Raw genomic sequence first — 56,573 nt, 5'->3', positions numbered from 1 at the left:
AATGGCCGCCTGGCTTTTTTGTTTATATCCGATGACGCCATCGATGGGAAACAGAAACAGCCAGCGCGGATATAGACGCTGTTTTAAAAAAATAGATTCGTTACGGCGGAAGGCACGGATTTGATTCGTGCCTTTTTTCATGACGAAGTTGCAAATGATTTGACAAATGAATGCATGTATAATATCCATCTTGGAATGCGGCTTTGAAAACGAACCGGACCAAACGGTATAAAGGTTAACTTTAGTGGGCTACACCATTAAAGACATCGCGTTGAGGGCTGGTGTTTCGAAGTCGACGGTTTCGCGCGTCATTTCGGGAAAAGGGGTTGCAAGTCCAGAGAAGCGTGAAAAAGTATTAAAAGTGATGAAGGAGCTGCAGTATAAACCAAATGCCTTGGCAAGGGCGATGGTTTCGCAGCGGACGAACAATAATAGGCGTAGTGATTTATCATTCACGTTCTCCAATGGCTTCGCATCCTATAATTTTTCTTGAAACATGCTCATTCTCCTGCTTTTCCAAAAGTTTGTTATTCTACAGTAACAGATAGTTAAAGATGGAAACTTCTTGTATACTAAATACGTATAACCATTACGTCGATGGATTGTTTTTGTTTAAGGGGGATAGAGAAATCATGAATGGAGAACCTAGAAAAAGAATCTCCGAACGAGCATTATCGGTATGGCGGATATACGGCATGATTGGATTGGCTGTTTCTTTTGCCGCTTTTGCCGCTGTCATTGTCCTGATTATCATTTTTGACGGGCCGAAATGGATTATTCCTATCTTGATTCTTTTGTTTATAGGAGAAGGTTATTTGTTCCTCTTTTTTATCCCAAGATTACGCTGGCGGCGCTGGCGCTATGAAGTGCGTGAGCAGGAAATCGAGATTCAACAAGGTTTGTTTACGGTAAAGCGAACGTTGATTCCAATGATTCGCGTGCAGCACGTCGATTCTAAGCAAGGGCCATTGTTCAAAAAATATAAACTGGCCTCCGTAACGATTTCGACAGCCGCAACGGTGCATGAAATTCCGGCACTCGATGAAGAGGAAGCAGAGGAGCTGCGCTATTCTATTTCCAGGTTGGCAAGGGTGGCGGATGACGATGTCTGAGAAAAAACGGCTTCATCCCATTTCTGTTATCGTCAATATTGTTAAGCAATTGAAAGACGCGTTTTTTCCGCTCCTCCTTCTCGTCATAGTCGGGAATAGAACCATTTCCATGATGTGGGATATCGCCGTGCCATCGGCAATTGGATGGCGTTGGGCACCCGCTTTTTCAGCCATTTTTCAACGACGCTCAGGACGTAGGCCGCCACAAACACGGGCAGAATCTGGCCCTGGTAACCCACTTTTTCGATCTGGAAAAGGCCGAGAATGTCGAAATAGGGAATCTCCCCTTCGATTCCCGCCGCCGCCTTTCCGTAATTCCAGGCGTTCAAGAGGTCGGGATGAACCAGAAGCAGTCCCAACACGATTCCCAGGATTTCCGAGCCTCCGAACCGTTTTGCGGCGGACCAACCGACGATGGCGGGGAGGAAGACGAAGGCGGTGTTGGCCATCGTGTTGATGAGATCCCACAGGCCCTGGAGATCGGGGTAGGCTTCCAGCAGACTTTTGTCCTCGATAAACAGCCCTTCCGCCCCGATCAGGTTGTTGATTCCCATCAGCAGACCGGCGGTGATGATGGCCGGCAAAATGGGCATGAACACATCGGAAAAGGTTTTGATCAATCGCTGGAATGGATTCAGTTTTTTGGCCCCCACCTCTTTCACGTCCGAGACGGTGGCGGTTTCAACGCCGGCCAGTTCCACAAATTCCTTATATACTTTTTCCACCTCGTTGGGTCCGATGACGATTTGAAAAACGCCCGCATTGGTGAAATGTCCCTTTACCAATTCCACCTTTTGCAGCTTGTCCGCATCGACTTTTCCCTCATCCTTCAGCACGAGCCGAAGCCTCGTCACGCAATGGGCCGCTTGGACGAGATTCTCTTTTCCCCCGATGCCTTGCAGGATTCCTTCGGCGATTCGACGGTAATCCTTGGACATATCCATCCTCCTTTTCTGTGACTTCAGAAAGCCCGGCGACAGGATGTTTTTTGGTGCGGAAAAACAAAGGCATTATGCCCTAAAAAACGCCCAGGGTCAACCGGGGGGAGAAATTGCCGCGCCCCCCGTCTTATCCAGTGTAGGGAACACCGGGGGAAATTATGTGATTATATTCACAATAATAGCTGTTTGGTGTAACCGTTTTTTTACATTTCGCGAAGGAGAATAATTCGATATTTACTAGGTTATTGACAATAAGAAAATCGGAGGGATTTTCGGAGGGAGAGGATGCAACGTCAATTTATTGTGAAATAGTTCACGATTTGTTCAACCCTTTCGGCCCTTGCGCGACTTATAATGAAAGTGCGGAAGGGACTAACTTTTAGCTGTCATGGTTAGACTCGGAAAAAGGGGGGGTGAACATGAATCGGCGTTATTGGGTGGGTTATGCCGCTGTGTTTTCGATGATCTGGATCGCAACGGGATTGTTTTCCGTCATCGAGGGAGGGCCGCAGTCGCAGGCGGTGCTGGTTTTCAGCTTCGCCTTTGCGCTGGTTCTCATTGCGGCGACCTGGCTGAGCAGCCGGCTGCTCGCCCATATTCGTCGATTCGAAGCCAAGCGGGATGCCCTCTATCGACGCGGGAAGTGATTTCGGTATCGAATGCTGTGAATGAAGGAGGAGTTTGCCATGTCCGAGCCGATCCGACTGATCATCTTGTGCAGCTGGGGAGCGACCTCCAGTCAGCTGGCCAAAAAAGTGAAGGAGGCGGCGGACAAGCGGGGAATCGAATTGACGGCCGATGCGGGCGGAACGGGCGAATTCAAAAAGAAAGCCGACCAGTATAATGTCGCCCTGCTGGAGCCCCAGGTACGCCATCTGAAGAAGGAAATGGAGAAAATCGCTGAAGAACACGGCATTCCCCTGGAAATCGTCGATCAAAGGGCCTTTGCCCTGATGGACGGAGACAAGGTGTTGGATCAAGTCCTGACGATGATGAAAGGGAGACGGGAACCATGAACATCATGAATTGGCTGGAAAACCGGCTCATGGAACCCCTTGGGCGATTGGCCCAAAACACCTATCTCCAAGCAATCCGGGACGCCTTCGTCATTTTTGCGCTGCCGGTCATCCTGACGGGTGCGATTTTTCTCATCATCGCCAACCCGCCCACCTCGATTGAATGGGCGCCGATCCAGGCCTGGGCGAACGCGGTCGAGCCGATTCAGGCGCAGATCCTGTTCCCGTTCCAGCTCACGTTTGGCATCATGGCCGTCACGGTCGCCTTCGGCATCGGGTACAGCCTCGGCGAACGCAGGGATGTGGATTCGGTCATGGCGGGAATCCTTTCCATGCTCGCCTTTTTGATGACCGCCTTCCCGGTGGAGGACATCACCAAGATCCCCTTCGGAAAGATCTTGGATTATCTCGGCGGCCAAGGATTGTTCGTCGCCATCCTTTTGGGGATCCTGACGACCGAGGCGATGCGCTTTCTCATCAAACGGGGATTCGCCTTTGAATTGCCGGCGGGAGTCCCTCCCTATGTCATGCGGACCTTCCGCGTTCTGGTTCCCTTCATGGTGATTTTGCCCGCCGTCTGGATCCTGGAATGGATCGTCTGGGCCAATTTCGGCATCACGATCCCGCAGGCCGTGCTGGAGTTGTTCAGCCCCCTCGTCGCGGCATCCAACTCCTATCCCGCCGCCCTCGGCATGATCCTGTTGATGATGGTCCTTTGGGGGATGGGAATTCACGGAATGAACGTGGTTTCTTCCGTGGCGTATCCCTTCTGGATGACTCAGTTGGCGGAAAACGCCGATGCCGTCAGCGCCGGAGCGACCGCCCAGGGAATCGTGACGGAGCCCTTCTTCCACATGTTCGCCCATATCGGCGGGTCCGGGGCAACCTGGGGACTGGTGATCTTCATGCTGCTCTCGCGTTCCCGCCAATTGAAGGAAGTGGGAAAAACCGCCTTGATACCGGCGGTCTTCAACATCAACGAACCGGTCATCTTCGGACTGCCGATCGTGTTGAACCCGATCATGTTCATTCCCTTTGTTCTCGGGCCGGCGGTCATTGTGACGATCAACTACATCCTGTTCGCCACCGGAATCCTGCCGCCGGTGATCATTCAACCACCGTTCACCGTCCCGATTTTCCTCGGCGGATTCATCGCCACCGGCGGGTCCGTCCTCGCGGGGCTGGTCCAGGTGATCGACGCCGTGATCGCCGCCCTGATTTACTGGCCGTTCTTTAAGCGGTACGAAAAATCGCTGATTGAGCAGGAACAATCCGCCCAAACGGGCTGAGCAGACAAGGAGTGACCCCATTGGATCTGGAACAAGCCATTTTCCATCTGGTGCTTTATGGAGGAAACGCCCGCGGGAAAGCGTATGAAGCGCTGGACGCGGCGGAGGAGTTCCGGTTTGAAGATGCGGAGAAGCTTCTTCAGGAAGCGGAAGAGGAATTGATGAAAGGGCACAAGTGGCAGACGGATTTGGTGCAGTCGACGGGGGATAATCCGCCGAGTTTTCTCGCCATCCACGCCCAGGATCACCTCATGACGGCGCTGGCGGAATTGAACCTGGTCAAGCGGTTCGTGGAAAACTACCGGGTGATCGACGATCTGAAGAAACGGGTGGAAAAATTGGAGAATCGGTGACGCGAAAAGGGCGGGTATTCCGTCATCGGCTTCGGCGGCGGTGGCGGGGACCTGCCTTTTCAAGAAGTAGAGGCGGCCATCGGCCCGCCCGCACCCGTTGAGGGAAGCGATCAAAGAATCAAAGAGAAGGGGAGGAGAAAATGGAATCGGGCAAAGTGACTCGCATCGTTGTGATCGGAACCGGATTTGTGGGCTCCAGCTATGCTTACGCCCTGGTGAATCAAGGGCTGGGCAATGAGTTGATCCTGGTCGACATCAATCAAAAAAAGGCGGAAGGGGACGCGATGGACCTGAACCATGCGGTTCCCTTCGGCGCGCCGATGCGCATCTGGGCGGGGGATTACGCCGACTGCAAGGATGCGGACCTGGTGGTAATCACCGCCGGGGCCAATCAACGCCCGGGAGAGACCCGTCTGGATCTTGCGGGTCGGAACGCTCAAATTTTTCGTTCCATCGTCGATCAGGTGATGGAGAGCGGCTTTAACGGACTGTTCCTGGTCGCAACCAATCCGGTGGATGTCCTGTCCTATGCCACCTGGAAGTTTTCCGGGTTGCCCGCCCGTCGCGTGATCGGATCCGGAACGATCCTGGATACCGCCCGCCTGCGCCATTTGCTGAGCGGGGCGTACCGTGTGAATCCGCAAAATGTGCACGCCTACATCATCGGGGAGCATGGGGATACGGAGTTGCCCGTCTGGAGCCATGCCAGCATCGGTGTGCGCCCCATCTCGGAATATTTGAAACAGGGGATCGGCCCCAGCCGGGAAGAGTTGGATCAAATTTTTGTCAAGGTGAGGGATGCGGCCTATCATATCATTGAACGAAAGGGAGCAACCTATTACGCCATTGCGATGGGACTGGCCCGTTTGACCCGCGCCATTCTGAACGATGAGAATTCGGTGCTCACCGTGTCCACCCTGCTCAGCGGGGAATACGGGCTCGAGGATATTTACATCGGCGTTCCGGCGGTGGTGAATCGCTCCGGCGTGAGGGAAGTGGTTGATTTGAATTTGACGGAGGAGGAACGGAAAAAATTGCATCACTCGGCGGAAGTCCTGACCCGGGTGTTGAAAAATATCCTTTAATCCACGATACTAGTTTTGTATTCGAAATCGTGATCAAGGAAATGGAAGGGTCAGATGATGTTCAAACAGGCGATTGGAAAACTGCAGCGTCTCATCGGAAAAGGATCCCCCGAAAAGGAAGCGGAACGCGCCGGCGTAACACCTTCACCCGGTGAGGAGGAAACCTTCGTTTCTCCGATGACCGGCAGGCTGCTTCCGATCACCGAGGTGCCGGACCAGGTGTTTTCCCAAAAAATGATGGGGGACGGCTTTGCGATCGATCCGGCGGAGGGGGTCGTCGTCTCTCCCGTGGAAGGGGAGATCGTCAATCTCTTTCCCACCAAGCACGCCATCGGCATCCGTTCCAAGGGGGGCCGGGAGATCCTGATTCACATCGGGATCGACACCGTCAACCTCCAGGGAGAAGGTTTCAAGCCTTTCATCTCGGAAGGGGATGCGGTCAAGCCGGGTCAAAAGCTGATGGAAGTGGATCTGGAACTCCTCCGGAACAAGGCGACGTCCGTCATCACCCCGATCCTTTTCACCAACCTGCAGGAAGGCGAAAAGGTTGAGCTGAAGAAGGCGGAGGCCAGGCAGGGGGAAGAGGGAATCGTGGCGGTGACGAGTTGAATTTCGAAAAAAACGGGGCGGCCCTTCATCCGCCCCGTGATGGCTCCGATTCCGAGGAGGACGGAAGTCCGCCTCGGAATCGGATTTCCGGAATCTCAAGTGGACGGGATATTGGGCCCGTCCAATTTTTTGTTTCCGTACCCGGGTCTCGGATCCCGGGCGGCCTCCGGCTGCCGACCGGTGCGGCGATTGTCATTGCCCGAGAGACGGGCTTCCTTGTCCCTTTGCTTCTTCATGGCGAAGTCTCCTTTGAATGCGCTTTTTTGCAGTTTTCCCCGGAACCGGCGGACTATGCCGAACTGCGGTTTCAAAGGGTCATTTCCCCGGTTCCTCCGAAACGTATTCGGGAAACTCCTTCGCAAAGGTTTGCGCGACCGCCTGGTATTCCTCGTCGGGAATTTCCGAAGGGGACCCGTCTTCGATTTCGAAGAAGTAGGGGGGCCCCGTAGGATGTTTTTTGTCGTAATACATGCCGATCAGCCTGTTCTGGTGGTAGAAGGTGGCGCCCAGGATCGCTTCCACCCCGCCCTCCAGGTCCAGAAAGAAGACGGGCTCGACCTGCTCCAGGACGGTTTCGGTGTAGGTTTCTCCCGGATAGCGGAGCACCAGGGCGTCTTCCTCTTCTTCCGCAATGAAGAGCTGCTTTTTGGATTCCTTGGACCAGATCAGCAGCAAGTGCTTCACGTTTTCGTGGATGAAGACGTATTGGTGGGGGGTTTCGAAACGGACGTGCACGGTTTGATCCCTCCCGCGAATGGGTGATTAATGGGGGTGCGATCCAACTATAACACCAAACCCCGGCCGGCTCCACCCGGGCGGAAAGGGGAGGAATCATTCCGGGAGATGTCGAATAGATAAACGAACACATGTTCCGAGTCCGAAAGGAGGGAAGGTGCTTCCTGCGGGAAGCGCCGCGGAAATGACCGGGAAGGGAACAGAGGCATTGCGAGAACTTTTGCTCGAGGAATTGGGAGCCGGCGTAAGGACGACCAAGAAACTGCTGGCTCGGGTCAGGCCCGGGGAGTGGGATTTCCGACCGGCGGACAACATGCGTTCGCTGGGAGAGCTGGCGAATCATCTGGCGCAGATTCCGCTCGTCGATCTGGCCATTCTTCAGGAAAAGAGCGAGGAGGAAGTGCGCAGGCTGGAGTCGGAATACGCCTCTTCCGATCCGGAGAAGCTGTGTGAATGGATGGAAGAGGGCTTTCAGTCGTTGTGCGATTACATGCGCGGTTTGGACAAAGAGACGTTCCTGACCCGAACGACGAAGCCCTTCTATGCCGATCACGGCTCCACCCAGGCCAAATGGCTCGTTGAGATCGTCACCCACGTTTATCACCACCGGTCCCAGCTGTTTCAGTACCTGAAACAACTGGGCCATCCGGTCAACATGTTCGATTTGTACGGGTGAAGGGGATTTGTGGCGGATGCCCGCAGGAGGGCATCCGTTTTTTCGCGATCCCGATTTCCCTCTACAGCTCGGCGATGCGAAAGCGGAATCGCGCTCCCCCCTCGGGTGCGTTGCCCGCGGTGATCCATCCGCCGTGTTTCTCCGCAAGGGTCTTGGCGATGTACATTCCCAGCCCGGCATGTCCCGAGCCCGATTTACGCGCCGGGTCTCCCCGGTAGAAGGGCTGGAAGAGGTGGCGCAGGTCCTTTTCGGAAAGGCCGGGACCCGTGTCGGTGATCTCCATTTCCACCCCCTCCTCATCCAGGAGAACGCGCCAGCGTATCTCTCCCCGGGCGGGGGTGTACCGAAGGGCATTGGTAATCACGTTGTCCAGGATCTGCGACAGGCGATGTCCGTCCACCCGCATCGGGCGGGGATGGCGGCGAAAATCCTCCAGGCTGAAATGCAAACGGATCCCCATTTGCGAGCAGAGGGAGAGGTACTCTTCCTTTTTCTCCGTCAGGTAGGCGCCGAGGTCCAGAGGGGAGGGGGAAAGGGAGAAATCGGGTCGTTCCAATCGGTTGGCTTCCTGCATTTCCTCCAGCATCCGGATCGCTCGCCGGGCATTGGTTTGAATGGCCCGGAGGGAACGATGACGGCGCTCGTCTTCCTGCGAAGTCCGATTCAGGAGGTTCTCGGCATGTCCGAGAATGATCGTGAGCGGGGTGAACAGATCGTGGGCCAGGGCGGCCAGCATCTCCCGGCGCCCCTGTTCCGCCCTCCACTGGGTTTCGAGGGATGCGCGGAGGGAACGGCGCATGTTTTCAAAGGCTTTGCCCAAGGCGTCCAGTTCCCGGGTTCCGCCCACTTCACCCAGGGTGAAGTCCAAGTCTCTCCGTTCCACCCGGGTTGCCCCTTCCATCAAGGAGGCGATCGCAGGGGAGATCCTCCTTTCAAGGCGACGGCCGAACCAGTAGGTGAAGAAGGCGAGGGTGACAAAGGGAGTGGCCATCGCCAGAACGAGAACGACCGCCGCCAAGGGAGAGTCGTTGGCCTTCAGAAAAGAGATTTGATAGCTGAGCACGAGCACTCCCATCAGCCGTCCCTGACCGTCGCTCAGGGGAACGTACCGGTAGATCCGTCCGTCCCGGGTTTCCGTCGTGTTCACTTTTCGAATCCACTGTTCCGGATTCGCTTTTTCCGGAGGGGAAAGCGTTCCGTAGCCCTCCCCCCCTCGCAGGGGGAGGACCCGGTAGGAGACGCCTTCGGACGGAATTTCCTCTTCCAAAAGGGGGCGGTTTTCGGGATCCAGCAATTTGGCTCCCGATTCTTCCGCGAAACGGAGAATGGCCGGCACCTGTTTTTCGTAGAAGTTGGCGGGCCGGAAGAAAGATAAGGTCGACAGGCCGAGAAGGAGCCAGATCAGCGTGGAGGTTGCGGCGCTCCACAGGATGACGGACAGGGCCAGGCGGATGAACTGACGGCGAAAAGTCGGAGGAGTGTTCATTTTTCCCAACGGTATCCAATCCCCCAAACGGTGGTGATGGGATTCAGCCCGGGTTCGACGGCGGAAAGCTTCGCCCGGATTTTTTTGATGTGCTCGGTCACCGTGGCGCTGCTGCCTTCCCCGAAGCCCCAAATTTTTTCGTAGATTTGTTCCCTGGAAAACACCTGGCCCGGATGCATGGCCAAAAGGCGAAGGATGTCAAATTCCTTGCCCGTCATCGGCACTTCCCGGTTCCGGACGTGCACCTTCCGCTGTTTCAGATCGATGGCCAGGTTTCCGAAACGGAGGGTTGTCATCTCCCTGCCCACGGCGGAGCGCTGTTCCCGGCGCAGGTGGGCGGCGATCCGCGCCTTCAGCTCCCGCAGGCTGAAGGGTTTGGTCAAGTAATCGTCCCCTCCGGCCGTTAGGCCTTCGATCCGGTCTTCCACCTCCCGCCGGGCGGACAAAAAGAGGATGGGACAGGCCACCGTCTCCCTGATGGCCCGACAGACCTCGATGCCGTCCAAACCCGGCATCATGATGTCCAGCACGATCAGGTCCGGTTGATGCTCGAGGAGCGGAAAGATCTCGTTTCCGTCGGTGGCGGTAAGCACCCGGTATCCCTCGTCTTCCAGGGCGTCCTTGATCATGTCGAGCAGATCTTGTTCATCGTCGGCGATCAAGATGGTTGCCATCACATCGATTCCCTCCTGCCGCTTTAATGCTCTCCTTTCCGTCCTTCCCAACGGTTAAACCATAGGATTGCCCCGGCCAACAGGATGAAAAAGGTGAGCGTCGACGCGATCAATCCCTGAAAGGTTTGGTGCAGGATTTCTCCCGAGGCGATGAGTTCCGGCGGTGAATCCATTCCGGGAAGATAAGCCAGGTAGGCGCCTGGCAGCAGGGCCAGGCGGACGGGCCACGCCCACGGGATGAAGGGCCAGACGGTGTCCCCGATGCTGGTCGCCGTCAGGGCGGCGATGAGAAGACCTGCTCCCCCGATGCCGACGGACGGGCCGTAACCCCAGACATAGCCGATCCAGTAATGGAGGATCAGCAGTGGCATGGATCCGACCAGGGCCATCAGGGTGGCCAGCAGAAAGATGGGCCAGGCGATGAGAACGTCCATGACCAGTTTGAATCCCAGGATCAGGAAGGTTGTGGCCGCCAGGGTGGCGACCGAAATCAGCAGGAGGAGGATGATCAGCTTCCCGGAGAACAGATGGCTCCGGGGGCGGGGGCTTCCGAGAATCCCCCGGAAGTGGCCCGCCTCCTCCTCCTGGTGGGCCATGTATCCGGCCGCGACGCCGATGCCGACGGGGATCATCAGGACGGTCCACCCCTCGAAAAAGGCCAGGAACAGGGAGAGCTGCCTTTCGGGGGTGATTTCCCACCTGGAATAATACCAAAGGATCAGCGCCGCATAGAGAAGGGGGAGTCCCACGGCCAGGGGCCGGAGCGGCGTCCGCTTCGTCTTCAGCCATTCGGATTGAAGGATTGTCATTGCTCTAGCGCATCTCCTTTCTTTTAAACCACAGGGCGGTGATCCAAGTAAAGAGGAGAAAGGCGGTTATTCCCAATAATATGCCCACCGGAATCACGGAGGGTTCCAGAAGGGGATCGCCTGCGTCCAAGGGCACGCCGTTGGGATGCACCCCCACTACAGGGGCCATCAACCGGGTGGGCCAGCTCCAGGGCACGTACACCCAATGGGGGGTGGGTGCCGCCAGCACACCGGCGATCAGACCGGCAAAACCGACGGCCATGCTGAAGAGGGTCCCCTTCCAGGCTGCCGCCCACAGCTGAATCGGGATGAGGGCGAGAGATGTCAGCCAAATCAACAGCGCCCCCGTCACGATCTGAGACCAGGGTATCGCCCCTCCGGCGACAATCAGGCCCGCGAGGAGGAGAGAGCCTGCCAAAATGCCGCTGGACAGGAGGGTGTGGCAGGCCAAGACGGCGATTTTTCCCGTCCACAGGGCGGGGACGGATACGGGATGAATCCGCAGATTCTGAAGGTTCCCGGCCCTTTTTTCCTTTTGTTGGGCCAGGGAAGCGAGCAGTGCCGTTCCGAGGGGGACGAAGAGGACCGGCCACCAGTTGTAGATCTGAAAGAGCAAGAGCTCCCAGGGTCCGATTTCATCGGGCAGATACAGTTTGGTGATCTGGGAGATGAGGATCAAAAGGAAAGGGGTGAATAGGGCCAGACGTTTGGCGAAGGTTCTTTTGAATTTCAAATGTTCCGTGCGTAGGATTTCAAGCATGGTTTTCCCTCCTCACGGTCTGAAGAAACAACGTCTCAAGATCGTCTTTTTCCCCGATGGGCGCCTGCAGTTTCAACTCCCCGCCGCTGATGATGCCGATGTGGTCGACGAGCTGGGCCACTTCCGACAAAATGTGACTGGACAGGAGAATGGTTTTTCCCCTCGAGTTGAGGAGTCGGATCAGTTCCCTGAATTCCTCGATCCCGATCGGATCCAGTCCGTTGGTCGGTTCGTCCAGGATGAGGATTTCCGGATCTCCGAGGAGAGCGATGGCGAGGCCGAGTCGCTGCTTCATCCCGAGGGAAAAGTGGGAAACCAATTTTTTGCCTGTCGTCTCCAGCCCGGTGATGACGAGGGCTCGATCGATCTCTTCTTGGGGAAGGCCCATCAACCGGCTGTGAACGAGAAGGTTTTCAAAGGCGGTCAGATTGCCGTACAGGGCGGGGGTTTCGATCAAGGCGCCGATCCGACCCAGGCAGTCCCTGGACCAGGGTTTTCCAAAGACGTGCACTTCGCCTTCTGATGGGCGCATAAGCCCTGTCAACAACTTCAACGTGGTCGATTTCCCCGCCCCGTTCGGCCCCAGCAAGCCGTAAACGGAGCCCTTCGGAATCCGGAGAGACAGTGTTTTTACAATCTGCCGGTTTCCTATCCGCTTGGTCAAGTTCCGGGTTTCGATGGCGTATTCCATCATGTTTGCCCACCTCTTTGTCGATGATTGTCTCGAGATCAATGTAGCAAGCAAAAATAAAGGATTTATAAAAATGCCGGCAAAAACCGCCTTTTTTCCGCCCGAACGGGACAAATGCAGGACTTTGCTTTCACAAAAAAACGCCTTTCGAAAAGCCGCTGGAAATCGGCCTTCGGAAGGCGATACAGAGTGACGCCCGTCGGCAAAGGATTGCTATTTTTCGTCCAGGACCGTGATGTAGGCGATCATCGGGCCGTTGTTTTCGGCGGTCGCGTGGTCGTGGCAGATCAGTTGATACGTTCCGGGTTTGTCGGCCAGGAAGGATACACGCGTTTTCTCTCCCTTTCGGACGACTCCGCTGACGCCGAACTCGCTGAGGGAAAAGTTGTGGGCTTTCCCGTGGATTCCGTGCAGGACCAGGTTGACTCTGTCCCCTTTGTTGACCACGATGGACCCGGGATCCCAGCGATAAGCCTCGATTTCCCGCCCATTCACCTCGCTTTTGTATTCGACGGTGACGAGATGGAAGGTTTTTTCCGGGGTTTGGGTCCATTCCTGGATGACGGTCCGGTCGTCGAACCAGGGAACGAGAAGGACGGTGGTGCCGATCAGCACCAACAGGAAGGCGATGGTGAGCGCCAGCCATTGACGCGGGGTGGTCATGGGAATCCCCCTTTGGCGAATGTTTTGTGTCTATTTATTGACAACAAGACCCGGGTTTTATCCGATCGGTGGAAAAAAAGTTACGCATTGTAAATCGATCGCGGTTGTTATATAATAGGAACGGATGTTCGACTCCGGGTGGGAAACCATGAAGGATACGGTGTTGAAAAGGGCCGCGAAGTCCGGGCGGCCGGTGGAGATCATTTACATGGACGAAAAGGGGAAAATCACCCAGCGGCGGATCCGCATCCGGGTCATTCGGGAGGATCTGGTGGAGGCGTATTGTTTTGAGCGGAAGGGGGTTCGCCGTTTCAAGCGCTCCAATATCCTGGCGGCCCGGGAATCGGAATAGACGGGCGGAGAGGCTTTTTGCGAAGAGGTTTCGGGAGATTGCCATCGAATCGGTGTTTTCCGGAGGGGAAAACCGTGTTATACTAGTCCCTGAAATCAATCCGATCAGGATCATCGAATCGATCCGTCCGGATGGTTGATCGGCTGCAATGTTGCCCGAAGGGCTCGGGCGACAGGTGAACGATCCGTAAAACCGATGGGCAACCGGGAGGGTGACAGATGAGCTTGAAATGGAAAAATCAAGGAGAAAACCGCGACAACGATTTTCTGGACATGGTCTTCGCCACGGCGACCTCCTTTATCTTCTTCATGGGAATTGCCGTGGTGGCGACGGTGATCAGCCTCATCCGGTGAACGGAGGATTGCCGCGGAACGGTCAAGGAGTGGTCGGGGATCTGCCTGTTTGCGTGATCTCTCGTGGGTGCTTTCGCATTTCGCAAACGCTCCCATGCGGCCTCCGCACGGCCGGTGCCGGTCCGGGATGGGGCCGCTGAAGGTGCGCGCCGGGTGAAGAGGAACCGACCGGGTTTCTTTTTTTGTGGAGGAAATTGAGGATAGGAGGCAGGAGAAGCATGAATGTTCACGAGTACCAGGGGAAAGAGGTACTGAAGCAATACGGGGTGGACGTTCCCAGGGGGCAGGTGGCCTTCACCCCCGAAGAAGCGGTGGAGGCGGCGAAGTCCCTGGGTGGCGATCTGTGGGTTGTCAAGGCGCAGATTCACGCCGGCGGCCGGGGAAAGGCGGGGGGCGTCAAGCTTGCCCGCAGCCTGGACGAGGTTCGCTCCCACGCCGAAGAACTCCTGGGGAAAGTGCTGGTCACCCATCAAACGGGCCCCGAAGGGAAGGAAGTGAAACGCCTCCTGATCGAAGAGGGGTGTAAGATCCAGAAGGAATACTATGTCGGCATGGTAATCGACCGCTCCACCGGCCGGGTGACCCTGATGGCCTCCGAAGAAGGCGGAACGGAGATCGAGGAGGTGGCGGCCCGCACACCGGAGAAGATCATCAAGGAATCGATCGATCCGGCGGTTGGCCTGTTGCCCTTCCAAGCCCGTCGAGTGGCCTTCAAAATCAACATTCCCCGGGATCGCATCAACAAGGCGGCCAAATTCATGACGGGCCTGTACCGCGCCTTTGTGGAGAAGGATTGCTCCCTGGCGGAAATCAACCCGCTCGTCACCACCGAGGACGGCCGGGTGATGGCTTTGGATGCCAAGCTCAACTTCGACAGCAACGCGCTGTATCGCCATCCGGACATCCGCGAATTGAGGGATTTGGATGAAGAGGATCCCAGGGAAGTGGAAGCTTCCAAATACGATCTGAGCTATATCGCCCTGGACGGCAATATCGGCTGCATGGTCAACGGCGCCGGACTGGCGATGGCCACGATGGACATCATCAAGCATTACGGCGGAGAGCCGGCCAACTTCCTGGATGTGGGCGGCGGCGCCACCGCCGAGAAGGTGACGGAAGCCTTCAAAATCATCCTGTCCGACGAAAATGTGAAGGGGATCCTGGTCAATATTTTCGGCGGAATCATGAAATGCGACGTGATCGCCACCGGAGTGGTCGAAGCGGCCAAACAGGTGGGGCTGGACCGTCCGCTGGTGGTGCGTCTCGAGGGGACCAACGTGGAGCTTGGCAAAAAGATTTTGGAAGAGTCCGGTCTGAAAATCATCGCCGCCGATTCCATGGCGGACGCGGCGCAAAAGATCGTTTCCCTGGTGAAATAAACACTGAGCACGTTGAAGAAAGGCGGGTTGGGCGTTGAGCATATTCGTGAACAAGGACACCAAAGTGATTACGCAGGGAATCACCGGATCCAACGGGATGTTTCACACCAAGCAGGCGCTGGAATACGGAACGAAAGTGGTTGCGGGGGTAACTCCGGGCAAGGGCGGAACCTCCGTCGAGGGCGTCCCGGTTTTTGACACCGTTGAGGAGGCGGTCAAAGAGACGGGAGCCAACGCGTCGGTCATCTACGTTCCCCCGGCCTTTGCCGCTGATGCGATCATGGAAGCGGTGGATGCGGAACTGGATTTGGTGGTCTGCATCACCGAGGGTATACCCGTCCTCGACATGGTCAAGGTGAAGCGGTACATGGAAGGGAAGAAAACCCGTTTGATCGGCCCCAACTGCCCGGGAGTGATCACGCCGGGCGAGTGCAAGATCGGCATCATGCCCGGATACATCCATATGCCCGGGAAGGTAGGAATCGTCTCCCGCAGCGGAACCCTCACCTATGAGGCGGTTCACCAGCTGACCACCCGTGGCATCGGGCAGTCGACGGCGGTCGGGATCGGCGGAGACCCGGTCAACGGAACCAATTTCATCGACGTTCTCAAGGAGTTCCAGGCGGATCCGGACACCTTGGCGGTCATCCTGATCGGTGAGATCGGAGGCACGGCCGAGGAAGAGGCCGCCGAGTGGATCCGTCAGAACATGGATAAGCCGGTGGTGGCCTTCATCGGCGGTCAGACGGCTCCTCCGGGCAAGCGGATGGGTCATGCGGGGGCCATCATTTCCGGAGGAAAGGGAACGGCCGCCGAAAAGATCGCCAAGCTTCAGGAATGCGGCGTGAAGGTGGCTCCCACCCCGGCCGACATCGGCGAGACGTTGGTTCAGGTCCTGAAGGAGAAAGGTTTGCTGGAGCAGTGCATCACGAAGAAATAGACATCGGCTTTCTGGGGACCGCCCTGCGGTCCCCCGTTTTTTGGAGGGAGTGCGATGGAAGAGCGGGACGGATTGATCGCGATGCACCAAATCCAGGGGATCGGTTGGCACACGTTGCATAAATTGTTGGAAGCGGGATGGAATCCCGCGGGAGAATTGACTTCTGACCTCCTGCAGCACCTCAGGGACCTCCGCGTCCCGGGAAGCACGGTGGAGCGAATCCGCGGGAAGTGGAACCCGTCCTTCGTCCGTCGGGTGAAGGAGGAGCTGAAACGGCGCAGAATCGCCGCCGTCACCTATTTTGATCCGGAATACCCGGAATATTTGAAAGAGATTGCCCAGCCTCCCTGGGTGCTCTACATCAAGGGGGATCTCTCCCTCCTTTCCGGAGTGTGTTTGGCCGTGGTGGGCACGCGCAATCCGACGCACTACGGGAGGCGGGTTGCGCGGAAAATGGCGGCGGAGATCGCTTCTCGGGGATGGGTGGTTGTGAGCGGCATGGCTGCCGGCGTCGATTCAGAGGCCCACCGGGGCGCTCTGGAAGCGAACGGGAAAACGGTCGCCGTCCTGGGAACGGGGGTGGATGTCGTTTATCCGAAGCATCTCCGCGGACTTTACGCGGAATTGGCCGAAAAGGGAGCGGTCTGTTCGGAGATGCCCCCGGGGACGGCTCCCCGCCCCGGCCTCTTTCCCCAGAGAAACCGGATCATCAGCGGCCTCTCCGTGGGTACGCTGGTGGTGGAGGCGGCGGAGCGTAGCGGCGCTCTCATCACCGCCGATTTCAGCATGGAGCAGGGGCGGGAGGTGTTTGCCGTCCCCGGTCCCGTCACGTCGGAGAAGAGCGCGGGCACCAACCGGCTGATCCAACAGGGCGCCAAGTGCGTGACCGGCGTGCAGGACATTCTGGAGGAGTTTCCTTCCCTGGATCAATCTCCACGGGCTCCGGCGGAATCGACGGAACCTTCCGACCTTTCTCCGGAGGAAGGACTGCTGCTTTCCTTCATCAGAGACGAGCCGGTGCACATCGACGAACTGAGGGAGCAAATCTCCCTCCCGCCCGGGGAGATTCACAGGCATCTGCTTTCGCTCCAGTTGAAAAAACGGATCCGGCAACTGCCGGGGTCGCGGTTTGTCAGGGAAGGATGAGATCCGGTGTTTTAAGAGGAGCGGTTTCGGGGGAATGACATGACAAAGGGCTGGAAACCATTTGGATGAACCGTCGGAGGTTCCGGCGGAAGGACTCCCCGGTTGCCGCAGGCACCGGATATTTGTTATCGTTACAGATGCGACCTCGTCTTGGTGGATCCGACATGTGAAGAAAATGGAACGGTTTTCAAATAGAGGGGAGGACACGGGATGGCCGATTCGCTCGTCATCGTCGAATCGCCCGCCAAAGCGAAAACCATCGGCAAATATCTGGGAAAAAAATATATCGTCAAAGCTTCGATGGGACATGTGCGGGATCTGCCCAAAAGCCAAATGGGCATTGATATCGAACACCGCTTCGAACCGAAATACATCACCATCCGCGGCAAGGGTAACGTGTTGAAGGAGTTGCGCGAAGCGAAGAAAAAGGTGAAGCGGGTATTCCTTGCCGCCGACCCGGATCGGGAAGGTGAAGCGATCGCATGGCATTTGGCCCACAGCCTGGATTTGAGCCCGAATGAAAAATGCCGGGTGGTTTTCAACGAGATCACCAAACAGGCCATCCAGGAAGCTTTCAAAAACCCCCGTCCGATCGACATGGATCTGGTCAACGCCCAGCAGGCACGGCGCATTCTGGACCGGCTGGTCGGTTATGGGATCAGCCCGATCCTGTGGAAAAAGGTGAAGAAGGGTTTAAGCGCCGGACGCGTTCAATCCGTGGCCGTCAAGCTGATCATCGACCGGGAAAAGGAGATCCGGGAGTTTAAGCCGGAGGAGTACTGGACGGTCACGGCGGAACTGTTGAAGGGGAACGAGTCCTTCCGGGCGAAGTTTTACGGCTATGGGAAGGAAAAAACGGAGCTGAAGAACGAAGAGGAGGTCAAGGCGCTTCTCGAGCGAATCAAAGGAAAGCGATTCGTCGTCGAAGAAGTGAAAAAGAGCCAGCGGCGCCGCAATCCGGCTCCGCCTTTCATCACCAGCACCCTGCAGCAGGAGGCGGCGAGAAAGCTCAGGTTCCGGGCCTCCCGTACCATGGCCGTCGCGCAGCAATTGTACGAAGGCGTGGACCTGGGTCCCGAGGGTTCCGTCGGATTGATCACCTACATGCGGACCGATTCGACCCGGATCGCCGAGACGGCCCAGCGGGAAGCGCTGGCATGGATTAAGCATGCCTTCGGAGAGCCCTATCTGCCGGATACTCCGCGTCGGCACCGGACAAAGGCGGGCGCCCAGGATGCCCACGAAGCGATCCGACCCACGTCGGTGGAGCGTACGCCCGAAAAGGTGAAAAGCTATCTGAGCCGGGATCAGTACCGCCTGTACAAACTGATCTGGGAGCGTTACGTGGCCAGTCAAATGGCCCCCGCAGTCATGGACGCCGTCACCGCGGACATCCGCGTTGGGGATGCGTTGTTTCGGGCGACGGGTTCGACGGTCAAATTCCCCGGCTTCATGAAGGTGTACGTGGAAGGCACGGACGACAACAAAACCGAGGAAGAGGCGCGGCTGCCGGAGCTGGAAAAGGGTGAGACCCTGAAACGAAAATCGGTGCAGCCGAAACAGCATTTCACCCAGCCTCCGCCCCGGTATACGGAGGCCCGGCTGGTCCGAACCCTGGAGGAATTGGGAATCGGAAGGCCGTCCACCTATGCCCCCACCCTGGAGACCATTCAAAAGCGGGGTTATGTGACGCTGGAGGACCGCCGCTTCGTGCCGACGGAGCTGGGCGAGATCGTCACCCAGTTGATGGAGGAATTTTTTCCGGAGATTTTGGATGTCGAGTTTACGGCCAACATGGAGGAAGAGCTGGATCAGATCGAAGAAGGGGCCGTGGATTGGGTTCAAATCGTCGACGAATTTTACCGCCCCTTTCACCGGCGCCTTACGATTGCGGAAAAAGAGATGGAAGAAGTGGAGATCAAGGACGAGGTTTCCGATGAGGTCTGCGAGAAATGCGGAAGCCCGATGGTGTACAAGATGGGCCGGTACGGGCGGTTTTTGGCCTGCTCCTCCTTTCCGGAGTGCCGCAACGCCAAACCGATCCTCAAATCGACGGGAGTTGCCTGTCCCAAGTGCGGCGAGGGGGAGATCGTGGAGCGGAAGAGCAAAAAGCGCCGCACCTTTTACGGCTGCAGCCGGTATCCGGAATGCGATTTCGTGTCCTGGGACAAACCCGTCCCCCGTCCCTGTCCCAAGTGCGGCAAATTGATGGTGGAAAAGAGGAGAAAAAAAGAGACCGTGATCCGCTGTACGGAATGCGGTTATGAGGAAGCGAAACCCTGAGGAGGTTACATGATGCCACAGACAGTAACGGTGATCGGAGCGGGCTTGGCCGGCAGCGAGGCGGCTTGGCAGATCGCACGGCGCGGGGTTCCGGTCCGGCTCATCGAGATGCGCCCTGTGAAACTGACGCCGGCCCACCGGACCGGACGTTTTGCCGAACTGGTCTGCAGCAACTCGCTCCGGGCCAAAGCCCTGACCAACGCGGTGGGGATTTTGAAGGAAGAGATGCGCCGGATGGACTCGCTGATCATGCGGTGTGCCGATGCCCATGAGGTCCCCGCCGGGGGCGCATTGGCGGTGGATCGGGAGTCCTTTTCCGCCGCGGTGACGGATGCGCTGAAACAGATTCCCCACGTGGAGATCCTCCACGAGGAAGTGACGGAGATTCCCGAAGGGATCGCGGTGATCGCCACGGGGCCCCTCACCTCCCCCGCGCTGTCCGAGGAGATCCGCCGCCTGACCGGGGAGGAGTACCTGTATTTCTACGATGCGGCGGCTCCCATCGTGGAAAAGGACAGCATCGACATGGACAGGGTGTTTGTCGCATCCCGCTACGGCAAGGGGGAGTCGGCCTACATCAACTGTCCGATGACGCAAGAAGAGTTCGATCGATTTTATGAAGCGCTCGTCTCCGCCGAGCAGGCCCCCCTCAAGGAATTTGAAAAGGAGATTTACTTTGAAGGATGCATGCCGATCGAAGTGATGGCCCGGCGCGGAAAGAAAACGATCCTGTTCGGTCCGTTGAAGCCGGTGGGTCTTACGGATCCGCGGACCGGAAAACGGCCCTATGCCGTGGTCCAGCTTAGGCAGGACAACAGTGCCGGAACGCTGTACAACCTGGTCGGCTTTCAGACGCATCTCAAATGGGGGGAGCAGAAGCGGGTGATCCGGATGATCCCCGGGCTGGAGCAGGCGGAAATTGTCCGGTACGGCGTGATGCACCGCAACACCTTCATCAATTCCCCCAGGTTGCTGCGACCCACGTACCAGCTGATCCGTCGGGAGGATCTGTTCTTCGCCGGCCAGATTACCGGAGTGGAAGGCTATGTGGAGTCGGCCGCATCCGGGTTGATTGCCGGGATCAACGCCGCCCGACTGGCGGTGGGACAGGATCCGGTGGTTTTTCCGGAGGAGACGGCGATGGGCAGCCTCGCCCGGTATATCACCACCGCCGATCCGAAACATTTTCAACCGATGAACGCCAATTTCGGTCTCCTTCCTCCCTTGCCGAAGAGGATCCGTTCCCGGGAGGAGAGGAACCTGCAATTCGCCGAACGGGCATTGAACAAGATTCGGGATTTTTCCCGGGAGCTGCACCGTTTGCCTTGCTAACCAATCGGTCGGTGTGCTAAGATGAAAGCTGAAACGGTTGCGGAATACATGGCTTTGATGAAACAGGCAGCATGGTCGTGCTGCTGTTTCTTTATGGTTATCCATTCATGGACGGTTGTGAAGTCTTTTTTTGTTCATCTCTGAGCAAAATGAAAACGGGATGAATCGGGGCGACAAAGGGGGATTCCAGGTGGAGGGGTTTCGCGGAACAACCATTTTCGCCATCCGTCACAAGGGGGCTGGAGCCATCGCGGGAGACGGCCAGGTGACCTTCGGCAATCAGATGGTCATGAAAAACCGGGCGAAAAAGGTGCGCAGGCTTTACCGCGGGAAAGTGGTCGCCGGCTTTGCCGGATCGGTGGCCGATGCCATGACCCTCTTCGAGAAGTTTGAAGGAAAGCTGGAGGAATTTCACGGCAATTTGACCCGTGCGGCCGTTGAGCTGGCCAAGGAGTGGCGGGCGGACAAGGTGCTGCGACGGCTGGAAGCGATGCTGATCGTCATGGATGCGGAACAACTGCTGTTGGTGTCGGGAACCGGTGAAGTGATTGAACCGGATGATCAGGTGCTGGCCATCGGGTCCGGAGGCGGATATGCGCTGGCCGCCGGGCGGGCTCTGAAAACCTACGCTCCGGAGATGAGCGCCCGGGAGATCGCGGAGGCGGCCCTGAGGATTGCCGGCGAGATCTGCGTGTTTACCAATCAGCACATTGTCGTTGAGGAGGTATAGGCGTGAACGGTGGATCGATCAACCGACAGGAGCAGATGACGCCGCGCCAGATTGTCGCCGAATTGGATAAGTACATCGTCGGCCAGCAGGCAGCCAAGCGGGCGGTCGCCATCGCCCTCCGCAATCGGTATCGCCGGTCTTTGCTGCCGGAGGAGCTGCGGGACGAGGTGGTGCCCAAGAATATTTTGATGATCGGCCCCACCGGCGTGGGAAAGACGGAAATCGCCCGCCGCTTGGCAAAGCTGGTCGGCGCCCCCTTCGTCAAGGTGGAAGCCACCAAATTCACTGAGGTGGGTTATGTCGGTCGGGATGTGGAATCGATGGTCCGGGACCTGGTGGAAACGGCCATCCGGATTGTCAAGGCGGAGCAGTTGGAAAAAGTGAAGGACAAGGCGGCCCAATTGGCTGACGAACGGATTGTCTCCATCCTGGTCCCGTCCAGGAAGACGGGCGGGTTCAAAAACCCCTTGGAGATGCTTTTCAACCAGACCGGCCACTCCAACCGCTCCCAGGACACCGGTACCGACGAGACGGGGATTCAGGAGCGCAGGAGGCAGGTGCGGGAGCGGCTGAAAAGGGGCGAGCTGGAGGAGGAGATCATTGAAATCGAAGTGGAGGAGCAGCTCCCGATGTTCGACATGTTTGCCGGTTCCGGAATGGAACAGATGGGCATCAACATGCAGGAAATGTTGGGGCAGTTCCTTCCGAAGCGGACGAAGAAGCGCCGCCTGCCCGTCCGGGAAGCCCGGAAGGTGTTGATCCAGGAAGAGGGTCAAAAGTTGATCGACATGGATCAGGTTACCCAGGAATCGATTCAGCGGGCGGAGCAGTCGGGGATCATCTTCATCGACGAGGTGGACAAAATCGCCGGCAAGGATCAGCGCGGAGGTCCCGATGTTTCCCGGGAAGGGGTGCAGCGGGACATTCTTCCCATCGTCGAGGGATCGACGGTGATGACCAAGTATGGCCCGGTGAAGACGGACCACATTCTCTTCATCGCTGCAGGAGCTTTTCACATCGCCAAGCCCTCGGATCTGATCCCCGAGCTCCAGGGGCGCTTTCCGATCCGGGTGGAATTGAACGACTTGACCGCCGACGATTTCTTCCGCATCCTGACGGAACCCAAGGGTGCGCTGATCAAGCAGTATACGGAACTCCTCAGAACCGAGGGAATCGAAGTGAAGTTCACGGAGGAGGCGATCCGCGAGATCGCCCGCCTGGCCGCCGAGGTGAACCGGGGAACCGAAAACATCGGGGCCAGGAGGCTTCACACGATCCTGGAGAGGCTGCTTGAGGAGCTGTCCTTTGAGGCGCCGGACATTCATCTGGAGGAGGTCGTGATCACCCCCCAATATGTGCAGGAACGGCTGGCCGATATCGTGCGGGATCGGGACATGAGCCATTACATTCTGTAGCCGGGGCGACGTTCGATCTCTGAAAAATCGATGTCCAATCCGGAAAAATTGAAGGAGTAATCGTTGCGGAAGCGGTTTTGCCTGTGGTATATTTATGAACGGTGTTAAGCACACACGTCGGCGGAGGTGGGCGGGCGGTGTCGCGAAGGCGATCCCGGCCGTGATGAAGCCGACGGAGGAATCAACCGAGAGAGGATGAAGGAGTTATGGCAGTCGTTTCGATGAAACAGCTGTTGGAAGCCGGGGTTCATTTCGGGCACCAGACGCGCCGTTGGAACCCCAAAATGGAAAAATACATTTTCACCGAGCGGAACGGGATCTACATCATCGACCTGCAGAAAACGGTGAAAATGATGGAGGAGGCTTACAATTACGTTCGCGAACTGGCTTCCCGCGGCGGGACCCTCCTCTTTGTCGGCACCAAGAAACAGGCTCAGGATGCGGTCCGCGAGGAGGCGGAGCGGTGCGGAATGTTTTATGTGAACCACCGCTGGCTGGGCGGCACCCTGACCAACTTCCAAACGATCCGCAAGCGGATTGAACGGTTGCACGAACTGAAGCGGATGGAAGAGGACGGAACCTTCGATGTTCTTCCCAAGAAGGAAGTGGTTCTCCTCCGCAAGGAGCAGGCTCGGCTGGAAAAATTCCTCGGCGGTATCAAGGAGATGAAGGAGCTGCCCGATGCGGTCTTCATCATCGATCCGAGGAAGGAGCGGATCGCGGTGGCCGAAGCGCGGAGGTTGGGAATCCCGATCATCGCCATTGTCGATACGAACTGCGATCCCGACGAAGTGGATTACATCATTCCCGGCAACGACGATGCCATCCGGGCAGTTCGCTTGTTCACGTCCAAAATGGCCGATGCGGTTCTGGAAGGGAAACAGGGCGAACAAAACGCTTCCTGAACCTTCAGCGAAAGGGTGGGTCCGGGGATTAGCCTCACCACCCTTTTTTATACAACCTTACGGCACGATGGATTCAAGGAGGAATCCGAAAGGAGACGGGTTGCCCCGAAGGAAACAAGGAGGGACATGAAATGGCGATATCAGCTGCTCAAGTAAAGGAATTGCGGGAAAAAACCGGTGCGGGGATGATGGATTGCAAAAAGGCCCTCACCGAAGCAAACGGAGACATGGACAAAGCGATTGAGATTCTGCGGGAGAAGGGCTTGGCCGCTGCCGCGAAAAAAGCGGGACGCGTCGCGGCGGAAGGGTTGGTCGAAGCCTACATACACGCCGGCGGACGCATCGGCGTTCTGGTCGAAGTGAACTGCGAAACGGATTTCGTGGCCAAGACCGAGGAGTTCCGTTCCTTTGTGCGCGAGATCGCGATGCAGATCGCGGCGATGAATCCCAAATATGTGAAACGGGATGAGGTTCCGAAGGAAGAGGTGGACAAGGAACGGGAGATATTGCGCACCCAGGCCCTCAATGAAGGAAAGCCGGAGCACATCGTTGAGAAGATGGTGGAGGGCAGGCTGGAGAAGCACTTCAAGGAGATCTGTCTTCTGGAGCAGCCGTACATCAAGGACGGAGACAAAACGATCGAACAGCTGGTCAAGGAAATGATCGCGCGCATCGGAGAGAACATCGAGGTCCGGCGCTTTGTTCGCTTTGAACTCGGGGAAGGCATCGAGAAGAAAGAGGCCAATTTCGCCGAGGAAGTTTTATCGCAGGTCAAGGGCTAAGGATGCCCAAGGGAACACGGGGTGTTCCCTTTTTTTGAATAGGGGTGGCAAGACTCCCGGAAGGATGTGTGGAACGGAGGAAAGTCATGGAACGGCTCAATTATCGTCGCGTCGTTTTGAAGTTGAGCGGGGAGGCGCTGGCGGGGGATCAGGGATACGGCATCGATCCCAAGACGATTTCCTCCATCGCCAACCAGATTAAAGAAGTGGTGGAGATGGGTGTCCAGATGGCCGTTGTCGTCGGCGGCGGGAACATCTGGCGCGGTATGGCGGGCAGCGCCAAGGGGATTGACCGGGCCACCGCCGATTACATGGGGATGTTGGCGACGGTGATGAATTCCCTGGCCCTTCAGGATTCCCTGGAAAAGGTGGGTGTACCCACCCGCGTCCAGACATCGATCGAGATGCGCCAAGTGGCGGAGCCCTATATCCGCCGCCGGGCGATTCGCCATCTGGAAAAGGGGCGGGTCGTCATCTTCGCGGCGGGAACGGGAAATCCCTTCTTCTCCACCGACACCACCGCGGCACTCCGCGCCGCGGAGATCGAGGCGGACGTGATCCTGATGGCGAAAAACAATGTGGACGGGGTGTATTCGGCGGATCCCAGCCGCGACCCCCGTGCCGTGAAATACGAGACCCTCACTTATCTGGACATGCTCAATCAGGGGCTGGGGGTCATGGATTCGACGGCGTCCACGTTGTGCATGGACAACGATATCCCGCTCATCGTCTTCAATATTTGCACGGAGGGGAACATCCGCCGTGCGGTGATGGGGGAACAAATCGGAACCGTAGTGAGGGGGAGTCTGTAATGCTGGAGAACATCAAAAAGCAATCCGCTGAGAAAATGGAAAAGGCGATTCAGGTGCTGAAAAAGGATTTGGCCAGCATGCGCGCGGGCCGGGCCACACCCGCTCTCCTCGAAAAGGTGACCGTTTCCTATTACGGAAGCGAGATGCCCGTCAACCAGCTGGCCAACATTTCCGCGCCGGAACCCCGCCTGTTGGTGGTTCAGCCCTGGGACAAGTCCGCCTTGGCCGAAATCGAACGGGCCATTCTGAAGTCGGAATTGGGGCTTACCCCCACCAATGACGGTAACGTGATCCGGATCACCATCCCGGCCCTGACGGAAGAGCGCCGGGCGGAGCTCGTCAAAGTGGTGAAGAAGAGCGGTGAAGAGTCGAAGGTGGCCATCCGAAACGTCCGCCGGGATGCCAATGAGGAAATCAAGAAGCTGGGGAAAAACGGGGAGATTTCCGAGGACGACGTTCGCCGCGGGCAGGATGAGATCCAAAAGCTGACGGACCGGTATATCCGGGAAGTGGACGAAGTGATCGCGGCGAAGGAAAAAGAGATTATGGAAATCTGACGGGAACGCTGCAAGGGGAGCGGGGATTCAATTTTGATCGAGCCATTTTTGTTATATACTTAGGTTGAATGGCCGGAGGACTACTGCGGAGGAATGGGCATGATCCGATTTCTGAAAAGATGGTTGGCCGGGTCGAAGCAGCCGGATGGGGAGGACTTGCTTTCTAAGGTGCGAAGAGGCCCCATACCGCGTCATGTGGCGATTATCATGGACGGCAACGGGCGGTGGGCCAAGAAGCGGGGGCTTCCCCGGGTGGCCGGCCACCGGGAAGGGATGAACACTGTCCGGGAGATCACCCGGGCCGCCGACGAATTGGGCATTGAGATTTTGACGCTCTATTCTTTTTCCACAGAAAATTGGAAGCGGCCCCGGGAGGAAGTGGATTATCTGATGAAATTGCCCCAGGAGTTTTTGCGTTCCGATCTGGATGAGCTCGTCCGACGCAATGTACAGGTTCGGATGATCGGCGATGAAACGCATCTTCCGGATCACACCCGGTCGGCGATTCGTCAGTTTCAGGAAGCGACCCGGAACAATTCGGGACTGATCCTCAATTTTGCTCTCAATTACGGATCGCGGGACGAAATCCTCCGGGCCGTGCGTCGGATCATAGAGGATGTTCAATCGGGCAAAATGGAAAAGGATGCGGTGGATGAAGCGGTCATGGACCGCTATCTGTACACCGCGGGCCTGCCGGATCCCGATCTGGTCATCCGCACCAGCGGTGAGATCCGAATCAGCAATTTCATGCTGTGGCAATTGGCTTACAGCGAGTTGTGGTTTACGAATGTTTCCTGGCCCGAATTTAGGAGAGATCACTTTTTTCGCGCCATCGAAGATTACCAGCACCGTTCCCGTCGTTTCGGCGCGGTGTAAGGACTGGAGAGTCGTTGGATGAAGCAGCGAATCATCACTGGGGGGTTGGGGGCCGCCGGTTTTCTGTTCGTGTTGTGGCTGGGTGGCAAATGGTACGCAGGATTGATCGCCCTCCTGGCAACGGTGGGCTATGCGGAATTTTGCCGAATGGGGAGGATTCCATGGCTGAGCCGGTGGTCCGTCCCCGGCTTTCTGATGGTATGGAGCATCCTGTTTGCCGGCATGACACACGAGGGAACGGCCGCCTCCTCCTTCGGGCTCGACGTCGTTCTCACCGGTTTGGTTATTTTTTTCCTTCTGATGGTCATCAGCCGCAATCGCACGGATATTTTTCGGACGGCCTATCTTTTTTCCGGCGCCTTATACATAGGTTTCGGCTTTTCTTACATGATACAGATGAGGTGGATGACGGACGGGTTGCTTTGGTCCCTGTTTGTTCTCGGTGTGATTTGGGCGGGGGATACCGGAGCCTACTTTGTGGGACGGAAATTCGGGAAGAGAAAACTGTGTCCGGAGATCAGCCCGAACAAAACGGTGGAGGGTTCCGCGGGCGGCTTGATTTTGTCGGTGATCGCCGGGCTTTCCATCGCGTCGGCCATCCCGGCGCTGGACTGGCAGTCCTCCTTGGTGCTCGCACTGCTTATCGCCGTGGCCGGTCAGCTGGGAGACCTGGTTGAATCGGCGATCAAGCGGACCACCGGTGTAAAGGATTCCGGAGGTTTGCTCCCCGGACACGGCGGCGTGCTGGACCGGTTCGACAGTTTGTTGTTCGCGCTTTTGGTCATCCATCTCTTTCGGGTTGTATAGGAGGTAGATCGATGAAGCAACGGATCGCCGTTCTCGGTTCGACCGGTTCCATCGGCAAAAACACGCTGGCGGTGGTCCGGGAACATCCCGAACAATTTGAAGTGATCGGGCTGGCCGCGGGGAGCAACGTCCAGGAGATGGTGAGGCAAATTCGGGAATTTTCACCCCGGATCGTGTCGATGGCATCTCCGGAAGCGGCGGAGCAGGTGCAAAGAGAGGCGGGGCCGGGGGTCCGCGTGGTTTGCGGTGAGGAGGGGGTCTCGGAGGTGGCCACTCATCCCGAGGCTTCCATCGTGGTTTCCGCGATTGTGGGCAGCAGGGGGTTGCGTCCCACCCTGGCGGCGATCCGAGCCGGGAAAACGATCGCTTTGGCCAACAAGGAAACCCTGGTGATGGCCGGATCGATCGTGATGCGGGAGGCCGAAAAGGCGGGGATTTCCATCCTTCCCGTCGACAGCGAGCATTCGGCAATTTTCCAGTGTCTCAACGGAGAACGGACCGCGGAAGTCCGCCGGCTCATTTTGACCGCCTCCGGCGGGGCGTTTCGGGATTTGCCTCGGGAAGCGCTGGGATCCGTCACCCGGGAGCAGGCGCTGACCCATCCCAACTGGTCGATGGGCGCAAAGGTGACCATCGATTCGGCCACGATGATGAACAAGGGCTTGGAAGTGATTGAAGCCCGCTGGCTGTTTAACATGCCCTATGATCGCATCGACGTGGTGATTCATCCAGAGAGCATCATTCATTCCATGGTGGAATTTCGGGACGGTGCGGTGATGGCGCAGCTGGGAACGCCCGACATGCGGGTGCCGATCCAATACGCTTTGAGCTACCCCGAACGCCTGCCGTTGACCGCTCGGCCTCTCGACTTGATCGCCCTTGGAGCGCTCCATTTCCGGCCGGCCGATTTCAACCGCTATCCGTGCCTGAAAATGGCGTATGAAGCCGGCCGCGCGGGAGGAACGATGCCGGCGGTGCTCAACGCGGCCAACGAGGTGGCGGTGGAGCGCTTTTTGGCTGGGGAAATTCCCTTCTTGGCCATCGAAGAGGTGATCGAGCGGGTTCTTTCCATGCACGGTTGCATTTCCGATCCCACGCTGGAAGCGATAGAAGAAGCGGATCGATGGGCCCGGGAGCAGGCGAAGGCTTGCCCGGTCAATCCATCGGCGGTTTGATCAACGAAGGCGGTGATCCTTTCCATGCTGACCATCGTGGCGTTCATTCTGGTGTTGAGCGTGCTCGTTTTCATCCACGAGCTGGGCCACTTTCTATTCGCCAAGCGGGCGGGCATTTTGGTTCGGGAGTTTGCCATCGGCTTCGGGCCGAAACTGTTTTCGATCTTTAGGGGGGAAACCCTGTATTCGATCCGGGCGCTCCCCCTGGGCGGGTTCGTCCGGATGGCAGGGGAGGATCCCGAAACGGTGGAGATCCCCACCGGGTCAAGGGTGACCGCTGAGCAGGAAGAAAAGGGCCGGCTGATCCGGATTTACCTCGGAGACGTTCCCGCAAAGGGCAAAGTCGTCACCGGCAAAGTGTTGGAAATGGATCTGGAAAAGGAGCTGTTCCTCGTCCTGGAGGATGAGGAGGGGAGGCAGACGCGCTTTTCCGTCCATCCCCAGGCGGTCATCCAGCGGGATGAGAAAAATGTTCTGCAAATCGCCCCCCAGGATCGGCAGTTCGGATCGAAGACCATCGGCCAACGGGCATCGACGATCCTGGCCGGACCGGTATTCAACATCATCCTGAGCATCATCCTGTTTGCGATTTTGACGATGATGACCGGGGTGGAAACCAAAGTTTCGATCTACAAGGTCAATCCGGGCTCTCCGGCGGAACGGGCGGGCCTGAAAGCCGGCGACGAGATCGTTTCGATCGACGGGGAACCGATCCGAAATACCGAAGCCGTTTCCATGAACATTCAAAAGTCCAAGGGGGAACCGTTGACCTTTGAGGTGCGACGGGCCGGATCCACTTTCGAGCTCGAGGTGGATCCGGAGTGGAACGAGCAGAACAAGATGTACTGGATCGATGTGCAGCTTCAACCCCACATGCGGAAAGCCACTCTTTCGGAGGCCGTTGCGAGCGGCTTTAAGGACACGTATCTGTGGACGGTGCGGATTTTTGACGGATTCGGCCAGTTGATCACCGGACAGATCGGCATCGAAAGCCTCGGCGGACCGGTGCAGATCGCCTCGATTACCGGACAGGCGGCAGAGGCGGGCTCCATTCCCCTGATCCGCTGGACGGCATTGTTGAGCCTCTATTTGGGGGTGTTCAATCTGTTGCCGATCCCGGCCCTGGATGGAAGCCGGTTGGCCTTCATCGCTTTCGAGGCGGTTCGCGGACGGCCGGTGGATCCCAACAAGGAAAGCCTGGTCCACTTTGTGGGCTTTGCGCTGCTCATGATGTTGATGCTGGTGGTGACCTACAACGATATCATGAGGGTGTTTTACAGCGGTTGATATGAGAAGACGGGGAGCCTTCGCGATTTTCCGCCTGACTTATTCTCCGGAGCCGCCCGGCGGAAATCGGGTCCTTCCCGTGCGTTTATCTGCGGGAGCCTATCGGCTCTCCTGATTTTTATGTGTGCAGGTTTTTCGGTTCACTTGCCGAAGTACTCTCATATCCACGCAGATAATCAGGGGGAAAATCATGTCCAAAAAGAAAAAAAAGAACAGCCAAAAGATGGCATTGAAAAAAAAGGCCAAGGCGAGGGAGCGAAGGATCCGGACCCTGACCCTGTGGACGGTGATCATTTTGATTCTGGTCGGCGGATTGTATTTCTTGACATCCGTCCTTTCCGATCAGCAGGCGAAGCCGGTGGATGAAAAGATCTTCGCCTATGAAAGACAACCCGTGATCGGAAATCCGGACGCTCCGGTCAGAATCGTGGAATTCGGGGACTACAAGTGCCCGGTATGCAAGCGGTTTACAGAGGAAATCTTTCCCCAGCTGAAGCGGGATTTTCTGGATACGGGCAAGGCGGGCATGTATTTTATCGACAAACCGTTTATCGGTGAGGATTCGGTGACGGCCAGCATGGCCGCAGAGGCGGTTCACCGGCAGAAACCGGAGGCCTTCTGGACTTTTTACAAGGTGGTTTACGCCCATCAGGGATTGGAGACCGACCAGTGGGCCACGGTCCCGTTTCTCGTGGAGCTGGCCAAAAAAGAAGTGCCGGATATCGACCACGCCCGGATGGAGCGGGAGCTGAACGACCAGGTCTACAGGAAAGAGGTGGAGGCGGACCGGAAGATCGCCGCGGAATTGGGAGTCGATTCGGTTCCCACTCTCTTCATCAACGGGAAGCGGGTGGATCAGGATACCGTGTTCGATTATCCCTCCCTGAAGAAGCAGATTGAAGAAGAGCTGAAGGGAAGCAGGTAGGGGGAGAGGTGAATCGGGTTTGGGCTGGATTCGCGATTACGGCCTTTATCTGGCATGGTTGGTGGCGCTCATCGCCACGGGCGGAAGCCTCTATTTCAGCGAGATGGCCGGTTTCATTCCCTGTGAATTGTGCTGGTATCAGCGGATCCTGATGTATCCTCTCGCGGTGATTCTCGGGGTCGCTTCGTATCGGGACGACCGTTCCGTCGTCCTTTATTCCCTTCCCCTCAGCTTGAGCGGTGTAGCATTGTCCGCCTTCCACTATCTTCTGCAAAAAGTTCCCGGGATGGCCGGGCTCTCTCCCTGCAAGGAGGGGATCCCCTGTTCCGGTCAATATATCAATTGGCTGGGCTTTATCACCATCCCATTTCTGGCTTTCGTGGCCTTTGTCCTGATATCCCTGCTGTTGGCGGCCGCCAGGAAGGGGAGCGACTGAAGAAAATGATCGGGAAAGAAACGGCCCGGATCCCCGGGCCGTTTCTCCCGTTAATGGGGGGTTCAACCCTTCCGGGCTGTCCAGAGGGTCCACCGGTCCCGGTCCGAAATGGAGGATGTGACGCCTTGGCGGGACAGCCCTTCCGTGATGAATCCGACCAGATCACGCAATTCGTCATCCGACAACCGGTGGAGGATGGACCGGCCGATGCGGCCCAGGAAGTCCCTTTCCAGTTCCCCGAGGTCGCGGAAAATTTTTCTCGTCTCCCAAAATCGCCGGGTTTTCACCCCGTGAAAACCCGTTTCCGCGAGGGCGCGCTCGAGGCTGTGCAGATCGGGGCGGCGCCGCTTTTCCTCCTCCAGCAAGTTTGGAAACCGTTCAAAGAGGAAGCCGCGGAGATGACCGGGACCTCCGGGAAGACGGCAATCTTCCAGGGTGCGGTCCTGGATGATGATCCTTCCTCCCGGGCGAAGCAGCCGATAGGATTCCAAAAGCACCTCGGTCGTTTTTTCTGCGGAGAAGTGGTGAATCACCGCCCGCAGCAACACCAGGTCATAGGACGAATCCGGGAGGCCGGTGTCGGCGGCGTCGGCCTGAATCCACCGGATTCGCTGCGCCGTCTGTTGTTTGCGGGCCGCTGACAGCATTTCTCCGGAGAAATCCACGCCGGTGACCCGCGCGCCCATCTCCGCCATCGCCCGGCTGTAGATCCCTCCGCCGCATCCGATATCGACGGCGTCGATGCCCCGCAAATCGACGAGGCTTTGCATGAGGGTTTTCCACTCGGAGGAGGCGGAGCGGGATGCGTAGGAGAGGCGGTTGGCGGGATCGAAGAAATCGATGGTCATGGGAATCACCTTCTTTTGGACTTTGTCGAAGGACCGGAGGGGATTGCGACCGTTCCGCTGCCCGGCTGTTATCTGACCGCGATCCACATGCCCTTTCGCAGGATCAGCTGAGCCGGTCCCGCGGGTGGATGTAAGAGCAGCAGCTCCCGCGTCGGTTGCGGGGCCTCCCGAAGCGTGCGGAGGGCTTCCTCCTGCCTGTGGGCAGGGGTTTTGGCCCTTTGGAACCATTCCTCCAGAACGACGGGCGTCTCCCACTTCCGCAGGACGGTCACCGTTGAAAATCCCGCATTCCGGAGCAGGCGGGTCCAGCCGGACAGGGTGCGAACCCGGAAATGGGAAGGGTCCCGGAGGGTCTCCACCCGGTTGAGCAGCTCGTCGGCTTCTTCGGGTACATAATTGTCCACCAGGATCATCCGCCCGCCCGGCACCAATACTCTGCGCGCTTCGGCAAAGGCCCGTTCCGCCCGTGGAAAGTGATGGGCGGCGATGCGGCAGGTGACCACGTCAAACAACCGGTCCGGAAAGGGAAGGCGCTCGGCGTCCCCCTCCGCCCAAGTGACATTGTCGATGCCCCGTTGTTCCGCCTCTTTGGCGGCGATGCGCAGCATTTCCGGCGTCAGGTCATATCCGACGACCCGGCGGACGCAACGGCTGAGGGCGAAGGCCGTGTGTCCGGCGCCCGTGGCGATGTCCAGGGCCAAGAGGGGGGAGGGGCACCGGCCGATTTCCTCTGCGATCCATTCCAGGTCACGCCCCTTGGCATGGATTGCGCTGTCCCGGTAGTTGCGGCCGGCGTGTTCGAACTGTTTTTTCACTTTTTCTTTGGTATTGTCCATGAATATCCTCCTTCACGGTAAAATTCAACCCTGCATCCGCCCTGGGGCTCATCGCAACGACGGGCTCCCGGAAGGGCCGCATCAGGTCGGTCGAGCCTGTGTTTCATTGGATGAAACACAATTTCTCCTGGTGATATAAATGTACTCCAGGGGAACTTTGTCTGTCAATCGGTTTCAGGAAAAAAGGAGTGAAGGTGTCCCGTGAGGAAGATTTTTTGAGGCGGATATGCAGCGATCCAAAGCAAAAGAAAACCGCACTGGCTGTGGTTCCCTTGTCCATTTTTTGATACACTGATGGGAGCGATAAAAGGTGTTGGTGGAAAAGGGGAGGTTTTGGCCCCATGGCGACGCCGGAGGTCAAGAGAGAGAGACTGGAACAGCTCTTTTCCCGGGCGGACCTGCCGCGGGAATGGTTGGAGAAACATTTTGAGGGCGCGTATATCGAGAAGATTCAGGTAAGCCTTTCCCGAAAAACGTGGACGCTGTTTCTCTGTCTGAAACGACCGGTTCCGCCCCACATATGGAAGGAGGTGGAATCCCGGCTCGGTTCGGCGCTGGGCCGTGCGGCCGGGGTGTCGATCCGTCTGCGGCCGGCGGGCGCTGATCCGGAGCAGCTCGTCCGCTTGTACTGGGAATGGATCCGAAAAAAGGTGGCCGAAGATGTGTCCGCGGCCGCCGCAGGCTGGATGGGAAGAGCGGAGTGGCGCTGGGAAAAGGACGGGATGATCATTGTGTTTCCCCACCCGATGATGGCCAAGATGGCTGAGCAAAAGCGGCTGGATCGGGTGATCGCTTCGATCATCCGGGAGGTGTCCGGAACGGAGATCCGCGTCACGCTCGAAAGCCGCTCACTGGAGGAGGAACAGAACCGGTTCCGCGAACAACAGCAGGCCGAGGAACGGAAATTGAAGGAGCAGGCCCTGGTGGAAAGGGAATCGGCGTCCGCGCCGAAGTCGGCGCCCTCCATCGACGGAGATTTGGTCATCGGATATGCGATCCGGGAAGAACCGGTCCCGATTCGCAGGATTACCGAAGAGGAGCGGCGCGTCGTACTGAAGGGAGAGGTGTTCAAGTCGGAAATCCGGGAGCTGCGCAGCGGTCGTACGCTTCTCACCTTCAACTTGACGGACTTCACCGATTCCATCCAGGTGAAGATGTTTGCACGGGACAAGGAGGACGCCGCCCTCTTGTCCAGAGTGAAGGACGGCATGTGGGTGACCGTAAGGGGGGCCGTCCAGTTTGACAATTTCGCCCGCGAACTGGTCCTGATCGGAAACGACCTCAACGAAGCGGAGCCGGTGAAGCGCGCCGACAACGCCGAAGAAAAGCGGGTGGAGCTCCATCTGCACACGGCGATGAGCAACATGGACGGAGTGAATGATCCCGGAGAAATGGTGAAGCGGGCGGCGGAATGGGGGCATCCCGCCGTGGCCATCACCGATCACGGAGTGGTTCAGGCTTTTCCCGAAGCGCATGCCGCTGCCAAGAAGCACGGCATCAAGGTGATCTACGGGGTGGAGGCCTACCTGGTGGACGACGGAGTCCCCATCGTGATGCGACCCGCACCCCGGAACCTCCAGGAGGACACCTATGTTGTTTTTGACGTGGAGACGACGGGGCTCTCGGCCGTGCACGACACGATCATCGAATTGGCGGCGGTCAAGGTGCGGGGCGGAGAGATCGTGGACCGTTTCAGCTCTTTTGCCAATCCCCGGCGGAAGCTGACGTCGACGATCACCGAATTGACGGGCATCACCGATGAGATGCTGGAGGGCGCCCCGGAGGTGGGGGAGGTGCTTCAGCGCTTTCTCGAATTTGTCGGCGACAGCGTACTGGTCGCTCACAATGCCCGCTTCGACATGGGGTTTCTCCAGATGGGCGTTCAGCGGCTGGGTCTCGATTCGATCACCAATCCGGTGATCGACACGCTGGAGATGGCCCGCTCCCTCTATTCGGGTCTGAAAAATTACCGGCTGAACACCCTGTGCAAACACTTCGGCATTGAACTGAAGCAGCATCACCGGGCCATCCACGACGCGGAAGCGACCGGCCATCTGCTGTGGAAGATGGTGGAGGATTGCCTGGCGAGAAAGATCGGTCGTCTCGACCAGTTAAACGAGATGACCGGCCGGCGCGATGTGTCCCGGCTTCGGCCGTTCCACGCGGTGCTGCTGGTTCGGAATCAGACCGGCCTGAAGAATTTGTACAAGCTGATCTCCCTGTCCCATTTGGAATATTTTCATCGCGTTCCCCGCATTCCGAGGAGCGAACTGGAGAAGTACCGGGAGGGATTGATCGTCGGTTCCGGTTGTGAAAAGGGAGAGCTCTTCGAGGCGGCACTTCAGAAGTCGCCCCAGGAGGCGGAGGAAATCGCCAGCTTTTACGACTATATCGAGATTCAGCCGGTCGATGTGAACCGCCACCTGATTGAAAAGGGGATCGTGGAAAGCGAGGAACGGCTCCGGGAGACGAACCGGCTTTTGGTCCGGATCGGCGAAAAGCTGGGGAAGCCGGTGGTGGCGACGGGCAACGCCCACTACCTGGATGCATGGGAGTCGCTGTACCGGGAGATTCTCACGGCCAACCAGAGCGGCTTTCGCCGGAAGGATCCCCTCCCGCCGGCCCACTTTCGGACGACGGAGGAGATGCTGGAGGAGTTTTCCTATTTGGGGGAGGAAAAGGCCCGGGAGGTGGTCATCGCCGCCCCGCGGAGCATCGCCGATCAGATCGAGGAGTTGGCTCCCTTCCCCGACGGCACGCACACGCCGATCATCGAGGGGGCGGACGAGGAACTCCGTCGGATCTGCTATGAGACGGCGGAGAAGATCTACGGTTCTCCGCTGCCGGACATCGTGAAGGAGCGGCTGGAAAAGGAACTTGGCAGCATCATCAAGCACGGTTTTGCCGTCATCTATCTCATCTCCCACAAGCTGGTCACCAAATCCCTTTCCGACGGTTACCTGGTGGGTTCCCGCGGTTCGGTGGGATCGTCCTTCGTGGCGACGATGAGTTCGATCACCGAGGTGAATCCCCTGCCGCCCCATTATGTCTGCCCGAATTGCAAACACAGTGAATTTATTACGGACGGGTCCGTGGCTTCCGGCTTTGATTTGCCCGACAAGGATTGTCCCGAGTGCGGAACGAAGATGCGGAAGGACGGGCATGACATCCCCTTTGAGACCTTCCTGGGTTTCGAGGGGGACAAGACGCCGGATATCGACTTGAACTTCTCGGGGGAATACCAGCCGAGGGCGCACAAGTACACCGAGGAATTGTTCGGAAAGGATTACGTGTACCGGGCGGGGACGATTTCCACCGTCGCGGAGAAGACGGCCTACGGCTTCGTCAAGAAATATCAGGAAGAGATGGGGCTTACGCTTCGCAATGCCGAAATCGAGAGGCTGGTTCGCGGATGCACGGGGGTGAAACGGACCACCGGCCAGCATCCGGGAGGCTTGATGGTGGTTCCCCAAAACCGGGACGTGTTCGACTTCACGCCGATCCAGCGCCCGGCGGACGATCCCAAAGCCCGGACGGTGACCACGCACTTCGATTATCACGCCATCAGCGGCCGGCTGTTGAAGCTGGATATTCTGGGCCATGATGATCCCACCGTCATCCGCATGCTGCAGGATCTCACCGGGGTGGACCCCAAGACGATCCCCGTGGACGACAAAAAGGTGCTCCAGTTGTTCAGCGGAACGGAGTCCCTCGGGGTGACGCCGGAGGAGATCGGGTGTTCCACGGGCACGCTGGGAATCCCGGAATTCGGGACCCGATTCGTCCGCCAGATGCTGGAGGATACCCGGCCGACCACCTTCGGCGAGCTGGTCCGAATATCGGGTTTGTCCCACGGGACGGATGTCTGGCTGAACAACGCCCAGGATTTGATCCGGAGCGGCACTGCGGTCTTGTCGGAGGTGATCGCCACCCGGGACGACATCATGATCTACCTCATATACAAGGGCATGAAGCCCAAAACGGCCTTCAAGATCATGGAAAAGGTGCGGAAAGGGAAGGGGCTTACCGAAGAAGAAGCGGACGAGATGAGAAAGCACGGGGTGCCGGATTGGTACATCGATTCCTGCCGCAAGATCAAGTACATGTTCCCCAAGGCCCACGCGGTGGCCTACGTGCTGATGGCGGTGCGGATCGCCTGGTTCAAGGTGTATTATCCCGCCGAGTACTATGCCACCTATTTCACCGTGCGGGCGGACGATTTCGATCTGGAGCTGGTGAACAAGGGGAAGGAAGCGGTCAATCGGAAGATCAACGAAATCAACGAAAAGGGAGCGGATGCCTCTCCGAAGGAAAAGGGGCTGCTCACGGTGCTGGAATCGGCCAGGGAAATGATGGCCCGGGGCCTCACTTTCCGTTCGATCGATCTGTATCGTTCCGAGGCGACCCGTTTTCTGGTGGACGGCGACGCCCTGCTGCCGCCCTTTTCCTCCGTCTCCGGAATCGGGACGAGTGCCGCCCGCAATATCGTCAAAGCGCGGGAAGAGGGAGATTTTCTGTCCATTGAGGATTTCCAGAAGCGAAGCCGCGTGTCCAGCGCCGTCGTGGAAGTGTTGGAGCGCCTGGGCTGTCTCCGCGACCTGCCGGAGAGCAATCAGCTGTCGCTGTTTTGAGCCGGTGTCTGAAGTTTGTCAATAGCCGATTGCCAGCCACCGGCGGTTATGATATAATCTTTGTGGCTATACTGGTAGCATGGATAGCGTCCCTGAGAAAGAGTGGGTTGTCGCCCACTCTTTCCCTTTGGATGCGGTTGGTGACAAACACCTGTGAGGATTGCGGGGAGGGACGAACGTGAACCGCAAAGTGACGGAGATTGTGGAGGAATTGGCAGCTCCCCTCCTGGCCGAAGACGGTTTGGAACTGGTGGATATCGAGTTTAAAAAAGAGGGAAAGAATCGTTTTTTGCGCCTGTTTATCGATCGGATCGAAGGCCGGGTGAGCCTGGAGGACATCAGCCGTGTCAGCGAGCGGTTGAGCAAGGAGCTGGACCGGGTGGACCCCATATCGGGGGCATACATTCTGGAGGTCTCCTCGCCGGGGGCGGAGCGCCCGCTGAAAAAGGAGCGGGATTTTGAAAGGGCCGTCGGCAAGCATGTTCACATCAAGACCTATGAACCCATTGAGGGAAGAAAAACCTTCGAAGGAACCCTGACGGATTTCACGCCGGAGAGGCTGACCGTGGAGGTGGACGGGAAGGAGATCACCATTCCATATCCCCTGGTGGCGAAGGCGAGGTTGGCGATTCTCTTTTAAGCAGGAAGGGAGGACAGCGCGTTGAATGCGGAGTTTATCGAGGCCCTCAATCAATTGGAAAAGGAGAAGGGGATCAGCAAGGACATTCTGCTTGAAGCCATTGAAGCAGCCTTGATTTCGGCGTATAAGCGGAATTTTCATTCGGCGCAGAATGTCCGGGTCGACATCGACCGGGAGAGCGGCAAGGTGCGCGTGTTTGCCCGAAAAACGGTGGTTGACGAGGTGGCTGATCCCCGCTTGGAGATTTCCCTCGAAGCGGCCAGAGAGATCAGTCCCTCCTACCAGCTGGGCGATATCGTCGAGATCGAGGTGACCCCGGCGGATTTCGGACGCATCGCGGCGCAGACAGCGAAGCAGGTGGTGACGCAACGGATCCGCGAAGCGGAGCGAAGCATCATCTACCAGGAATTTGTCGACCGGGAGGAAGATATCGTCACCGGTGTGGTCCAGCGGATGGATAACCGGTTTTTTTACATTGACCTGGGTCGAGTGGAAGCGCTGTTGCCGCTGTCGGAGACGATGCCGGGGGAACGCTTCAAACACGGAGACCGGGTGAAGACATACATCACCCGGGTGGAGAAATCGACCAAAGGGCCGCAGATTTTTGTTTCCCGAACCCATCCGGGACTCATCAAGCGCTTGTTTGAGCTGGAAGTGCCGGAAATCTACGATGGCATCGTGGAGATTCATTCGGTGGCCCGGGAAGCGGGGCATCGGTCCAAAATCGCCGTTTCTTCCCGGGATGAACAAGTGGATCCCGTCGGCGCCTGTGTCGGTCACCGGGGAATGCGGGTTCAGACGGTGGTGAACGAACTTCGGGGCGAAAAGATCGACGTGGTCCCCTGGTCGGAGGACCCGGAGGAATTTGTGGCCAATGCCCTCAGGCCCGCCAAGGTGACCCGGGTGGAAGTGGACGAGGAGGAAAAGGTGGCCCGGGTGGTCGTTCCGGACCATCAACTTTCGCTGGCCATTGGAAAAGAAGGGCAGAACGCCCGCCTTGCCGCCAAGTTGACGGGTTGGAAAATTGATATTCGAAGTGAATCCGAGGTGGAGAATCCGGAGACCGAGGAACCGGAGATGGAGGAACCGGAGGCCGAGGATCCTGCGAGCGAGGATCCGGCGAAAGTTTCGGAGGAGGATGTGTCCGGTTCCGAAGAGTCGCCCGATTGATGCGGCGATCTTTTTGAGCACGGAGGTGGCTGCAAGTGCGAGTGCGGAAGGTTCCCATGCGCAAATGCATCGCCTGTCAGGAGATGAAGCCGAAAAAGAGTCTCATCCGGATTGTTCGCACTCCGGAGCACGAGATTCTGGTGGACCCGACGGGAAAGAAGTCGGGGCGGGGAGCATACCTGTGTGCCAGTGCCGAGTGTTTTCAGCTGGCCAAAAAGCGAAGGTCGCTTGAGAAGGCGCTGAAGGTCAAGGTGAGCGATGAAGTGTATGCCCAGATGGAAGAAGCCGTCGACAGGGTCGAAAGCGATGGATAAGCTGTTGCAATTATTGGGTCTGGCTATGCGGGCGAAAAAGGTGGTCACGGGAACAGAAGCCGTTCTGAGAGCGATCCGGTCCGGCGAGGCGCGATTGGTGCTGGTCGCGGAGGATGCTTCTCGGGGTGCCTTGAAGAAGGTGCGGGACAAATGTTCCTTCTATTCGGTTCCCTTCATATGCTACGGTACGCGCGAAGCCTTGGGGGCTGCGATCGGCAAGCCGGAGCGGGTGGTTGTGGCCGTCACCGATCAAGGTTTTGCCCGGACGATGAGGAAATGGGTCCGAGTATCAGATGGGGGTGACGAGTTTGACGAAAATGCGCGTCTACGAATATGCGAGAAAGATGAATATGAGCAGCAAGGAAGTGCTCACCATCCTCAAGCGGATGAACATGGAAGTCAACAATCACATGAGCGTGATGAACGACGAGATGATCGAAAAGGTGGAACAGTTTTTCCGGGATATCAAAAAAGGCGCGGACAAAAAGGAAAGGGAAGCGAAAGAAGGAAAGACCTCACAGGGCGAAGAGACGAATCGTAAAGGAAGCGGCAATCGCGGCCGGCGACGCAATGGCCCGGTGAAGGCCCGGGGAAAACAGGGAGGCGAAGGAGCGGGACAAAAGCGGGAGCAACGGGGGAAAGGAAACCAGGCGTCCAACCCTCCGGTGAAGGCGGCCGTTGCCCAGGCCGGCACCGATGCAAGCCGGTCTTCTCGGAGAAAACCCAAGTCTTCCAAGGACAAGAACCGTTTCCAGGAGGTTCAGCAGGAAAGGGAAAGCTCGGAGAAATACCTGGCACCGCGCGGGAAAAAGGGCCGCAAGCGGCAGCAGGATAAAAAGGCGAATGCCCGTGAGAAACAAGCCCCCGTCCTGCCGACCAAATTGGAAATCACGGGACCCCTCACGGTGGGCGAATTGGCCAAGCGCCTGCGGAGAGAGGCTTCCGAAGTGATCAAAAAGCTGATGGGACTGGGTGTGATGGCCGCCATCAACCAGGAGATCGATGTGGATACGATCACCCTGGTGTCGGAAGAGTTCGGCGTGACGGTGGAGTACAAGGAGGAGGTCGACCAGGCCGCCTTCGAAGAGCTTGAGGAGACGGATGCTCCGGAGGATCTGAAAGAGCGGCCGCCCGTGGTGACGATCATGGGTCATGTCGACCACGGAAAAACGACCCTTCTGGACACGATCCGCCATACCAATGTCACGGCGACGGAGGCCGGTGGGATTACGCAGCACATCGGTGCGTACCAGGTGGAAGCCGGCGGGAAGAAGATCACCTTCCTGGATACTCCCGGCCACGCCGCCTTTACCACCATGCGCGCCCGCGGCGCCCAGGTGACGGATATCACGGTGCTGGTGGTGGCTGCCGACGACGGGGTGATGCCTCAGACCATCGAAGCGATCAACCACGCCAAAGCGGCGGATGTTCCCATCATCGTGGCTGTGAACAAAATCGACAAGCCGGAAGCCAATCCGGATCGGGTGAAGCAGCAGTTGACCGAACACGGTCTCGTTCCGGAGGAATGGGGCGGCGAAACGATTTATGTCCCCGTGTCGGCCTTGAAGGGCGAGGGCATCGACGAGCTCCTGGAGATGATTCTGCTCGTGGCGGAAGTGCAGGAATTGAAGGCAAATCCGGACAAGCGCGCCCGCGGCGTGGTGATCGAAGCGGAGCTGGATAAGAATCGCGGCCCGGTGGCGACCGTCCTGGTGCAAAACGGCACCCTCAAGGTGGGGGATGCCCTGGTTGCCGGCAATTATTTCGGGAAAGTCCGGGCGATGATCAACGATCGGGGGCGCCGGGTGAAGGCGGCGGGGCCCTCCACGCCCGTGGAAATTCTCGGGCTGTCCGACGTTCCCAATGCCGGGGATCCCTTCATGGTCTTCGAGGATGAGAAACAAGCCCGGACGATTGCCGATGTCCGCGCCGAGCGGCAGCGCCAGAAAGAATTGAAGGTCCAGACGCGGATCACGCTGGATGACCTGTACAAGCAGATCCAGGAGGGCGATGTGAAGGAACTGAACATCATCATCAAAGGGGATGTTCAGGGTTCGGTGGAAGCTCTGCGCGGAGGGCTGGAGAAGATCGATGTCGAGGGCGTGCGGGTGAAGATCATCCATTCCGGAGTGGGTGCAATTACCGAATCGGACATCATTCTCGCTTCGGCCTCCAATGCCATCGTCATCGGTTTCAACGTCCGACCCGAGCCCAACGCCCGGGTGATGGCGGAGCAGGAAAAGGTGGATCTGCGTCTTCACCGCGTGATCTATGACGTAATCGAGGAAATTGAATCGGCGATGAGGGGGATGCTGGACCCCGAGTACGAGGAGAAGGTGGTCGGAACGGCGGAGGTCCGCCAAACCTTCAAGGTCTCCAAGGTGGGAACCATCGCGGGTTGTTATGTGACCAACGGAAAAGTGGTTCGCGACGGAAAAGCCCGCCTGATCCGCGACGGCGTGGTGATCCACGAGGGGGAAGTGGACACCTTGCGGCGGTTCAAGGATGATGTCCGCGAAGTGGCCCAAGGTTACGAATGCGGGATGACCCTGAAAAACTTCAACGACATCAAGGAAGGGGACGTCATCGAAATTTACGTGGTGGAGGAAGTGGAACGAACCACATGATCGTCGGGATTCAGGAATGCCGTTGCCGGGTGATCGGGTCGGCTTCCCTGAAGGATAAGCGGCGCGTCATCAAGAGCGGGCTGGACCGGATCCGTCACCGTTTCAATTTGTCGGTGGCGGAGGTGGATTTTCAGGATGACCGTCAGCTGACCACCCTGGCGATGGTCGGCGTCGGCAGCGGCAAGCACGTGGTTGAGCGGGAACTCCGGCAGGCGCTCCGCCTGTTGGAGAATCTCGATGGCCTGGAAGTGTTGGACGCAGAGATCACCTACGCCTGAGCAGTGATGAGGAGGTGTCGCAGGTGGCCCGAATCCGTGCGGCTCGCGTCGGCGAGCAACTCAAAAAGGAGCTCAGCCAGCTGTTGCAACAGGAATTGAAGGACCCGCGGATCGGTTTCGTCACGGTGACGTCGGTGGAGATGAGCCGGGATTTGGAGCACGCCAAAGTGTTTGTCAGCGTCATGGGAGACGAGGAGCAGAAGAAAAAAACGCTGGAAGGGCTCGAAAAGGCGAAAGGCTTCCTCCGATCGGAAGCGGGCCGGCGGCTGGGGATTCGAAGGACCCCGGAAATCGTCTTCAAGATCGATCATTCGATCGAGCACGGCCAACACATTTCCAAGCTTTTGGAAGAAGTGAAACGAAGTGAGCCGGATGAATGAATTCTTCCGGGAGGCAGCTCGGTTCGTGTCCGAAGGGGAGCGGTTTTTGGTGGTTTCCCATGTCGATCCGGACGGCGATGCGATCGGCTCCACATTGACGGTGGGACATCTTCTTCGCCTTTTGGGCAAGCGGGCGGTGATGGCGAACGCGTCGCCGGTACCTGCGAAATATCGGGAACTCCCCGGCGCGGAAGAGATCGTCAGACCGCAGGATCTCTTCGACGAGCCCCCCTTTGAGCGGGTGATCGCCGTGGATGTGGCGGACGAGGATCGGATGGGCGATTGCCGGTCCCTCGTTGCTCCCGATGCCCGTTTGTTAAATGTCGACCATCATCGGACCAACACTCGTTTCGGCACCCATCACCTGATCAATCCCGAGGCGGCCGCGACGGCGGAGGTTCTGTACGACTGGATCGAATCGATGGGGATAAAGTGGACGAAGCCCCTCGCCTCCTGTGTCTACACCGGTTTGTTGACGGACACGGGCGGGTTTCGGTACAGCAATACCACACCGGCGGTGATGAAGCGGGCGGCCCGGCTGTTGGAATGCGGTGTCGACGCCCCTCGGATCGCGGAACAAGTCCTGGAAACTCTGACGATCGGGCAGCTCAACCTGCTCCGGCGGGCGCTTTCCACCCTCCGATTGTCGGAGGACAGACGGATCGCGTGGATGTGGCTCACCTTGCAGGATTTTTTGGAGGCCGAGGCCGGCGAAGGGGATCTGGACGGAATCGTCAACTATGCCCGGAACGTGATCGGAGTTGAAGTGGGAATCCTGTTCCGCCAGCTGAAAAGCGGTGCTGTCAAAGTGAGCCTGCGGTCCCGCCGATGGGTCGACGTCAGCGAAGTGGCCGGATTTTTCGGAGGCGGCGGCCACGCCCGGGCGGCCGGGTGCACGGTCGCAGGGGCCCGCGACGAAGTGGAGCGCCGCGTGCTGGAGCGGGTGGCGGAGGCGCTCGGACGATGACGTTGTTCGGCGTGATCCCCGTTTGGAAGCCGACGGGCATGACCTCCCACGATGTGGTGGCGGAACTGCGCTGCATGACCGGCCAGCGGAAAGTCGGACACACCGGCACGCTGGATCCGGCGGTGGAGGGCGTGTTGCCGATCTGCCTGGGACAGGCGACGCGCATAGCCGAGTTCATTCAAGAGCTGCCTAAGCGGTACGCCGGTTCGATGGTTCTGGGTGCTTCGACGGACACCCAGGATCAGACGGGAAGGATCCTCCGGGAGGAGCCGGTGGGACCTCTGGATCCGTCCAGGATTGATGAAGCTTTCCAGCAGTTTCAGGGGGAGATCGATCAGGTTCCGCCGATGGTGTCGGCGGTTCGGGTGGGAGGGCGCCGCCTCTATGAGTGGGCAAGGGAAGGGAAAGAGGTTCCGCGAAGGGCGCGGCGCGTCAAGATCTATGAGCTTGTCCGCACCGGGATGGGGCGGGAAGGGGATCGGTTGCGGATCGATTTCGAGGTTCTCTGCTCCAAGGGAACCTATGTCCGCACGCTCTGTGTCGATATCGGTGCCTGGCTGGGATACCCGGCTCATATGTCCCGTCTGGTCCGTGTTCAGAGCGGCCCCTTTTTCCTTCAGGATGCGGTGACGTTGGAAGAGCTGGGCGAGGTGGCGCGGCGCGGCAACTGGGAGGATGTTCTGGTTCCGCCCGATGCGGCCCTGGGGCACTTTCCCAGCCTGGTCGTCTCCTCTTCCGCCCGGCAGGGAGTGTTGAACGGGATGTGGCTTCAGCTGGAAAGGCCCTTGGACTTTCAGGCGGTCGGCGGTTTGGTGCGGGTCTACACGGAGGAAGGGGAGTTTTGCGCTCTGTATCGGCTTTCTGCTCCTGACATCGCCCGGCCGGAAAAAGTGTTTCGAAATGGGTGAAGCAGATGGAGACGGTGCAACTTTCATATCCCTTGGATTTGAAAAAAACGTATCCGCCCGCAGTGCTGGCGATCGGCTACTTCGACGGCGTCCATCGGGGTCATCAGACGGTGATCCGCCGGGCAAGGGATCTGGCGGCTCGGCTCGGGGTTTCTTCGGCGGTGATGACCTTTCACCCGCACCCCAGGGAAGTGCTGGGGAAGGCCAACATCTCCAGGTATATCACGCCGCTTCGGGACAAGCTTCGCCAGTTTGACCGCTTGGGTGTGGACCGGACGTATGTGATGAAGTTTGACCGCCTGTTCGCGGATCGGACCAAGGAGCAGTTCGTCGAGGAGGTATTGATCCCCCTTCAGGTGAAAGGGGTGGTCGTGGGATTCAATTTTTGTTTTGGACGAGGTGCTTCGGGGCGGGCCGAGGACTTGATAACAATGGGGAAAGGTCGGTTTCGGGTCGAAGTGATCACCCCGGTCCTCGAAGGGGAAACTCCCGTCAGCAGCACCCGTCTGCGGGAAGCCCTCGCCGCCGGGGATGTGGTCACGGCGGAGAAGATTTTGGGCCGCCCCCACTCGATTGAAGGGAAAGTGGTCACCGGAGACCGTCGGGGCCGGACCATCGGATTTCCCACAGCCAATTTGGACTTATCGGAGCCTTATGCCGTTCCCAAAAGAGGGGTGTATCTCGTCTCCGTTCCCCGCGGTGGCCGGGTGATTCCCGGCGTGATGAACATCGGACTGCGCCCCACCTTCCGGGACCCCGAACCAAAACTCACCCTGGAGGTTCACCTGTTGGGATTTGAGGATGACCTGTACGGCGAAATTCTGCGCGTTTATTTTCACCGCTTCCTCCGGGAAGAGAGGCGTTTTGACTCGGTAGACGAGCTGATCCGTCAGATCCGGGAAGATGTTCGGCAGGCGGAGGCGATTTGGCCGGAAATTGAATCCGGTACGAGGGAATAATTTTATCATGCGATAGAAGCTTGTTGAAAAATTGGGCTTCCAATTGGCTCCCCGGCGCGGACTGTGCTATAATTAATCGAGGCGGCGGCTCAGCCGCCGGATTCCAACAAACCTTGACGCGGGTGATCGAGGGCCTCGGCGATCTTCTGGGTCAAGGGGTTTAGAAAACGAGGAGGTGTAAAAGATGGCGTTGTCCCAAGAGCGGAAACGGCAGATCATCGAGGAATTTAAGATCCACGAAAACGATACCGGATCCCCTGAAGTGCAAGTCGCCATCTTGACCGAACGCATCAACGAATTGAACGAGCACTTGCGGGAGCACAAGAAGGATCACCACTCCCGCCGGGGTTTGTTGAAAATGGTCGGTCAGCGGCGCAACCTGCTCAACTACCTGAAGAACAAGGACATTACAAGGTACCGTAAACTGATTGAGAAGCTGGGTCTGAGAAGGTGACGGAAAAGCGGGGAACATCCCCGCTTTTTTCGGTCGGGGTCTTCTTCTACATACGGGGTGGGCAGGAAATACTGTTTAAATGAAGAATTTATGATTTGTGCACCGAGAGGAGGAAGCGATCCGACGATGGAACCGATGGAACCGAAGATATTCACTTTTGACTTGGCCGGACGACCCCTGAGAATGGAGATCGGCAAACATGCCAACTTTGCGAACGGTTCCGTGTTCGTTCGCTACGGCGACACGGTCGTCATCGCGACGGCGGTCGCGTCGAAGGAAACGAAGGATACCGATTTTTTCCCGCTCACGGTCAACTATGAGGAGCGGTTGTACGCCGTCGGAAAGATCCCCGGCGGATTCATCAAGCGGGAAGGCCGTCCCAGCGAAAAGGCGGTTCTCGCCAGCCGGCTGATCGATCGCCCGATCCGCCCGCTGTTCCCGGAGGGCCTTCGGAATGAAGTGCAGGTGATCGCGACGGTTCTTTCCGTCGATCAGGACTGTTCCCCCGAGATTGCCGCCATGATCGGCGCTTCCACCGCTCTTTCCATTTCCGACATTCCCTTTGACGGTCCAATCGCGGGAGTGATCGTCGGACGGGTGGACGGGAAGTTTGTGATCAACCCCACCGTCGAGCAGATGGAAAAGAGCGACATGCACCTGGTTGTCGCCGGCACGAAGGACGCCATCAACATGGTGGAGGCGGGTTGTGACGAGGTTCCCGAGAAAGTGGTTTTGGAGGGAATCCTGTACGGGCACAAAACGATCAAGAAACTGGTGGAATTTCAGGAGCAGATTGTACAGGCCGTCGGAAAAGAGAAGATGGAACCCGAGTTGGCCCGGGTGGATGAAGAATTGGAGAGCCGTGTGCGCGACCTCGCCACGGAAAGGATCATCGAGGCCGCCCAGGTGGTAGAAAAACAGGCGCGGCAGGAGGCGCTGGATGCGATCCGGGATGATGTGCTGGAAACCTTGGCGGAGGAATATCCGGAACCGGAGCAGCAGAAGGAGATTGAAAAGGTTCTGGAAATGATCCTGAAAGAGGAAGTCCGCCGGATGATCCTAGAGGAGTCCAGACGGCCTGACGGACGAGGCCCCAAGGAGATTCGTCCTTTGTACAGCGAAACCTCCCTGTTGCCCCGCACCCATGGTTCAGGCCTTTTCCGACGCGGTCAGACCCAGGTGTTGAGCGTCTGCACCCTGGGGGCCCTCGGAGATGTGCAGATTCTGGACGGACTCGACCTGGAAGAGTCGAAGCGGTTTATGCATCATTACAACTTCCCGCCGTACAGTGTCGGGGAAACGCGTCCGCTGCGGTCACCCGGACGGCGGGAGATCGGTCACGGAGCTCTCGGAGAGCGCGCCCTGGAGCCGATCATCCCCTCGGAGGACGAGTTTCCGTACACGATTCGCCTCGTTTCGGAAGTGTTGGAGTCCAACGGTTCCACTTCCCAAGCCAGCATCTGCGCTTCCACCCTTGCGCTGATGGACGCGGGCGTTCCGATCAAGGCGCCGGTTGCCGGAATCGCCATGGGCTTGGTCAAGGAAGGGGACCGGGTGGTGGTGTTGACCGACATCCAAGGGATGGAAGACCATCTGGGCGATATGGACTTCAAGGTGGCGGGAACCCGCAAAGGCGTCACCGCGCTACAGATGGACATCAAGATCAAGGGGATCGACAGGGAGATCCTGCATCAGGCACTGCAGCAAGCCAGGGAAGCCCGGATGGAGCTCCTCGACCACATGGCCAAGACGTTGCCCAAGCCGCGGAAGGAGCTGTCCCCGTACGCGCCCAAGATTCTCACCCTGCGCATCCATCCGGACAAAATCCGCGATGTGATCGGACCCAGCGGCCGGGTGATCAACCGGATCATCGACGAGACGGGCGTGAAGATCGACATCGAACAGGATGGACGCATTTACATCGCCTCGACGGATCCCAAACAAAACGAGGCCGCCAAAAAGATCATCGAGGATCTCGTCCGCGAGGTGGTCGTGGGAGAAGTTTATGTGGGAACGGTGAAACGGGTGGAGAAATACGGTGCCTTTGTCGAGGTGCTTCCCGGCAAGGAAGGACTGGTTCACATTTCCCAGCTGGACTCGACCCGCGTGAACAAGGTGTCCGACGTGGTCAAGGTGGGAGACACCATCATGGTGAAGGTGACGGAAATCGACGATCAGGGTCGGATCAATCTGTCCCGCAAGGCGGTTCTGAAGGAACGGTCTTCGGTGAAATAAGGCCGGGCAGGTGCCCGTCCCATTTTTATTTTTTTCCTTTTCAAAAAAGAGCGGAGCAATCTGGCTCTTTTTTGTGTTTATGATGCGCCGCCGGCTCATATGGAATCCTTCGACTGCATAACGTGTAGTGGACAAAGAGTTGGAGGTGCTTAAAGCCGTGCGGCGCGGTGCACGTATCCGAATGCTCGGCTGGCTGATATTGGTGCTTCCTCTTCTCCTGGCCCTGGTTCAGTCGCCGGCGGTGACTGCCTATGTCGCCGCGGTGAAGAAGGGGGATTTGCCCGCCTTCGCGGGGGAAGATCTTCGCTCCGTGATTGAATCGGAAGCGAAGCGCCGCTATGAGCCTCCCGTCGACGCGAGGGTTGACAAGGTATGGAAGGCGATTCCCGGATACGACGGTTTGGCAGTGGATGTGGAGGAGACCTACCGGCTGGCCAAAAAACGGGAGCCCGGATCGCCCATCCCCTGGGTCTACAAAGTGGTACCCGCCCGGGTAACCTTGGACGACCTGGATCCTCAGCCCATCTATCGGGGAAATGAGAAGAAGCCCATGGTCGCTCTGATGATGAATGTCTCCTGGGGGACGGAGCACCTGGGGGAGATGCTTCGGGTGCTGCATGAGGAGCGGGTCCCCGCCACATTTTTTCTGGAGGGATCCTGGCTGAAAAAACATCCGGATGAAGCCCGGGCCCTGATGAAGGAGGGACACGAAATCGGCAACCACGCCTACTCCCATCCGCTGATGAGCGGGCTTTCCCCGGAACGGATCCGCGGGGAGATGTTCCAGACGGAGCAGTTGCTTGAGAAAACCCTGGGTATCCGTTCCAAATGGTTTGCCCCCCCTGCCGGAGACTTTAATCAGACGGTGGTGGAAGAAGCGGCTCGGCTGGGGATGAAGACTGTTCTGTGGACCGTGGACACGGTGGACTGGCGGAAAAGTTCCACTCCGGAGCTCATGGTGGAACGGGTAAGACGGGGAGTCGGGGGCGGTTCCCTCATCCTGATGCATCCGACGGACCGCACGGTGAAAGCCCTTCCAGAAATCATCCGGATGATCAAGGAAAAGGGGCTGCGGCTGGGAACCGTCAGCGAGGTGTTGTCCCCGAAGCGGCTGGAGCCGGTTGAGCCGATGGTGACCTTCTGATATAGTTAGGATGTTGCTTCCATTGAAGTGATTTTTTCGCGCGAATTTGCGGTATTGGAAATGTAAGGAGGATCCCTGTGATCGTCAGGCATACTTTGCCCAACGGCGTGCGCATCGTCGCCGAACCGATACCCCATGTCCGATCCATTGCCCTCGGCTTTTGGATCGGCACGGGTTCCCGGAACGAAACGGATGAAATCAACGGCATATCCCATTTTCTCGAGCACATGATGTTCAAGGGTACGAAGAAGCGAAACGCCCGGCAGCTCGCCGAAGCTTTCGATGAGATCGGCGGACAGGTGAATGCCTTTACGTTGAAGGAACTGACCTGCTACTATGCGAAGGTGCTGGATGAGCACTTTTCGATCGCTCTGGAGATCTTGGCGGATATGTTTTTCGGGTCGACGCTTCCCGAGGAGGAGATTGAGAAGGAGAAGAAGGTGATCATCGAGGAGATCCGCATGGTGGAGGACACTCCGGACGATCTCGTCCATGATCTCCTTTCGAAGGCGGTGATGGGAGACCATCCCCTGGGGTTTCCCATTCTCGGCAGTATCAAAAACGTTCAGGAATTCGACCGGTCCCGCCTGGAAAACTACCGCCATCGGCAATATCGTCCCGATCAGACGGTGATCGCTTTGGCCGGACGCTTGCCGGATGATTTTCTGGACCAGATCGAGTCTTATTTTTCCGCTTTTAGAGAAGGCGGGAATACACCGGTGTGCCGTCCGCCGGCTTTCCGTTCGGAAGCCGTTGTCCGCAAGAAACCGACGGAGCAGACGCATCTCTGTCTCGGCCTTCCCGGCCTGGCGATTCAAGACCCGCGAATTTACGCACTGATCTTGCTGAACAACGTGCTGGGAGGGAACATGAGCTCCCGACTCTTTCAAAAGGTGCGGGAGGAACGGGGGTTGGCCTATTCCGTCTATTCCTATCACATGGCCTACCGGGACTGCGGTCTGTTTGCGATCTATGCGGGAACCGGTCCCGGCCAGGAAAACGAACTGATGCGTCTCATCTTTGATATCCTGGAGGAATTGCGGCAGTCCGGCGTGGAGGCCGCTGAATTGAACAAGGCCAAGGAGCAGTTGAAGAGCGGCTACATGCTGAGTCTGGAAAGCACCAACAACCGGATGAGCCGTTTGGGAAAGAACGAGCTCTTGTTGGGGAAGCACGTGACCCTGGATGAGACGATCGAGTGCATCGAGCAGGTGACGACGGACGACATCCTCCATCTGGCTCAAACTCTCTTTTCCCAGCCCGCTTCCCTCGCCGTGATCTCTCCCTCCGGGGAGATTCCCCCCGCGTACAGGAGGGATGCCCTTGTTTGAGATTGGCATCAGGCGGTTGCCGGGAAACGAAGATCTTCCCCTTCCCCAAAAGATGTCCCTCGGCGCCAGCGGTTTCGACCTGTTTGCCGCCGTCGATCAACCCTTGACCCTGAACCCCGGTCAGCGGAAACTGGTACCCACCGGAATCGCTCTGGAAATGCCCGCGGGCGTGGAAGCTCAGGTTCGCCCCCGGAGCGGGCTGGCCCTGAAGCACGGGATCTCGGTTTTGAACAGTCCGGGGACCATCGATTCCGATTACCGGGGGGAAGTGGGGGTGATCCTGATCAACCTGGGCGATGAACCGTTTGTCCTTCGCAGGGGAGATCGTATCGCCCAGCTGGTGTTCGGGCGGGTGCTCGACGTCCGGTTTACGGAGGTGGATCGGCTCGGCGCCACGGAGCGGGGCGGAGGCGGATTTGGACATACCGGAACATGACGGTCCGGAGATTGGAGAGAGGCTTCCTGCGGGGAGCGGATGCGGGGTGTATTGATTGAAGACAATCGACCGGGAACTGGAAAGGATGCGCGAGAAGCTGTACAGGACGATCAGTCAAAACGGTTTCCGCCTTTCTTCGGATGAAGTGCTGTTGGTCAGCGGAAAAATGGATGAACTGATTCTCGAATATTACAGGAAAAAGGATCAAGGTTCGCTCAAGCGGTCGATCCCCGGTTGCTGTCGGGGATGACCGCTTCTTTTTTTGAAGCGGTTCGCGCGGTTTTTTAAGGTGGGCGATATATTCGGCGATTCCGTTCAATAACGTATTAGCATAGAGCTTGTGTCGGGGCGGTTTCAAGGCCGTACCGCCTCTTTGCGAAAGGGAGGATGGGGATGCGTTGGAGCGAATTGGCCGAAAAGGAACTGATCGATTTGGTCAACGGGGAGAGGTTGGGATTGATGGGAGAAGCGGATCTTGTGGTGGATCCGAGCAGCGGACGGGTGAAATCCCTGGTTTTGACCGGGGGAGGGACCCTCTTTCGAAAAAAGCGGGAGGAGATCACCATCGATTGGGGGACGATCCGCAAAATCGGTCCCGAAATGGTCATTGTCGCCCTCGGTAAAACCGGCTCTTCGAGATGGTGAAAGGTTTTCCCCGAGCCCGCCGTGCGGGCTCTTTTTTTGATGGAGCGAAAAACTATTTTCGGAACGGTCCCGAGGGGCGGGTAACCGATGTTTTGCCCCTTTCATAATATGGGATCAGGCAGTGAGAACTTCTTAAGCCGTTGGGGCGTAGGGTGAAAGGGGTATAGGAAATGCTGTCAGGCAAACATGTCGTCTTTCTCGGAGGAGATGCCCGGCAGTTGGAAATCATCAAAAAATGCATCGATTTGCGGGCCAATGTGAGCCTCGTCGGCTTTGACAATTTGCAGAATCCGTTCATTGAAGCGACCAACCGGGAGCTCACCCCTGATCTGATGAAAACGGTGGATGTTCTGATTCTTCCCATCGTCGGCACGGATGATCGCGGAAATGTGGAGAGCATCTTTACGAAAAAAACACTGGTTCTCACCGAGGAACACATTGAAGCCCTGCCGGAGCAGGCGGTGATCTATGTCGGGATGGCCAAACCCTATCTGCGCTATCTTTGCGAAAAACACGGCAAACGCCTGGTGGAGCTGTTGGAGCGGGATGATGTGGCCATCTACAATTCGATTCCCACGGTGGAAGGGGCTCTGATGATGGCCATCCAAAACACGGACATTACCGTTCACGGCTCCTCCTGTATCGTGCTGGGATTGGGAAGGGTGGGCATGACGCTCGCCCGTACGCTTCACGGATTGGGCGCAAGGGTTCGCGTTGGGGTTCGGCAGAGCGATCTTTTTGCCCGGGCGTACGAGATGGGGCTCACCCCTTTCCAGATTGAGGAGCTCTCCGATCAGGTGGAGGATGTCGACCTGCTGTTCAACACGATCCCGGCACTTGTCGTCACCTCGCGCGTGATCGCCCACATGCCCCACCGGGCGGTGATCATCGACCTGGCTTCCAAACCGGGGGGAGTGGATTTCAAATACGCGGAAAAAAGAGGAATCAAGGCTCTCCTCGCACCCAGCCTGCCGGGACTCGTCGCCCCGAAAACGGCGGGACGCATTCTCGCGATGACTATAGTCCAGGATTTGTCCGAACAGGACGGAAAGGGAGGAAAAGGGGAGAGATGAATTTCGAGGGAAAGACCATCGGCTTTGCGATGACGGGATCCCATTGCACCCACGATGAGGTTTTGCCGCAGATGGAGCGACTGGTACAGCTTGGCGCCCGGGTGATTCCCATCCTCTCTTATACGGTGGCAAACGTGGACAGCCGTTTCGGCAGGGCCGAGGAGTGGTTGGCCAAGATCCGGGAAATCACTCCCGAGCCGATGATCACGACCGTTCCGGAGGCGGAACCGATCGGTCCGAAGAAGCTGTTGGATTGTTTGGTGATCGCCCCCTGCACCGGAAACACCTTGGCCCGCTTGGCCAATGCCCTGACCGACGGTCCCGTCCTCATGGCGGCCAAGGCACAAATGAGAAATCATCGCCCCGTGGTGGTGGCGATCTCCACCAACGATGCCTTGGGACTCAATGCGGTCAATCTGGCCCGCCTCCTGCCGGCGAGGGACATCTACTTCGTCCCCTTCGGGCAGGACAATCCCGAAAAGAAACCCAACTCCATGGTCGCCCGCATGGAATTGATCCCGGAAACCTGTGCCGCGGCAATGGAAGGAAGGCAGCTCCAGCCGTTAATAGTTGAAAAATATCGTTACTTGACTTCATAATAGAGAGAGACTTGACGGCTTTGCACCGAGCCTTCGAGGAGGATTCGGGCCGCGATGTCCGGAGGAAGGCTGCGGGGGCCCGCATCCTCCCTTTCGGAACGGATTGATCCTGGAGACAGCCGGAGGTTGCCGGCGGGGCAATCGCGGCCTCCAGGTTCCTTCCTTTTGGCGCGGCTTTTACGACCGGCACCTTGTCGCCATGTGGGGATCATGTCGCGGAGAAAATGGCTCCGCAATGCACGGGAGAGGGGGATTTCAAAGCATGGCCAAAACCTATACAGTCGCTGTGGTGGGAGCCACGGGAGCGGTCGGAGAACAAATGCTGAAAAACTTGGAGGAGCGCTCGTTCCCCGTGGGGGAACTTCGTCCCCTGGCTTCGGCGAGATCCGCAGGCAAAACCGTACGGTTCCATGGAGAAGAGGTGGTTGTTCGCGAAGCCACTCCCGAAGCCTTTGAAGGAGTGGATATCGCTTTGTTCAGCGCCGGAGGGGGAGTCAGTCTCAAGCTGGCTCCGGAGGCGGTAAGGCGGGGAGCCGTCGTCATCGACAATACCAACGCTTTCCGGATGGATCCCGATGTTCCCCTGGTGGTACCCGAGGTGAACGGATCCAAGGTGTGGGAACACAAGGGAATCATCGCCAACCCCAACTGCTCGACCATTCAGATGGTGGTCGCCTTGAAACCGATCCGTGACCGTTACGGGTTGGAGCGGGTCATCGTTTCCACGTATCAGGCAGTTTCCGGTTCGGGCTGGCAGGCGATCGAAGAGCTGAAGCGGCAAACCCGGGCGGTGATAAACGGCGAAGAGGTTTCCTGTGAAGTGCTGCCGGTGGGCAAGCTGTCCAAGCATTACCAGATCGCCTTCAATGCGATTCCGCAGTGCGACGTGGACCAGGAAAACGGGTACACGTTGGAAGAGATGAAAATGGTCCGGGAGACCCAAAAGATTTTCGGGGACGACACGATCCGGGTGAGCGCCACCTGCGTTCGCATTCCGGTCCTTCGCGGTCACAGCGAATCGGTCTATGTGGAATTGAAAGAGGAAGCGGATCCGGCAGAAGTTCGCAGGATTTTGGCAGAAGCGCCGGGCATCATCGTTCAAGACGACATTGCCGAGCAAGTATATCCGATGCCCCTTACGGCGGCCAATCGTCACGAGGTGTTCGTGGGAAGGATTCGCCGTGATTTGCACAACCCCAAAGGGCTCCACCTGTGGGTTGTGTCGGACAATCTGTTGAAAGGAGCGGCAACCAACGCGGTACAGATTGCCGAACTTCTCGTATCCAGCGACAAGTAAAAGGGGGCAGGGCATGAAGATCCTGGTTCAAAAATTCGGAGGAACATCCCTGGCGACGCCGGAACTGCGGGAACGGGTGGTTCACCATATACGGACCGCTTTGGATGAAGGGTATCATTTGGTCGTCGTCGTTTCGGCGATGGGGAGAAAGGGAGCTCCCTACGCGACCGACACCCTGCTGGAGTGGGTCAGAAACAACGGTGACGCCCTCCCTCCCCGGGAATTGGATTTGCTCCTCCACTGCGGTGAAATCATTTCCGCTTCCGTCCTGGCCAGTCTCCTTCGGTCCAAAGGGATTGACAGCTGTGTGCTGACGGGGGGGCAAGCGGGGATCATCACCAACAACGACCATACCAACGCCCAGATCATCACCGTCAATCCCGTCCGGATCCGCCAGGAGCTCGAGAAGGGACGGGTTCCGATCGTCGCCGGGTTCCAAGGGCGGACGACCGAAGGGGAAATCACCACCCTCGGACGCGGGGGAAGCGACACGACGGCCACGGCGCTCGGGGTGGCCTTGGGCGCGGATATGGTGGATATTTTCACCGATGTGAACGGGATTATGACGGCGGATCCCCGGATCGTGGAAGATGCCGTGGCTTTGAATACGGTCACCTACACGGAGATGTGCAACCTCGCCTTTCAGGGGGCCAAGGTGATCCATCCCCGGGCGGTGGAGATCGCCATGCAGACCAACGTTCCGATCCGCGTTCGCTCCACCCTCGCCGACAGCCCCGGCACCCTGGTGACCAATCAGGGGGAAGTGAACGACCGGTTGATCACGGGAATCACGCAGGTTCCGGGTGTGACGCAGATCAAGGTTCATGCGGGGGAAGGTCAATACGACCTGCAGCTGAAAGTGTTCAAGGCGATGGCGGAAAACGGAATCAGCATCGATTTTATCAATGTAAACCCGAGCGGAGTGGCGTACACGGTTTTCGACGAATGGGCGGACCGAGCCGAATCCCTCTTGCGCGACCTGGGTTTTGAGGCGGAACTCAACCGGAATTGCGCCAAGGTTTCGGCGGTGGGCGCCGGCATCGCGGGGGTCCCCGGCGTCATGGCCAAAATCGTGGAAGCCTTGACGGACGAGGATATCCAGATCCTGCAATCGGCTGACTCCCACACCACCATTTGGCTTCTTGTGAGAGGGGAAGACATGCAAAGGGCGGTCCGGGCTCTTCACCGCAAGTTTGAGCTGCACAAAATTCACTATCAATGAGCGAGGGACCGCCACGACATCATTAATGGAGGATGACAGACGTGCAATTCGGCAGATTGGTGACAGCGATGATCACTCCGTTCACTCCGGACGGAGCGATCGATTGGCGGCGGGTTACCGAACTTGTGGAACATTTGATCCGAACGGGAACGGATACCCTTGTCGTTGCCGGAACCACCGGGGAATCG

General features: G+C 57.8%; 59 protein-coding genes and 3 pseudogenes (1 of these 62 cut by a window edge). 51 read left to right on the top strand and 11 right to left on the bottom strand.

The genetic code is table 11. From position 1 onward, the window contains the following. Positions 1–244 precede the first annotated feature (244 nt). Positions 245–493, top strand: a complete 249-nt coding sequence (locus CLV97_RS04330) for a LacI family DNA-binding transcriptional regulator (protein WP_245891359.1) — start codon at positions 245–247, stop codon at positions 491–493. A gap of 139 nt (positions 494–632) precedes the next feature. After that, positions 633–1,112, top strand: coding sequence for a PH domain-containing protein (locus CLV97_RS04325; RefSeq protein ID WP_017437209.1), 480 nt, complete (start codon positions 633–635; stop codon positions 1,110–1,112). A 137-nt stretch (positions 1,113–1,249) separates the two neighbouring features. Here CLV97_RS04325 and CLV97_RS04320 read toward each other — a convergent pair. Beyond that, positions 1,250–2,050: pseudogene (locus CLV97_RS04320) on the bottom strand (PTS transporter subunit EIIC); the annotation flags it as partial. 422 nt (positions 2,051–2,472) lie between these two features. Here CLV97_RS04320 and CLV97_RS04315 point away from each other — a divergent pair. From CLV97_RS04315 to CLV97_RS04290, 6 genes and pseudogenes are all read left to right on the top strand, one after another. Next, positions 2,473–2,700, top strand: a complete 228-nt coding sequence (locus CLV97_RS04315; protein ID WP_092037883.1) for a hypothetical protein — start codon at positions 2,473–2,475, stop codon at positions 2,698–2,700. A 39-nt stretch (positions 2,701–2,739) separates the two neighbouring features. Then, positions 2,740–3,069, top strand: coding sequence for a PTS sugar transporter subunit IIB (locus tag CLV97_RS04310; RefSeq protein WP_092037884.1), 330 nt, complete (start codon positions 2,740–2,742; stop codon positions 3,067–3,069). Further along, entirely contained in the window at positions 3,066–4,358 is a 1,293-nt protein-coding gene (locus tag CLV97_RS04305; RefSeq protein ID WP_106344291.1) for a PTS sugar transporter subunit IIC, read from the top strand. The genes CLV97_RS04310 and CLV97_RS04305 overlap by 4 nt, the downstream gene beginning before the upstream one ends. A gap of 11 nt (positions 4,359–4,369) precedes the next feature. Then, positions 4,370–4,711, top strand: a complete 342-nt coding sequence (locus CLV97_RS04300) for a PTS lactose/cellobiose transporter subunit IIA (RefSeq protein WP_245891358.1) — start codon at positions 4,370–4,372, stop codon at positions 4,709–4,711. A gap of 140 nt (positions 4,712–4,851) precedes the next feature. Continuing rightward, positions 4,852–5,796, top strand: a complete 945-nt coding sequence (locus CLV97_RS04295; protein WP_106344289.1) for an L-lactate dehydrogenase — start codon at positions 4,852–4,854, stop codon at positions 5,794–5,796. A 96-nt stretch (positions 5,797–5,892) separates the two neighbouring features. Continuing rightward, positions 5,893–6,405: pseudogene (locus tag CLV97_RS04290) on the top strand (PTS sugar transporter subunit IIA); the annotation flags it as partial. 95 nt (positions 6,406–6,500) lie between these two features. Here the strand turns inward: CLV97_RS04290 and CLV97_RS18035 are convergent. Next, positions 6,501–6,641 carry a hypothetical protein gene (locus CLV97_RS18035; protein ID WP_170070354.1) on the bottom strand — a complete coding sequence of 47 codons (141 nt, stop codon included), beginning with the start codon at positions 6,639–6,641 and terminating at the stop codon, positions 6,501–6,503. Between the two features lie 79 nt (positions 6,642–6,720). After that, positions 6,721–7,140 carry a hypothetical protein gene (locus CLV97_RS04280; RefSeq protein ID WP_106344286.1) on the bottom strand — a complete coding sequence of 140 codons (420 nt, stop codon included), beginning with the start codon at positions 7,138–7,140 and terminating at the stop codon, positions 6,721–6,723. Between the two features lie 208 nt (positions 7,141–7,348). On the opposite strand from CLV97_RS04280, the gene CLV97_RS04275 reads away from it, so the two are divergent. Beyond that, on the top strand, positions 7,349–7,816 hold the full coding sequence (locus tag CLV97_RS04275) for a DinB family protein (protein ID WP_342749763.1): 468 nt from the start codon (positions 7,349–7,351) through the stop codon (positions 7,814–7,816). Between the two features lie 61 nt (positions 7,817–7,877). On the opposite strand, the gene CLV97_RS04270 is transcribed toward CLV97_RS04275, so the two are convergent. The 6 genes from CLV97_RS04270 to CLV97_RS04245 form a co-directional block, all read right to left on the bottom strand. Then, positions 7,878–9,302, bottom strand: a complete 1,425-nt coding sequence (locus CLV97_RS04270; protein WP_245891369.1) for a sensor histidine kinase — start codon at positions 9,300–9,302, stop codon at positions 7,878–7,880. Continuing rightward, positions 9,299–9,976 carry a response regulator transcription factor gene (locus CLV97_RS04265; RefSeq protein ID WP_106344284.1) on the bottom strand — a complete coding sequence of 226 codons (678 nt, stop codon included), beginning with the start codon at positions 9,974–9,976 and terminating at the stop codon, positions 9,299–9,301. Before CLV97_RS04265 ends, CLV97_RS04270 begins: the two co-directional genes overlap by 4 nt. 23 nt (positions 9,977–9,999) lie before the next feature. Continuing rightward, positions 10,000–10,785 carry a lantibiotic immunity ABC transporter MutG family permease subunit gene (locus CLV97_RS04260; protein WP_106344283.1) on the bottom strand — a complete coding sequence of 262 codons (786 nt, stop codon included), beginning with the start codon at positions 10,783–10,785 and terminating at the stop codon, positions 10,000–10,002. Positions 10,786–10,789: 4 nt separating this feature from the next. Next, the gene (locus CLV97_RS04255) at positions 10,790–11,545 is read right to left on the bottom strand and encodes a lantibiotic immunity ABC transporter MutE/EpiE family permease subunit (RefSeq protein ID WP_106344282.1); all 756 of its coding nucleotides are present in this window, start codon (positions 11,543–11,545) and stop codon (positions 10,790–10,792) included. Further along, positions 11,538–12,239: a lantibiotic protection ABC transporter ATP-binding subunit gene (locus CLV97_RS04250; RefSeq protein WP_211295678.1), complete on the bottom strand. Its 702-nt coding sequence runs from the start codon at positions 12,237–12,239 to the stop codon at positions 11,538–11,540. The genes CLV97_RS04255 and CLV97_RS04250 overlap by 8 nt, the downstream gene beginning before the upstream one ends. Before the next feature lie 210 nt (positions 12,240–12,449). After that, complete coding sequence (locus CLV97_RS04245) at positions 12,450–12,899, bottom strand: cupredoxin domain-containing protein (RefSeq protein WP_106344281.1); 450 nt, start codon at positions 12,897–12,899, stop codon at positions 12,450–12,452. 148 nt (positions 12,900–13,047) lie between these two features. On the opposite strand from CLV97_RS04245, the gene CLV97_RS04240 reads away from it, so the two are divergent. From CLV97_RS04240 to CLV97_RS04155, 19 genes are all read left to right on the top strand, one after another. Further along, complete coding sequence (locus CLV97_RS04240) at positions 13,048–13,251, top strand: hypothetical protein (protein WP_106344280.1); 204 nt, start codon at positions 13,048–13,050, stop codon at positions 13,249–13,251. A gap of 218 nt (positions 13,252–13,469) precedes the next feature. After that, positions 13,470–13,604: a hypothetical protein gene (locus tag CLV97_RS18745; RefSeq protein WP_281257579.1), complete on the top strand. Its 135-nt coding sequence runs from the start codon at positions 13,470–13,472 to the stop codon at positions 13,602–13,604. 218 nt (positions 13,605–13,822) lie between these two features. Continuing rightward, complete coding sequence (sucC, locus tag CLV97_RS04235; RefSeq protein ID WP_106344279.1) at positions 13,823–14,983, top strand: ADP-forming succinate--CoA ligase subunit beta; 1,161 nt, start codon at positions 13,823–13,825, stop codon at positions 14,981–14,983. A gap of 34 nt (positions 14,984–15,017) precedes the next feature. Further along, positions 15,018–15,923, top strand: coding sequence for a succinate--CoA ligase subunit alpha (sucD, locus tag CLV97_RS04230; RefSeq protein ID WP_106344278.1), 906 nt, complete (start codon positions 15,018–15,020; stop codon positions 15,921–15,923). 54 nt (positions 15,924–15,977) lie between these two features. Continuing rightward, on the top strand, positions 15,978–17,069 hold the full coding sequence (gene dprA, locus CLV97_RS04225; RefSeq protein WP_106344277.1) for a DNA-processing protein DprA: 1,092 nt from the start codon (positions 15,978–15,980) through the stop codon (positions 17,067–17,069). Between the two features lie 210 nt (positions 17,070–17,279). Then, positions 17,280–19,352, top strand: coding sequence for a type I DNA topoisomerase (gene topA, locus CLV97_RS04220; protein ID WP_106344276.1), 2,073 nt, complete (start codon positions 17,280–17,282; stop codon positions 19,350–19,352). A 9-nt stretch (positions 19,353–19,361) separates the two neighbouring features. Continuing rightward, positions 19,362–20,684, top strand: a complete 1,323-nt coding sequence (gene trmFO / locus CLV97_RS04215) for an FADH(2)-oxidizing methylenetetrahydrofolate--tRNA-(uracil(54)-C(5))-methyltransferase TrmFO (protein ID WP_106344275.1) — start codon at positions 19,362–19,364, stop codon at positions 20,682–20,684. Positions 20,685–20,874: 190 nt separating this feature from the next. Further along, positions 20,875–21,414, top strand: a complete 540-nt coding sequence (gene hslV, locus CLV97_RS04210) for an ATP-dependent protease subunit HslV (RefSeq protein ID WP_106344312.1) — start codon at positions 20,875–20,877, stop codon at positions 21,412–21,414. A gap of 35 nt (positions 21,415–21,449) precedes the next feature. Continuing rightward, entirely contained in the window at positions 21,450–22,829 is a 1,380-nt protein-coding gene (gene hslU, locus CLV97_RS04205) for an ATP-dependent protease ATPase subunit HslU (RefSeq protein ID WP_146130404.1), read from the top strand. Between the two features lie 206 nt (positions 22,830–23,035). After that, entirely contained in the window at positions 23,036–23,734 is a 699-nt protein-coding gene (rpsB, locus tag CLV97_RS04200) for a 30S ribosomal protein S2 (protein WP_106344274.1), read from the top strand. A 131-nt stretch (positions 23,735–23,865) separates the two neighbouring features. Further along, entirely contained in the window at positions 23,866–24,516 is a 651-nt protein-coding gene (gene tsf, locus CLV97_RS04195) for a translation elongation factor Ts (RefSeq protein WP_106344273.1), read from the top strand. Between the two features lie 86 nt (positions 24,517–24,602). After that, a complete protein-coding gene (pyrH, locus tag CLV97_RS04190) occupies positions 24,603–25,328 on the top strand; it encodes a UMP kinase (RefSeq protein ID WP_106344272.1) in 726 nt (241 codons plus the stop codon). Further along, positions 25,328–25,885, top strand: coding sequence for a ribosome recycling factor (gene frr / locus CLV97_RS04185; protein WP_106344271.1), 558 nt, complete (start codon positions 25,328–25,330; stop codon positions 25,883–25,885). The genes pyrH and frr overlap by 1 nt, the downstream gene beginning before the upstream one ends. A 99-nt stretch (positions 25,886–25,984) precedes the next feature. Next, positions 25,985–26,761 (top strand): undecaprenyl pyrophosphate synthase, encoded by a 777-nt coding sequence (locus tag CLV97_RS04180; RefSeq protein ID WP_106344270.1) that lies wholly within the window; start codon positions 25,985–25,987, stop codon positions 26,759–26,761. A gap of 18 nt (positions 26,762–26,779) precedes the next feature. Beyond that, the gene (locus CLV97_RS04175) at positions 26,780–27,568 is read left to right on the top strand and encodes a phosphatidate cytidylyltransferase (protein WP_106344269.1); all 789 of its coding nucleotides are present in this window, start codon (positions 26,780–26,782) and stop codon (positions 27,566–27,568) included. A gap of 11 nt (positions 27,569–27,579) precedes the next feature. Beyond that, positions 27,580–28,743, top strand: a complete 1,164-nt coding sequence (locus CLV97_RS04170) for a 1-deoxy-D-xylulose-5-phosphate reductoisomerase (protein ID WP_106344268.1) — start codon at positions 27,580–27,582, stop codon at positions 28,741–28,743. Positions 28,744–28,767: 24 nt separating this feature from the next. Beyond that, positions 28,768–30,030, top strand: coding sequence for an RIP metalloprotease RseP (rseP, locus tag CLV97_RS04165; protein WP_211295676.1), 1,263 nt, complete (start codon positions 28,768–28,770; stop codon positions 30,028–30,030). A gap of 190 nt (positions 30,031–30,220) precedes the next feature. After that, positions 30,221–30,955 (top strand): DsbA family protein, encoded by a 735-nt coding sequence (locus CLV97_RS04160; RefSeq protein ID WP_106344267.1) that lies wholly within the window; start codon positions 30,221–30,223, stop codon positions 30,953–30,955. A gap of 19 nt (positions 30,956–30,974) precedes the next feature. Beyond that, positions 30,975–31,391 carry a disulfide oxidoreductase gene (locus CLV97_RS04155; RefSeq protein WP_106344266.1) on the top strand — a complete coding sequence of 139 codons (417 nt, stop codon included), beginning with the start codon at positions 30,975–30,977 and terminating at the stop codon, positions 31,389–31,391. Between the two features lie 62 nt (positions 31,392–31,453). Here the strand turns inward: CLV97_RS04155 and CLV97_RS04150 are convergent, their stop codons facing one another. Beyond that, on the bottom strand, positions 31,454–32,239 hold the full coding sequence (locus tag CLV97_RS04150; protein ID WP_170070353.1) for a class I SAM-dependent methyltransferase: 786 nt from the start codon (positions 32,237–32,239) through the stop codon (positions 31,454–31,456). 68 nt (positions 32,240–32,307) lie between these two features. Then, a complete protein-coding gene (locus CLV97_RS04145) occupies positions 32,308–33,075 on the bottom strand; it encodes a class I SAM-dependent methyltransferase (protein ID WP_106344264.1) in 768 nt (255 codons plus the stop codon). 341 nt (positions 33,076–33,416) lie between these two features. Here CLV97_RS04145 and CLV97_RS04140 point away from each other — a divergent pair, with 341 nt between their 5' ends. From CLV97_RS04140 to dapA, 23 genes and pseudogenes are all read left to right on the top strand, one after another. Then, the gene (locus CLV97_RS04140; protein ID WP_106344263.1) at positions 33,417–37,706 is read left to right on the top strand and encodes a PolC-type DNA polymerase III; all 4,290 of its coding nucleotides are present in this window, start codon (positions 33,417–33,419) and stop codon (positions 37,704–37,706) included. A gap of 178 nt (positions 37,707–37,884) precedes the next feature. Further along, on the top strand, positions 37,885–38,346 hold the full coding sequence (rimP, locus tag CLV97_RS04135) for a ribosome maturation factor RimP (protein WP_106344262.1): 462 nt from the start codon (positions 37,885–37,887) through the stop codon (positions 38,344–38,346). 21 nt (positions 38,347–38,367) lie between these two features. Further along, positions 38,368–39,516 carry a transcription termination factor NusA gene (gene nusA / locus CLV97_RS04130; RefSeq protein WP_106344261.1) on the top strand — a complete coding sequence of 383 codons (1,149 nt, stop codon included), beginning with the start codon at positions 38,368–38,370 and terminating at the stop codon, positions 39,514–39,516. A 35-nt stretch (positions 39,517–39,551) separates the two neighbouring features. Further along, a complete protein-coding gene (gene rnpM, locus CLV97_RS04125) occupies positions 39,552–39,830 on the top strand; it encodes an RNase P modulator RnpM (protein WP_106344260.1) in 279 nt (92 codons plus the stop codon). After that, a pseudogene (locus tag CLV97_RS04120) lies at positions 39,823–40,119 on the top strand (YlxQ family RNA-binding protein); the annotation flags it as partial. The gene rnpM and the pseudogene CLV97_RS04120, both read left to right, overlap by 8 nt. Before the next feature lie 28 nt (positions 40,120–40,147). After that, positions 40,148–42,457, top strand: coding sequence for a translation initiation factor IF-2 (infB, locus tag CLV97_RS04115; RefSeq protein ID WP_146130403.1), 2,310 nt, complete (start codon positions 40,148–40,150; stop codon positions 42,455–42,457). Then, positions 42,454–42,735, top strand: a complete 282-nt coding sequence (locus CLV97_RS04110) for a DUF503 domain-containing protein (protein WP_170070352.1) — start codon at positions 42,454–42,456, stop codon at positions 42,733–42,735. Before infB ends, CLV97_RS04110 begins: the two co-directional genes overlap by 4 nt. Before the next feature lie 23 nt (positions 42,736–42,758). Further along, positions 42,759–43,115, top strand: a complete 357-nt coding sequence (gene rbfA, locus CLV97_RS04105; protein WP_106344257.1) for a 30S ribosome-binding factor RbfA — start codon at positions 42,759–42,761, stop codon at positions 43,113–43,115. 25 nt (positions 43,116–43,140) lie between these two features. After that, positions 43,141–44,082 carry a DHH family phosphoesterase gene (locus CLV97_RS04100; protein WP_342749762.1) on the top strand — a complete coding sequence of 314 codons (942 nt, stop codon included), beginning with the start codon at positions 43,141–43,143 and terminating at the stop codon, positions 44,080–44,082. Continuing rightward, a complete protein-coding gene (gene truB, locus CLV97_RS04095) occupies positions 44,079–44,990 on the top strand; it encodes a tRNA pseudouridine(55) synthase TruB (protein WP_106344256.1) in 912 nt (303 codons plus the stop codon). Before CLV97_RS04100 ends, truB begins: the two co-directional genes overlap by 4 nt. 5 nt (positions 44,991–44,995) lie before the next feature. Beyond that, the gene (locus tag CLV97_RS04090; protein WP_106344308.1) at positions 44,996–45,949 is read left to right on the top strand and encodes a bifunctional riboflavin kinase/FAD synthetase; all 954 of its coding nucleotides are present in this window, start codon (positions 44,996–44,998) and stop codon (positions 45,947–45,949) included. A gap of 184 nt (positions 45,950–46,133) precedes the next feature. Further along, entirely contained in the window at positions 46,134–46,403 is a 270-nt protein-coding gene (gene rpsO, locus CLV97_RS04085) for a 30S ribosomal protein S15 (protein WP_106344255.1), read from the top strand. A gap of 135 nt (positions 46,404–46,538) precedes the next feature. Further along, positions 46,539–48,638: a polyribonucleotide nucleotidyltransferase gene (pnp, locus tag CLV97_RS04080; protein ID WP_425440544.1), complete on the top strand. Its 2,100-nt coding sequence runs from the start codon at positions 46,539–46,541 to the stop codon at positions 48,636–48,638. 157 nt (positions 48,639–48,795) lie between these two features. Next, positions 48,796–49,782, top strand: a complete 987-nt coding sequence (locus CLV97_RS04075) for a polysaccharide deacetylase family protein (protein WP_245891357.1) — start codon at positions 48,796–48,798, stop codon at positions 49,780–49,782. Positions 49,783–49,859: 77 nt separating this feature from the next. Next, positions 49,860–51,113 (top strand): M16 family metallopeptidase, encoded by a 1,254-nt coding sequence (locus CLV97_RS04070; RefSeq protein WP_106344253.1) that lies wholly within the window; start codon positions 49,860–49,862, stop codon positions 51,111–51,113. Then, a complete protein-coding gene (gene dut / locus CLV97_RS04065; RefSeq protein ID WP_425440542.1) occupies positions 51,106–51,549 on the top strand; it encodes a dUTP diphosphatase in 444 nt (147 codons plus the stop codon). The genes CLV97_RS04070 and dut overlap by 8 nt, the downstream gene beginning before the upstream one ends. 55 nt (positions 51,550–51,604) lie before the next feature. Further along, positions 51,605–51,799, top strand: a complete 195-nt coding sequence (locus CLV97_RS04060; protein ID WP_106344251.1) for an aspartyl-phosphate phosphatase Spo0E family protein — start codon at positions 51,605–51,607, stop codon at positions 51,797–51,799. A gap of 143 nt (positions 51,800–51,942) precedes the next feature. Next, positions 51,943–52,194 carry a YlmC/YmxH family sporulation protein gene (locus CLV97_RS04055; RefSeq protein WP_106344250.1) on the top strand — a complete coding sequence of 84 codons (252 nt, stop codon included), beginning with the start codon at positions 51,943–51,945 and terminating at the stop codon, positions 52,192–52,194. 170 nt (positions 52,195–52,364) lie between these two features. Next, a complete protein-coding gene (gene dpsA, locus CLV97_RS04050; protein WP_106344249.1) occupies positions 52,365–53,267 on the top strand; it encodes a dipicolinate synthase subunit DpsA in 903 nt (300 codons plus the stop codon). Further along, positions 53,264–53,866, top strand: coding sequence for a dipicolinate synthase subunit B (locus CLV97_RS04045; RefSeq protein WP_106344248.1), 603 nt, complete (start codon positions 53,264–53,266; stop codon positions 53,864–53,866). The genes dpsA and CLV97_RS04045 overlap by 4 nt, the downstream gene beginning before the upstream one ends. A 262-nt stretch (positions 53,867–54,128) precedes the next feature. After that, entirely contained in the window at positions 54,129–55,163 is a 1,035-nt protein-coding gene (locus CLV97_RS04040; protein WP_106344306.1) for an aspartate-semialdehyde dehydrogenase, read from the top strand. A 13-nt stretch (positions 55,164–55,176) separates the two neighbouring features. Beyond that, complete coding sequence (gene dapG, locus CLV97_RS04035) at positions 55,177–56,385, top strand: aspartate kinase (protein WP_106344247.1); 1,209 nt, start codon at positions 55,177–55,179, stop codon at positions 56,383–56,385. Positions 56,386–56,417: 32 nt separating this feature from the next. After that, positions 56,418–56,573, top strand: the 5' end (the start) of a protein-coding gene (dapA, locus tag CLV97_RS04030) for a 4-hydroxy-tetrahydrodipicolinate synthase (protein ID WP_106344246.1). 729 nt of this gene lie beyond the right edge of the window; the window shows 156 of its 885 coding nt (coding positions 1–156); its start codon is at positions 56,418–56,420; the stop codon falls past the right edge of the window.

The organism is Planifilum fimeticola, assembly GCF_003001905.1.
In the GTDB taxonomy this organism is placed as follows: Bacteria; Bacillota; Bacilli; order Thermoactinomycetales; family DSM-44946; genus Planifilum; species Planifilum fimeticola.
This window is presented reverse-complemented; position numbering and strand designations above follow the sequence as displayed.

Bases quoted from the DNA above. Each gene is read 5' to 3' on its own strand.
- rpsB (WP_106344274.1), top strand. From the start codon at position 23,036: ATGGCAGTCGTTTCGATGAAACAGCTGTTGGAAGCCGGGGTTCATTTC.
- CLV97_RS04110 (WP_170070352.1), top strand. From the start codon at position 42,454: ATGATCGTCGGGATTCAGGAATGCCGTTGCCGGGTGATCGGGTCGGCT.
- CLV97_RS04140 (WP_106344263.1), top strand. From the start codon at position 33,417: ATGGCGACGCCGGAGGTCAAGAGAGAGAGACTGGAACAGCTCTTTTCC.
- CLV97_RS04265 (WP_106344284.1), bottom strand. From the start codon at position 9,976: ATGGCAACCATCTTGATCGCCGACGATGAACAAGATCTGCTCGACATG.
- CLV97_RS04160 (WP_106344267.1), top strand. From the start codon at position 30,221: ATGTCCAAAAAGAAAAAAAAGAACAGCCAAAAGATGGCATTGAAAAAA.
- CLV97_RS04240 (WP_106344280.1), top strand. From the start codon at position 13,048: ATGAAGGATACGGTGTTGAAAAGGGCCGCGAAGTCCGGGCGGCCGGTG.
- CLV97_RS04145 (WP_106344264.1), bottom strand. From the start codon at position 33,075: ATGGACAATACCAAAGAAAAAGTGAAAAAACAGTTCGAACACGCCGGC.
- rseP (WP_211295676.1), top strand. From the start codon at position 28,768: ATGCTGACCATCGTGGCGTTCATTCTGGTGTTGAGCGTGCTCGTTTTC.
- pyrH (WP_106344272.1), top strand. From the start codon at position 24,603: ATGGAACGGCTCAATTATCGTCGCGTCGTTTTGAAGTTGAGCGGGGAG.
- dapG (WP_106344247.1), top strand. From the start codon at position 55,177: ATGAAGATCCTGGTTCAAAAATTCGGAGGAACATCCCTGGCGACGCCG.
- CLV97_RS04325 (WP_017437209.1), top strand. From the start codon at position 633: ATGAATGGAGAACCTAGAAAAAGAATCTCCGAACGAGCATTATCGGTA.
- CLV97_RS04170 (WP_106344268.1), top strand. From the start codon at position 27,580: ATGAAGCAACGGATCGCCGTTCTCGGTTCGACCGGTTCCATCGGCAAA.
- dpsA (WP_106344249.1), top strand. From the start codon at position 52,365: ATGCTGTCAGGCAAACATGTCGTCTTTCTCGGAGGAGATGCCCGGCAG.
- CLV97_RS04245 (WP_106344281.1), bottom strand. From the start codon at position 12,899: ATGACCACCCCGCGTCAATGGCTGGCGCTCACCATCGCCTTCCTGTTG.
- CLV97_RS04180 (WP_106344270.1), top strand. From the start codon at position 25,985: ATGATCCGATTTCTGAAAAGATGGTTGGCCGGGTCGAAGCAGCCGGAT.
- CLV97_RS04315 (WP_092037883.1), top strand. From the start codon at position 2,473: ATGAATCGGCGTTATTGGGTGGGTTATGCCGCTGTGTTTTCGATGATC.
- pnp (WP_425440544.1), top strand. From the start codon at position 46,539: ATGGAACCGAAGATATTCACTTTTGACTTGGCCGGACGACCCCTGAGA.
- dprA (WP_106344277.1), top strand. From the start codon at position 15,978: ATGGAAGAGCGGGACGGATTGATCGCGATGCACCAAATCCAGGGGATC.
- tsf (WP_106344273.1), top strand. From the start codon at position 23,866: ATGGCGATATCAGCTGCTCAAGTAAAGGAATTGCGGGAAAAAACCGGT.
- CLV97_RS18035 (WP_170070354.1), bottom strand. From the start codon at position 6,641: ATGAAGAAGCAAAGGGACAAGGAAGCCCGTCTCTCGGGCAATGACAAT.
- infB (WP_146130403.1), top strand. From the start codon at position 40,148: ATGCGCGTCTACGAATATGCGAGAAAGATGAATATGAGCAGCAAGGAA.
- CLV97_RS04040 (WP_106344306.1), top strand. From the start codon at position 54,129: ATGGCCAAAACCTATACAGTCGCTGTGGTGGGAGCCACGGGAGCGGTC.
- CLV97_RS04270 (WP_245891369.1), bottom strand. From the start codon at position 9,302: ATGAACACTCCTCCGACTTTTCGCCGTCAGTTCATCCGCCTGGCCCTG.
- CLV97_RS04310 (WP_092037884.1), top strand. From the start codon at position 2,740: ATGTCCGAGCCGATCCGACTGATCATCTTGTGCAGCTGGGGAGCGACC.
- CLV97_RS04175 (WP_106344269.1), top strand. From the start codon at position 26,780: ATGAAGCAGCGAATCATCACTGGGGGGTTGGGGGCCGCCGGTTTTCTG.
- rpsO (WP_106344255.1), top strand. From the start codon at position 46,134: ATGGCGTTGTCCCAAGAGCGGAAACGGCAGATCATCGAGGAATTTAAG.
- CLV97_RS04250 (WP_211295678.1), bottom strand. From the start codon at position 12,239: ATGATGGAATACGCCATCGAAACCCGGAACTTGACCAAGCGGATAGGA.
- truB (WP_106344256.1), top strand. From the start codon at position 44,079: ATGACGTTGTTCGGCGTGATCCCCGTTTGGAAGCCGACGGGCATGACC.
- CLV97_RS04260 (WP_106344283.1), bottom strand. From the start codon at position 10,785: ATGACAATCCTTCAATCCGAATGGCTGAAGACGAAGCGGACGCCGCTC.
- CLV97_RS04295 (WP_106344289.1), top strand. From the start codon at position 4,852: ATGGAATCGGGCAAAGTGACTCGCATCGTTGTGATCGGAACCGGATTT.
- CLV97_RS04150 (WP_170070353.1), bottom strand. From the start codon at position 32,239: ATGACCATCGATTTCTTCGATCCCGCCAACCGCCTCTCCTACGCATCC.
- frr (WP_106344271.1), top strand. From the start codon at position 25,328: ATGCTGGAGAACATCAAAAAGCAATCCGCTGAGAAAATGGAAAAGGCG.
- CLV97_RS18745 (WP_281257579.1), top strand. From the start codon at position 13,470: ATGAGCTTGAAATGGAAAAATCAAGGAGAAAACCGCGACAACGATTTT.
- CLV97_RS04255 (WP_106344282.1), bottom strand. From the start codon at position 11,545: ATGCTTGAAATCCTACGCACGGAACATTTGAAATTCAAAAGAACCTTC.
- CLV97_RS04045 (WP_106344248.1), top strand. From the start codon at position 53,264: ATGAATTTCGAGGGAAAGACCATCGGCTTTGCGATGACGGGATCCCAT.
- CLV97_RS04055 (WP_106344250.1), top strand. From the start codon at position 51,943: ATGCGTTGGAGCGAATTGGCCGAAAAGGAACTGATCGATTTGGTCAAC.
- CLV97_RS04305 (WP_106344291.1), top strand. From the start codon at position 3,066: ATGAACATCATGAATTGGCTGGAAAACCGGCTCATGGAACCCCTTGGG.
- sucC (WP_106344279.1), top strand. From the start codon at position 13,823: ATGAATGTTCACGAGTACCAGGGGAAAGAGGTACTGAAGCAATACGGG.
- trmFO (WP_106344275.1), top strand. From the start codon at position 19,362: ATGATGCCACAGACAGTAACGGTGATCGGAGCGGGCTTGGCCGGCAGC.
- CLV97_RS04090 (WP_106344308.1), top strand. From the start codon at position 44,996: ATGGAGACGGTGCAACTTTCATATCCCTTGGATTTGAAAAAAACGTAT.
- hslU (WP_146130404.1), top strand. From the start codon at position 21,450: ATGACGCCGCGCCAGATTGTCGCCGAATTGGATAAGTACATCGTCGGC.
- topA (WP_106344276.1), top strand. From the start codon at position 17,280: ATGGCCGATTCGCTCGTCATCGTCGAATCGCCCGCCAAAGCGAAAACC.